The organism is Sporosarcina saromensis (assembly GCF_033253735.1).
GTDB classification, from domain to species: Bacteria; Bacillota; Bacilli; order Bacillales_A; family Planococcaceae; genus Sporosarcina; species Sporosarcina saromensis.
The window spans coordinates 57,672-114,289 of record NZ_JAUBDI010000012.1 but is presented as its reverse complement, the minus strand read 5'-3'; the positions used below and the strand labels follow the sequence as shown (position 1 = coordinate 114,289).

Below are 56,618 nucleotides of genomic sequence, written 5' to 3'. Positions count from 1 at the left end.
TGATTAGAAAAGAGATTATCGATTATACTAGACATAGATAGTGCATCCTCCTTGGTTTTTGTAGTGATTAACCTTGAGGATGCCCTATCTTTTTTGTGTTTACACAGACTATTGTACGTCACCCAAAACTTCGTCAAACGCCGCATAACTGGTTAGAACACAGCAAAACTTCGTCAAACGCCGCATAACTGGCTGGAACACCGCATAACTCCGGGAACATCAACGAATGCCACTTATCTTCCCAGCTCTCAACGTATAAACAAGTCCACGGTAGCTCGAAGCTAGTAGACTGGCTCAGTCAGCTGAACAAGTCCTTTACCGTAAGTATTTTTCTGGAAAAATGTTAAATAATAGTGTTCTACTTAGAGTTGAGTTCCCTGGATTTAAAAGTATAAGTCCTATAATATCCAGTGTCTGATGAGAATCTCAAAATGTTACCATCAGTAGGTATTCCTTCGAAAAATGCACCCATGCAGCCTGTTGTACATCGATGTCCTGAAATTAAGATGTTAAGCTCTCTTTTACTATACTTATTTTCAAGTTCTTTCATGAAACCAAATATCCTTTTAACAAAACAATTGGGATCTTCAACACCTTTATATACATTTGTATCAGGTAACGGGCCTGACATCTTCACTTCGTTGATAGGTACTCTATCGGCTTCTCCCAAATCATAGACATCGAGCCTTTCATCTATGATAGCTTTAAGTCCGGTAACTATTTCGGCTGTTTGGATAGCTCTTTCTTGCGGGGAGGAAAATACAACATCGAAATGTATATCTTTGAGCTCATTTCTTAATCCATGTGCTTGTTCTAAGCCGTATTCATTTAATGGTAAGCCCATTCTCCCTTGCATTTTACGCTCTATATTTAAGTCAGTTTGACCGTGCCTAATTACATAAATCATAGGATAGCTCCTCTCAATATGAAAGCTTAATCAATGTCTCTGGGAAATTCTGATTCCCATAGTTTATTATAGGTCATCTCCTTTGAGACCAGGAGAAGATGCTCTCTCATTTACTGGAATCTACATCTTTAGTTTTAGCAAGTTCTATCTACAGTAGATGGCTTGCGTATGGACTTTAAAGCTCCTTCCCGAAATTCATCGATGTACTTTTCATAGCATTGGTTAGTTTCTGTCTCAAATCAACTAACCAACGAGGCTCATTTTTCCATTCTTCTTCAGATGCACGCAGCAAACGAGCATAACTGTACAAATTAGCAAAGCGATTACATGCAGTCCATAATGCAGTCATATCGTCATTCGAGATGTCGAATTCGGTCTGGTAGCCTTCTAAGAAGCATTGTCTTTTCTGCTGAACGAGCTCAGGGGGAACACAATCTTCTAAACTATCCAGTGCTTGTACAATATCCATCACATACCAGTGATACATCGAATCATCAAAATCAATAGCATAACAGGAATCAGTCAGTTCATCATAAAAAACATTATCGTACTCAAAATCATAATGAATTAACCCGTAATTACTTGATGTCTTGGGTAGTGTGTTGAAATAAGCTTGAAGTTTTTGCGTTTCATGGAATGCTGCTTTTTCATTTGGAAATTTAACAAGGATCGACTGTATCCAATCAAATACATCATTATACGACCAACGTTGATGTGTACTAGGTTCAAACGCGCTGGATAACTGGTGAAGCTTTCCTAATGTTTTCCCATGATGAAACACGATGTGATCACTTACATCTGTCTCACCGATTTGTATACCCGGTACCCGTTTGAATACAGAAGCGAAATAGTCGCCCCAAGGTGTTTGAATTTCAACTAATTTCTCCCCATTTTTTGAAACGACGGCTTCTAAAACACCGTAATCTTTGTCGTGTAAGTACGCAATAAAATCAAGTTCTGCCAAGAGATTTTCACGATTCTTCTCCGCTTTTGGTGAAAAACGCAATAGCTGGATTTTCCCCTCAGAACGAAATGGATAAATCGCATTTGAAGATATTCGATAAAACGAAAACATCTCCAGTGAAGGTTCATCGTACGCCCAATTTTTAACGATCATTTCCGCTAAATCCACATTGTTGAATAAATTTTTTAGTTTCAACATAACTGCCAACTCCCTATTTTCTTTTTGTCCTCATTTTTGACACGTAAGTGCTGGAAACCTTTTGAGAAGAATAACAGGGAACTATATTTACCTATTCGTATGGAGTGATTGTGAAAAAATAAAAACCACAAGGAAGATAACTCAACCCTGTGGTTACTTAAACCGTTCTATACGAAAAGCATTATTGCTCTATCAACATGCAATTATTTATATCACTTCTAAAAATTAACGAGTTACTTCGCATGAGTGAGAGGCAAAACATAGTATTCCCAAGGTTATCTTCATCATTAAACTATTCATTGCTACATCTCACTCCTTTCGTTGTTAGTTTATAAAGCATATCATTGAAAGAAGTAGAAATCAATACAATATGATAGTGTTTTCTGAGATTATAAATGGTTCTGATTCTTTATATATCAACTGTCTAACCTTAAGGGGATTGAACGAAGTGCTGCTTACTAGAGATTCCAAATTGTTCGTGCTAAAAAAGCTTCTGCCTCCCTACAACGCTGTACCGAACGGACTTTCTTTCATCTAATCAATCTTTACATAAACAATCAAAAGTGGTACTATTCCTAAAACTACATGCATTGAAGAGAAGAGTAGATAATCGTTTTTCTTTACAGAGAGCTCCGTTAGCTGAAAAGGAGTAAGGAAACGTTATTGAAACAAGCCTCTGAGCAGCATGCCGAAACCGTGTGTAAGGGTAAGGGGATGGCGTGACAGGAGCTCCTGTTATAGAGCTAGGGTATTTATGTAAACGTACCTGATAAGGTTAATATGGTGACATATTAATAAACTGGGGTGGCACCGCGATTGGTTAATCTCGCCTCCAAGATCAATTCTTGGAGGTGGGATTTTTTTATTGGCCAATAATGAGAGGGGTTGTGGAAATGAGGGGAGCATTCGTACCAACATCATGGCGGTATCCTGCCATCTTTTTGTGCAGCATAGGAGTTTCAAGTGTTGGCAGTTGGATCTATTTCATCGCACTCAATCTAATTGTCTTGGACCTGACAAAATCAGCACTCGCTGTTTCAGGACTCTATATCATTCGTGCAGTCTCCACGGTATTCACGAATAGCTGGGCGGGCAGTCTTATTGATCGAGTAAACAAAAAATACTTGATGATGATACTGAATTTCATGCAAGCTTTATTCATCGCGGTACTTCCACTATTCCCGTCGATACCAATCATTTATTTACTCGTATTTATAATTACAATTGGTAGTTCCATGTATCAACCGACATCCATGGCATACTTGACGAAACTATTACCGATTGACCAAAGAAAAAGGTTCAACGCACTGCGAAGTTTACTGGATTCTGGCGCATTTTTGACGGGCCCAGCAATTGCAGGTATGCTGTTTACAATTGGAACACCCAATCTTGCAATTTATTGTAATGCTTTAGCGCTGTTGATGTCAGCAATCATTACATTCGCCATGCCGACTGTCGACATACGTGAAGAACCTACTAAACTTGCAAAAACACGATTTGCACCAGTTTTGAAAACCGACTGGCAACTCGTTGTAAAGTTCAGTAAAGCCAACGCCTACATTATGCTTATCTATTTCTTGTTCAGTCTCACAATTGTTCTAATGACAGCAACGGACTCTTTAGAAGCTGCATTCGCTACACAAATCCTGTTGCTGACGGAAGGGGAATACGGCGTGTTAGTAAGTATTGCAGGTGCAGGAGTAGTTGTAGGCTCATTGCTGAATACAGCCGTTGTAGAAAGATTTTCAAATTCTTGGTTGATAGGAATGGGTTCTATTGTAACGGCTACAGGGTATATCGTATTTACACTATCGAACGGATTTGTCCTTGCTGCAATTGGTTGTTTCGTCCTATCATTTGCGACGGCGTTTGCCAATACGGGATTTTATACGTTTTACCAAAATAACATTCCGGTAAAGATAATGGGGCGGATCGGAAGTATTTATGGGCTAGTGGAAGCATTTCTCATTATCGTAGCAACCGTAATATTTGGACTTGCGACGGAGTTGATGTCCATTCGATTTGTTGTTGTTTTAGGGGCATTATGTATGGGAGTTGTCGCTTGTGTGTTATTTGTTTGTAATGTACTTCCAGCGAAAGTACATTATTATTTAGCAAGTGGAGAGCGTGTTTACGAACGAGTAGAAAAATAGATGGGGTGGGAGTCAAATGGAGAATATACAAAAGGTATTGGATGAATATTTCGCTGCTTGGAATGAAGGATTTATCAGCAAAAACGGAGAGGGGATTAGGCATTACATGTCTCCTGAATTTGTTGGGTATTGGGCGCACGCTAATTTAAATAAACCGGATGAGTACGGCTACAACTATGACCTAGACGATGTATTAAGACAGTATGGGAAAGCAGAGAAAAGTTTTGAAATACTTTGCGTAACTGAACGAAAAAATGGAGATGAAATGATTGTTGTAGGAAGAGAGACCAATTTGATAAATAATGAACCATATTGCGCTCAGTGTATGTTCATTTGGAGAAAAGAGAATGGTGTGTGGAAATTGTTAAGGGAATATATCGAGTTAGAAAGGTAAAGTTTTTTATTAACAAAGAGAGTAGTTTTAGTTGCTTGAATGACAAGTCCTGTATTGACGCATAACATATTTTTACAAGAAATAAAAGACGTCCTTTTCACTTCGATTTGGTGTATGATAGACATTCCTATGACGATAGATGGAAGTCCATATAAAGGTAGAAGTGAAAGGGGAACCAACATGTACGTATCAATGCAAGGCGGATGGATTGAAGTGATTTGTGGAAGTATGTTTTCGGGGAAATCTGAGGAATTGATTCGAAGGGTGCGACGTGCGCAATTCGCAAAACAGAAAATTGCCGTGTTCAAACCTGAAATCGATGATCGATATAGTGAGGAAGCGGTCGTCAGCCATAATGGAACGACAGTCATTGCAACGCCGGTCGCAGAATCGACGCAAATTGAGCAGTTCATTACAGAAGACTACGATATTATCGCAATTGACGAAGCGCAATTTTTTGACGAAGGCATTGTAGATGTTGTGATGGAATTTGCGGATCGTGGTTTTCGTGTCATTATTGCGGGACTTGACCAAGATTTCCGTGGCGAGCCATTCGGTCCGATGCCGCAATTGATGGCAGTTGCGGAAAACGTTACAAAACTTCAAGCGGTATGCACAGTTTGTGGATCACCTGCAAGCCGTACGCAACGACTCATTAACGGAAAACCGGCAGGCTATGATGATCCGATCATCCTCGTTGGCGCATCGGAAGCGTATGAAGCAAGATGTCGCTTGCATCACGAAGTACCAAATGGCGTAACAGCGAACGTTGCAGCGAAATAAGAGAATGTGGGCAATATGGACAACCTCCATATTGTCTTTTTTTGTGGAATGAAATGCACACAAAAGGGCTTTGGCTGAATACTATGAAGGGCATTAGGAGCATATTGAAAGTAGGAGAACGTATGAACAAATGGAAATGCATCTTTTCCCTCAGTCTCGCCATTGTACTTATGGGTTGTGAGGAAGAAACGGCTGTTGAACAAGTGGAAGCGCCGGTTGTTGAGGAGAAGCAAGAGGAAACAGGGAAACCACAGCAAGAAATTGAACAGGAACCCGTAATTGTTGAACTTGTCGATCCGTCAACTTCGGAAGTTATCCACACAATTAAGCCAACTGAATTAGAATTTGAAACAGATCGAGTGAGCTATCAACAGACCATCGAAAAGTTGGCGAGAAATTTGGCAAGAGGGACGGAAGATTTGGAAGGATACGACCGAAGAATGGTTTTGGATCGGTTGGATGACAAAGGCAACATCGTGAAAGGGAGTCCGTTAATCTTGCTGCGGGAACGCGTATTGGTGGAACGGATTTTAGCGGCTTCTGTGGAAGGTGGAAAGGTTGAACTTCCGATTGATATCATTGAAAGTGACTATGATCCCGAAGATGTCCCTTATTTAGACGAAGTCGTCGTCGCAACCTACACAACGTATTTCAATCCAGCTGAAACCGGCCGGAATAAAAATATCGAACTGTCCGCTTTGGCAATCAACAATGTCATTATTGGAAGCGGTGACTACTTTTCCTTCAATACCGTCGTCGGTCCGCGAGATGAAGCTAGCGGCTACCAACCCGCTCCGGAAATCGTAAACAAAGAACTTGTCATGGGCATCGGAGGAGGCGTCTGCCAAACATCCTCAACGTTGTTCAATGCAGTGGATCAACTACCCGTGAACTATGTCGAAAGACACCACCACTCCCTCGATATCGGCTACGTTCCTAAAGGAAGAGACGCCACCGTATCTTACGGCGGGCTGGATTTCAGATTCCAAAATACTTCTGAAGTTCCGTTCCTCATCAAAACAATCTACAACAAAAACTCCCTCACCATCGAATTCAGGACTTCGCAAAAACATAGTCGTGCGTTGTGAATTGTTTCGGTGCCTGTCCCCGGCGCAATTCGCAACATTCCCAATTGTTCCGGTGCCTGTCCCCGGTTTAATTCGGAAGATTGGCATTTGTGTGGGGGACTGTCCCCGTAAAAATGGGGAGAAATTACTGTATTTTGGGGGCTTATTGCCGTACAATAAACTTACTATATGACTGAGAAATTTGAGGTGTGCGTGTATGTTTGATAGGCTGCAAGCCGTTGAGGATCGTTATGATCGGTTGAATGAATTGTTGAGTGATCCGGAAATTGTGAGTGATATGACGAAGTTGCGGACGTATTCGAAGGAGCAGTCCGATTTGCAGGATACGGTTGATGCGTATCGTGAATATAAAGAGCTTACGTCGCAGTTCAAAAGTGCGAAAGAGATGCTTGAGGAATCGTTGGATGATGAGATGAGAGAGCTCGTGAAGATGGAAATTAGTGAGTTGGATGAGCAGATTGAAGCACTTGAAATCAGGTTAAAGATGCTGCTTGTGCCGAAGGATCCGAATGATGACAAAAACGTTATTATGGAGATTCGTGGGGCTGCTGGTGGGGACGAGGCGGCGCTGTTTGCTGGGAACTTGTACCGGATGTATAGCCGATTTGCAGAAACGAACAACTGGCGGGTGGAAGTGATGGATTCGTCGCCGACGGAGCTTGGTGGCTTCAAGGAAATCATTTTCATGATTAACGGGAACGGTGCGTATTCGAAATTGAAGTATGAAAACGGTGCGCATCGTGTGCAACGTGTACCTGAAACGGAATCGGGCGGGCGCATTCATACGTCCACTGCCACTGTCGCCGTGCTACCGGAAGCCGAGGAAGTCGAAATTGATATTCATGAAAAAGATATCCGGACAGATACGTTTGCATCTTCAGGTCCGGGTGGGCAATCCGTTAACACGACGATGTCAGCTGTCCGTTTGACGCACTTACCAACGGGCATCACCGTCTCGTGTCAAGATGAAAAATCGCAAATCAAAAACAAGGAAAAGGCAATGAAGGTTCTACGTGCCCGCATCTACGACAAGTTCATGCAAGAAGCGCAAGCGGAGTATGATGAAAAACGGAAATCCGCAGTCGGAACAGGGGACCGTTCTGAACGGATCCGCACGTACAACTTCCCGCAAAACCGCGTAACCGACCACCGTATCGGTTTGACGATTCAAAAACTCGATCAAATCATCGAAGGGAAAATGGATGAAGTGATCGATGCACTCATTATGGAAGACCAAGCGAGACGACTGGAAAGTTTGGATCAGCATGACTGAAAGAATTTATGAAGCGCTCCAACGAGCGAAGACGCGTCTAGCGTCAAACAATCTCGATGAAAACGCTGCGCAGCTCCTGATGGAACATGTTACAAACAAATCAGGGGCTTCGTTGCTTGCTGATTTACGTGAACCGCTCACGCCTGAACAGCAAACCGACTTTTGGAATAAAACCGAACAACTGTTAACAGGAAAACCTGTGCAACATATTATCGGGACAGAAATGTTTTACGGACTGTCCTTCGAAGTGAATGAGCATGTCCTCATCCCGCGTCCTGAAACGGAGGAGCTTGTTTTCGGCGCGCTTGAACGAAGCAAGCACTTGCCTGAAGATGCACGCGTGGCAGATATCGGTACCGGGAGTGGCGCAATCGCGATTGCCTACAAAAAAGAACGACCGAACGCAATGGTAACGGCGGTCGATATTAGTGAGGCGGCGCTTGAAGTGGCGAAGCGTAATGCAAGTCACAACGGCGTATCGATCGACTTCCGGCAAGGGGACTTAACGAATCCGATTGCGATGGAAAAATGGGATATCGTCTTATCGAATCCTCCTTATATTGCTGTTGAGGAGTCCGTGGACATGTCGCGGACGGTTCTCGATTTTGAGCCGCACGGCGCATTGTTCGCAGAGGACGATGGGCTTTTCTTTTATAAGAAGCTGGCGGAAAACTTGCCGCCACTCATGAATGTTCCTTCAGTCATCGGTCTTGAGATTGGCTATCAGCAAGGTCCTGCAGTTGCACGTCTCTTTGAAAATGCCTTCCCTGCAGCACGTGTTTCAATTGTCAAAGATATTAACGGAAAAGATCGAATGATATTTTGCGAGATTGATGAATAAACGATCCTGCTCCTGGTAACAATGAGGTCAGGAGGGGATCGAGATGTTACAAGACTATGAAATTAGTAATTTGCATACACGTACAAAGCGGATGGGTAAAGTGGTGGCAGTCGTTGAATTCATGCTGATCTTATTTCTAATCCAGTCCGCTTTGATGCTTTTTATACAGCCACAACCTGAACAGGCGGAGGAAATCCGATTCCGTGTTGTTGCGCATTCGAATACACCAGCAGATCAGCAGTTGAAAGAATCGATTCAACAGGCAATTGCGCCGCTTATACACAATGCCGTCAGTCAGGCAACGTCAAATGCAGACATTGTGGATAACTTGGAAGAAGTAGATGAAGAGATTTATCGTATTGCACAACAAATGGCGGATGGACAAGAAGTGCAATTTGAACGAAAAGCAACATTGTTCCCGCCAAAACGGTCTGGCCTCGTCATTACGCCGCAAGCGCCGTATGATGCATACGTGTTAACAATCGGCAGTGGGCGTGGCGACAATTGGTGGTGTGGATTGTTCCCGAATGTCTGTTTTCCGGAGCAAGAAACGGAAAAGAAAGCGGATGAAGAAAAAGAGGAAAAGGTAACGTTCTTTATTTGGGAGTGGATAAAGTCGTTGTTTTCGTAAAGTTATCCACTTTAATTGTGGATAAGTGAATTGAAATGTGTATAAATGGAGGTTTTATTCGTGGAAACAAAAATTGTTTCAGTGGATAACCATATGGATAACTCGCTAAGTTATCAACAGGCTGTGGATATTTTAAAAAGTGGGGAAGTTGTTGCTTTTCCGACAGAAACGGTTTACGGGCTAGGTGCGTTGGCGACGGATGAGACGGCTGTCCAACGTATATACGACGCAAAAGGGCGCCCGTCGGACAACCCACTGATCGTACATATTGGGCGTCAAGAAGATGTGGATAAGTATGCGTTGAATGTTCCGGAACATGCGAAAGCGCTAATGGAACGGTATTGGCCAGGTCCGCTGACGCTCGTTTTCCACAAACGTCCGGGTGTGATAGCAGAAAATGCGACACCTGGTTTTCAAACGGTCGGGCTACGTATGCCAGATCACCCCGTTGCGCTTGAATTGTTGCGCACATTAGACGGGCCTCTTGCCGCGCCAAGTGCCAATCGTAGCGGTAAACCGAGCCCGACAGAAGCAGCACATGTGTATCATGATTTGAAAGGCCGCATTCCTCTCATTGTTGATGGGGGGCGGACAGGCGTCGGTGTGGAATCGACCGTGCTTGATATGACGACTGAGCCGCCGACGATTTTGCGGCCGGGCGGTTTGACGCGAGAAATGATTGAAGCGGTTATCGGACCCGTGCATGCAGAAAGCAAGACGTCTGAAGGAGAAGCACCACGCGCGCCAGGTATGAAATATATGCATTACGCGCCGGAATCTCCGCTTTATGTAATTGAGTCGGATGAAGCAGTCATTCAACGTGCCGTTTCTTCCATCCATGAAGACGGCAAGCGTGTGGCGGTCATTGGGCCGGATGAATACGGCGATAGTGGCGCGGACTGGTATTTTTCAGTCGGTGCACGAAGCGATCAGCAAGCGATGGCGACAAATTTGTATAACGCGATTCGGCAATGTGATGAGACAGAAGCAGATATCATTTTAGCTGTGGAAACTGCTTCAACAGGTGTCGGTGAAGCGGTGATGAACCGATTGTTAAAAGCGGCGGACGGCAAACGTTTTTAATTGACACAATTGAATATTGAACGAATGACCTCCCAAGGGGCCGCATAAGATGAGGGGATGCGGAAGTTGGGAGGTCAATTTATTGGTAGAAATTATCGCGGCAAGTGTGACGACAATTGATGTGATTATTGTGTATTCGTTGTTACGATTAAGAAAAGCGAGATTGATGCTGGCCATTTGGACGATGTTGCTCAATATGGCGTTTCCATTTATAGGATTTGTCATGGGTGATTGGTCTGCAGAGCTTTTTTCGACGTGGAGCCATTTGTTATCGGGGATTTTACTGGCGTTAATTGGTGTGCATATGTTGCTGCAAGACGACAATGCCAATTCGGAGTTAACGAGGCAATTGCACCCTGGTATTATCGCGTTGGCGGTCAGTCTTGATACATTTTCCGTCAGTGTTTCTTTTGGCATGCTTCAGTTGAATAAAATCCTGTTCATCTTAGCATCCGGCTTTCTCACTTTCATCTTCTCCTGTTTGGCACTTTACTATGGTAGAAAACTGAAACTTGGCAATGGAGCGCTGTTACGAAGGGCTTGTGGCGGTATTTTACTAGTCATGGGAATAATGTCATGGTTTCGTTAAAATTATCTGTTTCTTTATTCGTAGAGATAAGGTATGGTATAAGTAGGTGATTATGGAATGAATATTTATTTTATTTGTACAGGAAATACGTGTAGAAGTCCGATGGCGGAAGCGATTTTGCGCTCCAAACAAATCGATGGAGTCACGGTACGATCGGCAGGAATCCATGCGCTTGACGGATTGCCGATTTCTTTGCATGCCGAAACAGTAATTAAACGGTCGGACATGCCCTATACCGCTGTGTCGTCCGCGTTAACTGCTGAAAGCTTGGAATGGGCCGACCTTGTTTTGACGATGACAACGTCTCACAAAGATGCGATTTTGCGTGCTTTTCCATTTGCGGCAGGGAAGACGTATACGTTGAAGGAGTATGTGTGGCCGGATCAAGGCGGGGATGTGCTAGATCCTTATGGCGGTTCTCTGGAACTGTATGAACAGACTTTTGACGAATTGAGCACTTTGATTGGACAGTTGAAGACGAAGCTGACGGAGGATGAAGGATGAAAAATGGAAAGAAGTTTGGATTGAGGAAGAAACTTGTTTTATTCGTGACCATTTTAGCGATTGTCACGTATTCAACGAGTGCGTTATTTATTAATTATATTGGCCCGACGTTTTTTCCGGGTGTACAACCCTTTTTGTTTGAATTAATTACATATGCGTTAGGAATTTTATGGTCGGGTATTTTAGCAGCCTTATTCTCAACAATTTTGACGAAACCGTTGCAAAACTTGGAAGCTGCAGCGATTGAAGTGGCGGATGGAAAAATTGGTGCGGATATCCCATTACCGAAGTCTTCGGATGAAATTCGTTCGGTTGCAGAAGCTTTCCAACATCTAGTCGTTAATTTACGGACGATTGTTGGAGAAATTGAGACGAATTTTGAAAAGACGGCGAAAACAGTCGATCAGTTGTCCGCTGAAACGAGCGCTGCTGCCACACAAGCGGATGCAGTTGCATCGACGATTATGGAAATTTCTTCAGGTGCAGAAGCGTCTGCGATGGCAATCCAAGAAACGGCGGAGGCAATGGAAGATGTTAGAATGCTCGCTGCGGAAGTGAGCAGCCGTGCAGAGGAGTCGTCCGACCGCTCAAAAGAAATGCTCGCAGAACTCGAACGTACGACGAATGTGTTTAAAACGCTCGTCGATGGCATCCGTGACATGTCCAACCAAAGCGAGCAGTCACTCGGAACGATTCGCGAGTTGGATCATAACGCACAAAAAATCGGAGAAATTGTTCAGTTGGTCGGCAGCATTGCAGGGCAAACGAACTTGCTTGCATTGAATGCTTCGATTGAAGCTGCACGTGCGGGTGAACATGGAAAAGGATTCGCGGTCGTGGCGGAAGAAGTCCGTGTGCTGGCGGATGAAAGTGCGAAAGCGGTCCACAGTATCGATGAACTTGTGAAAACGATTCAAACAGACGTCTCCAAAGTTGTGAAAGAAATTGAGCAACAAGTTAAAACAGCGGCTATCGAAGCAGATCGTGCGGACGCAACGAGCAGCAGTGTCCAATCAATGTCTGAAAAAGTGAACGGCATGGCGGCATCGGTCGTCCAAATAACCGAACTCGTCGAGAACCAATTAGCAAATATCGAAACGACGGCAAGACAATCACAAGAAGTCGCAGCGATTGCAGAAGAAACATCAGCCGGCGCTGAAGAAGTACGTGCCGCAACGGATGAACAAGTAAAATCAATCGAAAAAACCGATGACATGGCCATCCAACTCAAACGCCAATCGGAAGACTTATACAAAGTGATCAACCAATTTGACCGTTCGTAATTGCAAATATATGGAATAAATGAAAAACCGTATGGATCTACGTAGGAAAAACGTAGCTCTATACGGTTTTGTTCGTTGTGAGGACTTGTAAAGTGCATGTGGCACGACAAGATTGCTGATGAATTACAGCTTCCTGCGGAATGAGGTAAACGCCGCATACTTTCTCAAATCGCGGCATAAATCCCTCGAACGCGGCATAACTTCGCTAAACACAGCAAAATTCCTTCAAACACGGCATAAAAGCCTATAACTCAGCATAACCCAGGAGATTATAGCATTTCGCCTTGTACCAACCCTTAGTTTGTAAAGTGCATATGGCGCGACAAGATTGCTGAGGAGTTACAGCTCCCCGCGGAACAAGCAAACACCGCATACTTTCTCAAAACGCGGCATAAATCCCTCTAAAGCCGCATAACTTTGCCAAACACAGCAAAATTCCTTCTAACACGGCATAATGCCTCCAAACGCCGCATAAAAGCCTTTAACTCAGCATAACCCAGGAGATAATAGCATTTCGCCTTGTACCAACCCTTAGTTTGTCAAGTGCATATGGCGCGACAAGATTGCTGATGAGTTCCAGCTCCCCGCGGAACAAGCAAACGCCGCATACTTTCTCAAAAGCGGCATAAATCCCTCGAACGCCGCATAACTTTGCCAAACACAGCAAAATTCCTTAAAACACCGCATAATGCCGCCGAACGCCGCATAACGCCACATAACGCCACAAATCCCCGCATAAACAAAGCCTCTCCAAAAGCAGCTACCATTTCCATACAAGTATCGAATCATTTACCCATCAAGCCGGATAGTGTACAGTGGAATTAGCACTACATGGCGATTCGCCAATCATTTCACAGCACGAAATAATCATTCAGATGCTGTGTTTTTATGTCGAACAATGATAGAATTAGTTGTGAGTAAATTAAGAAAAGAGGGACCGCAATGAAAATCGCAATCTCTTCAGATCATGGCGGCAATAACTTGCGTCGTGAAATTATGGACTTATTATCGGAATTGGGTCTAGATTATGTGGATTTCGGTCCAGACTCAGACGCTTCCGTCGACTACCCGGATTACGCAGTGCCTGTCGCACATGGCGTGGCAAAAGGGGAATTTGACAAAGGGATTCTCATTTGTGGCACAGGAATTGGTATGTCCATTGCTGCCAATAAAGTGAAAGGGATCCGATGCGCACTTGTCCATGACGTATTCAGCGCCAAAGCGACGAGAGGCCATAACGATTCGAACGTCCTCGCAATGGGCGAAAGAGTAATTGGTCCTGGGCTTGCACGCGAAATCGTGACAGCATGGTTGGATACTTCTTTTGAAGGCGGCCGCCACGAGAGACGCATCGCAAAATTAACGGAGCTCGAAGACGAATCGAGGTGAAATGAACAATGGATGCAATGAACTTATATAAGCTCGAACTCGAACAACTGCTTGCAGAATTGGCAGAACAAACCGATTTAATTCCTGGAACGTTCTTTGTCATCGGTTGTTCAACATCTGAAATTGCTGGCAAACGAATTGGTACCGGCGGCGCACTTGAAGTAGCGGAAGCCTTGTTCCAACCGTTGCAAGCATTTGCCAAAAAGTATTCCCTCCACTTGGCATTCCAAGGATGCGAACACATCAACCGGGCATTGACGATTGAGCGCAAAGCAGCAGAAGCGTACAATCTCGACCCAGTTTCTGTCATACCTGTCGTAAAGGCAGGGGGCTCTATGTCAGCGTACGCATATGAACATTTAAAAGACGCAGTTGTCGTCGAATCCATCCGTGCCAATGCAGGAATCGACATCGGTCAGACGTTGATCGGAATGCAATTAAAACCGGTCGCTGTCCCACTACGTACATCCATTAAAAAAATCGGTGACGCCATCGTAACTGTTGCGACAACCCGTCCGAAACTAATCGGTGGAGAACGCGCAGTTTACAAACGTCCGATTGAAGAATGAACGACTGATTTCCAATAGATGCGCCCGCTCCGTTTTCGCGAAATGAACGTGAGAGCGGGGCGTTCAAAATACCGGACAAGCTTACGGCGCCGATTCCGGATATATAAATGATAAAGGGGAAATGACAACATGGATTTAAGCAATGTACAACGTGATGACGCAGCAGTTTTCGAAGCAATCATGGCGGAAAAAAATCGCCAGAACGCAAACATCGAGTTAATCGCATCTGAAAACTTCGTAACAGAAGCAGTTATGGAAGCACAAGGCTCCTATTTGACAAACAAATATGCAGAAGGCTATCCAGGCAAACGTTACTACGGTGGATGCGAACATGTCGATGTGGTAGAAAACATCGCGCGCGACCGTGTAAAAGAAATCTTCGGTGCAGCGTATGCAAACGTCCAAGCCCACTCCGGTGCACAAGCAAACATGGCTGTTTATTTCACAGTGCTTGAGCCAGGCGATACAGTGCTTGGAATGAACCTTTCACACGGTGGACACTTAACACATGGTAGTCCGGTGAACTTCTCTGGTATCCTTTACAACTTCGTGGAATACGGAGTAAGCGAAACGGACGAGCGCATCGACTACGAAGACGTTCGTCAAAAAGCACTCGAGCACAAACCAAAAATGATTGTTGCAGGCGCAAGTGCCTACCCACGCGAAATCGACTTTGCGAAATTCCGTGAAATCGCGGATGAAGTCGGTGCATACTTAATGGTCGATATGGCGCACATCGCTGGACTTGTCGCAGTGGGCGAGCATCCAAACCCAGTGCCACACGCACATTTCGTAACATCGACAACGCATAAAACGTTGCGCGGGCCACGTGGCGGTTTGATTCTTGTGAATGAAGAATTCGCTGCTGAATTCGGTCGTAAAATCGATAAAACGATCTTCCCTGGCATCCAAGGTGGTCCATTGATGCACGTCATCGCTGCCAAAGCGGTTGCATTCGGCGAAGCCCAAAAGCCTGAGTTTAAATCGCATATTCAGCAAGTGAAGAAAAATGCGAAAGCCCTTGCGGACAGCTTGATGGCAGAAGGTGTCGACATCGTATCTGGCGGAACGGACAATCATTTATTGCTTGTCAACTTGAAGTCACTTGGCATCACAGGCAAGATCGCTGAACACGTACTTGACGAAGTCGGCATCACAGTAAACAAAAACACGATTCCTTTCGATACAGAAAGCCCATTCGTCACATCTGGTATCCGTATCGGAACACCTGCTGTCACAACGCGCGGCTTCAAAGAAGAAGAAATGAAAGAAGTCGGTGCAATCATCGCGAAGCTTCTGAAAAACCACGAAGACGAAGCGACGAAAAAAGAAGCAGCAGAACGCGTGAAAGCACTAACAGACAAATTCCCACTATATGCATAATAAAACCAGCCTCGTTCTCTTGCAGAACGGGGTTTTTCTTTTGATAGGGGAGTTTTGTTTTCGAGTGATGCCCATTGAAGCAAAGCGTTAATTTGTCAAAAGCATTCTGCGCGACAGGGAAAGTGGGGGAGAAGAGTGTTTTTGCCCGCGGTCACTATCATTGCTCGATACCGATAATGACGCGCCAGCCAGCAAATGAGGAGTCGCCGCGTCGATAAATAGTTTTAATGACACGCAAGCCAGAAAAACAAGACGTCCCGCGTCATAAACCAGTCTTTAATGACACGCAAACCGTAAAAACAGGCCGTCCCGCGTCATAAACCAGTCTTTAATGACACGCAAACCGTAAAAACAGGCCGTCCCGCGTCATAAACCAGTCTTTAATGACACGCAAACCGTAAAAACAAGACATCCCGCGTCATAAACCAGTCTCTAATGACACGCAAACCGGAAAAACAGGCCGTCCCGCGTCATAAACCAGTCTTTAATGACACGCAAGCCGGAAAAACAGGAAGTCCCGCGTCATAAACCAGTCTTTAATGACACGCAAACCGGAAAAACAGGCCGTCCCGCGTCATAAACCAGTCTTTAATGACACGCAAGCCAGAAAAACAAGACATCCCGCGTCATAAACCAGTCTTTAATGACACGCAAACCGGAAAAACAAGACGTCTCGCGTCATAAAACAGTCCTTAATGACACGCAACCCAGAAAAACAGCATCTTCCGCGTCATTAAACACACAAAATACGCACGCTAGCCAGTCTATCAGTCCATTTTGCGTCCAAACCGAAGCAATCCGCTCAAAACATACTCGCGCTCTCTCTCCAAAATTCCCTCTTCAAAAAAATCATCAATACAAAAAATCCTCAAATAATTCATCATTCAACAACATCTGACACAAACTACGGTTGATGGTGTGTGTATTGGTAACTATCTGTTATAATGTACGAGACATTCCGAAAAGGAGCGATAAGCAATGGCAAAAGTACACGTATTCGATCATCCGCTCATCCAGCATAAATTGACACACATCCGGGACGTTAACACCGGCACGAAAGAGTTTCGTGAACTCGTTGACGAAGTGGCGACACTCATGGCGTATGAAATTACACGCGACCTTCCTTTAGAGGAAGTCGATGTAGAAACGCCTGTATGCATGTCGAAATCGAAAGTATTGGCAGGGAAGAAATTAGGGATTGTACCGATTCTCCGTGCGGGTATTGGGATGGTTGATGGCATCTTGAAATTAATTCCAGCTGCGAAGGTTGGACATGTCGGCTTGTTCCGTGATCCGGAAACATTACAGCCACACGAGTATTTCGTAAAGCTACCATCTGACGTGGCGGAACGCGAATTCATCGTCGTCGATCCGATGTTAGCAACAGGTGGGACGGCTGTAGAGGCGGTTAATTCACTAAAAAAACGCGGAGCAAAAAACATCCGTTTCATGTGTTTAATTGCTGCTCCTGAAGGCGTTAAAGTATTTACTGATGCACATCCGGAAATCGATGTGTATATCGCGGCGATGGACGAAAAGCTGAACGAAAAAGGCTATATCGTACCAGGACTCGGAGACGCGGGCGACCGTTTATTCGGCACAAAATAAGATTGCGATAAAATAATGGGGGAAGGCGTGAATGGTTTGAAACAGAAATGGAAAGTAATGACGATATTCGGTACAAGACCGGAAGCGATTAAAATGGCACCACTCGTACTGGAGTTGCAAAAGCACACGGAGGACATCGAGTCAATCGTCACTGTGACGGCACAACATCGTCAAATGCTCGACCAAGTTTTGCATACATTCGGCATCACACCTGACTACGATCTGAACATCATGAAAGATCGTCAAACACTCGTGGATGTTGCCACTCGTGGGTTGGAAGGATTGGACGCAATTATGAAAGAAGCGCAACCGGATATCGTCCTTGTCCACGGTGATACGTCAACAACATTCATCGGTAGCCTTGCAGCATTTTACAACCGTATCGCTGTTGGCCATGTTGAAGCAGGACTTCGTACGTGGGATAAATTCTCTCCGTACCCTGAAGAAATGAATCGTCAGCTAACAGGCGTCATTGCGGATTTGCACTTTGCACCAACCGAAAAATCTGCCGGTAATCTACTAGATGAAAAGAAACCGGAAGACCGTATTTACATTACAGGGAACACGGCAATCGACGCCCTTCAAACGACTGTACAAGAAGATTACCATCACCCGATCTTTGATAAAATCGGGGATGATCGCCTCATCTTGCTAACGGCACACCGTCGTGAAAACTTAGGGGAGCCGATGCGCAACATGTTCCGTGCCATCAATCGCATCCTTGAAAAACATCCTGATACACAAGTGATTTATCCTGTGCATATGAACCCTGCGGTGCGTGAAGTTGCAGATGAACTGCTTGGTAATAACAACCGCGTTCATCTCATCGAGCCGCTTGAAGTAGTGGACTTCCATAACTTCGCTGCCCGCTCGCACATCATCTTGACGGATTCTGGTGGTATTCAAGAAGAAGCACCTTCACTCGGGAAGCCGGTCATCGTGTTACGCGATACAACAGAGCGCCCTGAAGGCATTGAAGCCGGCACGTTAAAACTTGCTGGGACAGACGAAGAGATGATCTTCCAACTGACGGATACACTTCTTTCCGACGAAGCGGAATACAGTGCGATGTCCAAAGCATCCAATCCTTACGGAGATGGAAAAGCGTCTGCACGAATTGTAGAAGCGTTGAAAGAATATTTTTCTTCTTTGTAATAAAAAGCAAACGAACAACACGAAAAATCGTTGAATGTGCAACTCGAAAGTGTTTCCACTTCAACGGTTTTTCTTTCCTTTCACAATGTGCACAGGATAGAAGGAAATCCAGGCCATGGACACATTAAAATTGCAGCATATGACTCCGTGAAACACGCATTCTTGCAGGTTGCACCCAATTATGTCGATAATTTGACAAAAACACGACTTTGTGAAGTTTTTCACGGGAATCAATTGACATCAAAATGCCCCTATTGTATGCTAACAAAGGGTAAGAATGATAGGGATTTCATACATATGAAAATCGTCATTGCAATCAAATTTGACGCGATTCTATCATCCTTTCACTGGACGTCGTCAATAGTCACATCACGAGCGTGCACAATAGCAACGCTTCCTGGTGGTCAGCGGCTACGACGATTCACTTACAATTATAGGTTCCGACCTTTATCGGAGTCTTGGACAAGCCCGACTTAGGGAAACGAACCTTTTCGTTTGACACTGCTCATTGTCCTAACACTTTTCGCGGATCACAAAAATCGGCAAAAATACGAATCAGGAGAATCACCCACCATGCATACAATGCGACAAATTTTCAATAGGCAAAAGAAGGCGCTCTTTTTTTTGCTCGCACTGTTCGTCATCGGATGGGGTTTTACTGACTTCAAACCGATTTTTGCAGGATTAATTCTTGGCTCCTTGTTCGGGTTGTATAATTTTTGGATTATTGTCCGTAGAATGGAAAGATTTGATCAATCGATCTCGCAAGGAAAAGAAACGAAGTCAATCGGAGGAACCGTATTGCGATTCGGATCCGGTGTGGCGGCGGCAGCCATTGCGTTGACGAAGCCGGAAACATTTAACATGATTGCAACAGTGATCGGGTTAATGATTCCATACGTCTTGTTGCTAGTCGACAGGATCGTAGTACACGTCAAGCATTACTAATTTTTTGATTGCAAAAGGGAGGTGAACGAAACGTGAACCATAAAAATCCGAATGTGGAATTTCTCGGATTGGTCTTTAACTTATCCAACGTCCTAATGCTTTTCGTAACATGCCTTATCGTCTTCCTAATTGCAGTCATCGCGACGCGTAATTTACAAATTAAACCGACAGGCATGCAGAATTTCATGGAATGGGTCATGGATTTCGTCAAAGGGATCATCAAGAACAATATGGACTGGAAAACGGGTGGTCGTTTCCATGTACTTGGGATAACACTCATCATGTTCGTATTTGTCGCAAATATGCTCGGTTTACCATTCGCAATTAGTTATAACCATTATCTATGGTGGAAATCGCCGACAGCTGATCCAGTTGTAACGATGACGCTTGCAGGAATGGTTGTTGTTTTGACACATTATTATGGCGTTAAACTATTAGGTGCGAAAGGGTACTTTAAATCGTACCTACAACCGATGCCTTTCTTGGCACCACTTAAAGTCATTGAGGAATTTGCAAACACGTTGACACTCGGTCTTCGTCTTTACGGTAACATCTTCGCAGGGGAGATCCTTATCGGTCTTCTTGCGACACTAGGGGCTTCCAGTATCTTCGGATTCGCTGGAGCATTAATCCCGGCACTCGCTTGGCAAGGTTTCTCCATCTTCATCGGAGCGATCCAAGCATTTATCTTTGTTATGTTAACGATGGTTTATATGGCTCATAAAGTCGATACAGACCATTAAACATATATTGCCCCTTTAGAGGGTTCATAAACAACACAAAAAAACATGAATTTTTAGGAGGATATTACACAATGGGTTTATTAGCAGCAGCACTTGCAGTTGGTCTTGGTGCACTTGGAGCAGGTATTGGTAACGGTTTGATCGTATCGAAAACAGTAGAAGGTATCGCTCGTCAACCAGAAGCACGCGGTATGCTTCAAACGACAATGTTCATCGGGGTAGCGTTAGTTGAGGCCCTTCCGATCATCGCGACAGTTATCGCGTTCATCGTAATGAACAAATAATTTACACACAACTATAGATGGCGAAGAACGCAACGTTTGTCCTTCGCCATTCATTTATGTAACAACAGATGTTTGAAATGCAAGTTTAACGTTGAAAATTAAGAATAACGTTCTTTCTATACACTAACGAAATTTGACAGGAGCTCTTGAAGGGAGTGAAACAATCGTGTTTGGAAATACCTTCATCCTTTTGTCGGCAAGCGCTGACGCAGGATTTTTAGCAGGATTAAACGACCCAGAAGGTTTGAACTTAGGTGACATCATCGTCACAGTAACATTCTTCACCATCCTAATGCTTCTTCTGAAGAAGTTTGCATGGGGTCCACTTATGGGCATTATGGATCAACGTGCACAATTGATCGCGAATGAAATCGAAGCAGCTGAACAAAGCCGTCTCGAAACACACAAACTTTTGGAAGAGCAACGTGCCCTTTTGAAAGAAGCGCGTGATAACGCACAGTCGATTGTTGACAATGCACGTAAGCAAGGTGAAACACAACGTGAAGAGCTGATTTCAGCAGCGCGTGCAGAAGTGAACCGTATGAAAGAAGCGGCTACACTTGAAATCGCGACAGAGAAAGAAAAAGCTGTTGCAGCTGTCCGTGAAGAATTCGTCTCACTATCAATTATGGCGGCTTCCAAAGTTCTTGGTAAAGAAATCTCTGAGGAAGACAACCGTGCATTGATTGAAGAAACGATTGTGAAGGCAGGCGAAAGCCGATGAGCCAATCGGTAGTAGCTAAGCGCTATGCAACCGCATTATTCAACTTGTCACAACAACAAGGACAAACTGCTTCAATTCAATCAGAACTGATCGAATTGAAAAAAGCGTTCCGTGACAATAAACAACTAGGTGTACTTCTTAGTTCTCCAAAGTTGTCCGTAGCAAAAAAGAAAGACATTATGGCAAACATCTTTAAAGGCGTAAATCCGATCATCATGAACACATTGTTCGTTTTATTGGATGCGAAACGTCTTGATGAAATCCAAAATGTTATTACTGAATTCCATGAACTCGCGAACGGTGCTGCAGGCGTTGCAGAAGCGAAAGTATACTCGACACGTCCATTGACGGAAAACGAGTCGAACTCGATTTCTGCTTCATTCGCACATAAAGTTGGCAAACAAACATTACGCATTGAAAATATCATCGATCCAAGCTTGATCGGAGGCATCCGCCTTCAAATCGGCAATCAGATTTACGACAGCAGCTTGAGCGCGAAGCTCGATAAGCTCCAACGTAAATTGATCGGATCTTAATTTGAAATTGAGGGGTGACATACATGAGCATCAAAGCTGAAGAAATCAGCACGCTGATTAAGCAGCAGATTGAAAACTATCAGTCTGAGATGGAAGTAAGCGAAGTCGGTACGGTTATCAAGATCGGTGACGGTATCGCTCTTGCTCATGGCCTCGACAACGTCATGGCTGGAGAACTTTTAGAGTTCTCAACAGGTGTTCTAGGTATGGCACAAAACTTGGAAGCGAACAACGTAGGTATCGTTATCCTTGGACCATACACAGATATCAAAGAAGGCGATGAAGTACGTCGAACTGGCCGTATTATGGAAGTTCCTGTAGGTGAGGAACTAATTGGACGCGTAGTCAATTCAATCGGTATGCCGGTAGATGGATTAGGTCCAATCGCAACAACAAAAACTCGTCCAATTGAAAGTCCTGCACAAGGCGTTATGGCACGTAAATCCGTACATGAGCCATTGCAAACAGGCATCAAGGCGATCGATGCACTTGTACCGATCGGCCGTGGACAACGTGAATTGATCATCGGTGACCGTCAAACAGGTAAAACAACTGTTGCGATCGATGCGATTCTTAACCAAGCTGACCAAGATATGATCTGTATCTATGTCGCTATCGGACAAAAGGAATCCACAGTACGTGGGGTTGTTGAAACACTTCGTAAAAACGGAGCGCTTGACTACACAATCGTCGTTACAGCGTCTGCTTCACAACCAGCTCCATTGCTATTCCTAGCACCTTACACAGGTGTAACAATGGCCGAAGAATTCATGTTCCAAGGCAAGCACGTATTGGTTGTTTACGATGATCTATCTAAACAAGCTGCTGCTTACCGTGAACTTTCACTACTACTTCGCCGTCCTCCAGGTCGTGAAGCTTACCCTGGTGACGTATTCTACTTGCACAGCCGTCTACTCGAGCGTGCAGCGAAGTTGAACGATACATTAGGCGCAGGTTCAATCACTGCACTTCCATTCGTTGAAACTCAAGCAGGAGACATCTCTGCTTACATTCCAACGAACGTTATCTCCATCACTGATGGACAAATCTTCTTGCAATCAGACCTCTTCTTCTCGGGTGTACGTCCAGCGATCAACGCCGGTCTTTCCGTATCCCGTGTAGGTGGATCTGCGCAAATCAAAGCAATGAAAAAAGTTGCGGGTACACTTCGTCTTGACCTTGCTGCATACCGTGAACTCGAAGCATTCTCTGCATTCGGTTCAGACCTTGATGCATCTACAAAAGCGAAACTAGACCGCGGTATCCGTACAGTTGAAGTTCTTAAACAAGACTTGAACAAACCGGTTAAAGTTGAATATCAAGTAGTCATTCTTTATGCATTGACACGCGGCCTTCTTGACGATGTCGCAGTACAAGATATTCTTCGATTCGAAAGCGAAGTTACAAGCTGGCTCGAGTCCAACCACACTGAAGTGTTAGATCATATCCGTACAACGAAAGACCTTCCGTCTGATGACGTCATGAAAGATGCGATCAACGCATTCAAGAAAACTTTCGTACCTTCAGAGTCTTAATTTAAAAATAGTCTCTTAGGATTTTGATCAATATTGGTTAAATTTAATTCTATTATGAGAGAGTACTCATGTAGTTGATTGGAGCGAAAGGCGGCGACTCCTGCGGGAACAGCGCGAGCTGAAGACCCTGGACTGAGCGAAGCGAGGGAAGCGTCTGAAGCCGTGCCCGCGGAAAGCGTCCGCCTGGAGCGTAAATCAACAGTGCAATATCTTATAACAAGACAAATTTATCCTTTACAACTAAACAATAAGGTGGTGAATTGCCAGTGGTATCATTACGCGATATCGAAAATCGTATTAAATCGACAAAGAAGACTAGTCAAATCACAAAAGCGATGCAAATGGTTTCAGCTTCGAAATTGACTCGTGCAGAAATGAACGCGAAAGCATTCGTTCCGTACATGGAGAAAATCCAAGAAGTTGTCGGTGCAATAGCGAGCGCGACAAGCGACGCAAGCCATCCGATGCTTACACATCGTCCAGTGAAGAAGACAGGCTATATCATCGTCTCATCTGACCGCGGACTCGTTGGTGGATACAACAGTAACCTCTTCCGAAAAGCGCGTCGAGCGATTGAACAACGTCACGCCTCCAAAGAGGAAGTGAAAATCGTTGCAATCGGTCGTAAAGGGCTTGAATTCTTCAGCCGCCTTGGATATGACGTATGCGAAAGTCTAGTCGGAGTTTCCGATCACCCTTCTTTCGAGGAAATAAAATCAATCGCGAATCGAGCTGTTGGCATGTTCACAGAAGGCGAATACGATGAAGTGTACTTATACTACAATCACTTCATCTCCGCCATCTCCAATGAAGTGACGGAAAAGAAATTACTTCCGCTCACGGATATTTCATCAGCGTCAGCAATGGCTTCCTATGAATTTGAGCCTTCTGCAGAAGCGATTCTCGAAACGCTTCTTCCACAATACGCGGAAAGTCTGATTTACGGAGCAGTGCTTGATGGAAAAGCGAGCGAACATGCTTCCAGTATGACAGCGATGAAGACGGCTACAGACAATGCGACGGAACTCATCGATTCACTCACATTGTCATTCAACCGAGCACGTCAAGCTGCAATTACGCAAGAAATCACCGAGATTGTCGGCGGAGTTGCCGCTCTCGAATAGAGCATAATTTGAACGGGAAAAGTAAGACAGGAGGGAAAAGCATGAGTAACGGACAAATACTTCAAGTTATGGGTCCTGTTGTTGACGTTAAATTCGAAGACGGTCAACTGCCAGCAATCTATAACGCACTGAAGGTCCAAATCCAACGTCCGAACGAAGAACCGCAAACGTTGACGCTTGAAGTTGCACTCCACCTTGGAGACGACTCAGTACGTACAATCGCAATGTCATCCACGGATGGTCTAAAGCGTGGTACGGCTGTTATTGATACAGGCGCGGCGATTTCAGTTCCAGTCGGTAACGTCACACTTGGACGTGTATTCAACGTACTTGGAGAAATCATTGACCTAGGAGAGGAAATTCCGGCTTCAGAACACCGTGACCCAATCCACCGTCAAGCTCCACAATTCGAAAACCTTTCAACGGAAGTTGAAATTCTAGAAACAGGGATTAAAGTAGTTGACTTGCTTGCACCATACATCAAAGGTGGTAAAATCGGCCTCTTCGGTGGTGCCGGTGTAGGGAAGACAGTACTTATCCAAGAACTAATCAACAACATCGCACAAGAGCACGGCGGTATCTCCGTATTCGCGGGTGTTGGTGAGCGTACACGTGAAGGAAATGACTTGTTCCACGAAATGACAGATTCCGGCGTTATTAACAAAACAGCAATGGTATTCGGTCAAATGAACGAGCCACCTGGCGCACGTATGCGTGTTGCACTTAGTGGTTTGACAATGGCAGAACACTTCCGTGACGAGCAAGGCGCGGACGTACTTCTGTTCATCGATAACATCTTCCGCTTTACACAAGCGGGATCTGAAGTATCTGCACTTCTTGGCCGTATGCCATCTGCCGTTGGTTACCAACCAACACTTGCGACGGAAATGGGCCAATTGCAAGAGCGTATCACTTCGACAAACAAAGGTTCTGTAACTTCCATCCAAGCGATTTACGTACCAGCCGATGACTATACGGACCCGGCTCCGGCTACAACATTCGCTCACTTGGACGCGACAACAAACCTTGAGCGTAAACTATCTGAAATGGGTATCTACCCAGCGGTTGACCCACTTGCTTCATCTTCACGCGCACTTAGCCCTGAAATCGTCGGCGAAGAGCACTACGAAGTGGCACGTCAAGTACAGTCAACGCTACAACGTTACCGTGAACTTCAAGATATTATCGCAATCCTTGGTATGGACGAGCTTAGCGAAGAAGACAAACTTGTCGTTGGCCGCGCACGTCGTATCCAATTCTTCCTATCACAAAACTTCCACGTGGCTGAGCAATTCACAGGCCAAAAAGGATCTTATGTGCCGGTTGCAGAAACAATTAAAGGCTTCAAGGAAATCTTGGAAGGTCGTTACGACCACCTACCAGAAGATTCCTTCCGTCTTGTTGGACGCATCGAGGAAGTTATCGAAAAAGCAAAAGGCATGGGCGTAGAAGTCTAATTTGCCTTTACTAATGTCGCATCCATCCCCTTAACCGGGTGATGGATGCAACGTTCTTAACTATTCCAGCTTTACAAGAACAAAGCTGAATACCATTAAAGCCTCCGGCGATGCCATAGATTGTCAACAATCTGGGCACAATTATGCCTAGGCGTAATTGATTAAGCGGGATCAGGAGGGAACATTATGAAGACAATTAAAGTCAATATCGTCACTCCCAACGGCCCAGTTAGTGAAACAGAAGCGGACATGGTCATTGCTTCCACTGAAACGGGTGAGATTGGGATTCTTCCCGGCCATATCGCTATGGTTGCACCACTTCAAATTGGTGCGCTTCGCCTGAAGAAAGATAATACGACTGTTAATGTCGCCGTTCACGGTGGATTCATCGAAGTCCGTCCAGACGTTGTAACCGTATTGGCACAAAACGCTGAATTGGCTACCGATATCGACATTGCTCGTGCACAACGCGCAGCAAAACGTGCGGAAGAACAACTACAGGCAAAAGCAGATAAACTTGATGCTCAATTGGTGGAACTCGATCTAAAACGTGCCATCAATCGAATCAACGTTCATAATATGAAGTAATTGTTTTGACTTGTTGGCGGGCAGAGGATATGTTTCTTCTGCCCGCATTTTTTCTTGTGGCAATCAAACCGTATAGCAATCTAGTAGAGGGAACACACACGCTTCCCTAGTTGTTCATATGGATAAAGTAGACGTTCATCTATTTCAAAAAAGGGATACTTCTTATCACCTCAATTATGTAATCAATCGAACTTTCACATCTGAAAATCATGATCCCTATGTGTAATAAAGAGAAAGGACGTATACGACTCGTCGACTATTGTAGAAGGAGGTCGAAAGAATGAACGATATTTTTGTGCACAATCCGATGCTTGCAATTTTGTCACACATCTTTTTCATCGGTTTGACATTTTATGCATTGCAGTCTGTCATGCCAGAAAAAATCATTAAAAAGCACCACGTTTTTCAAGCACAAATTCTCTATATTTTATTGAGTTTTGCGATTGGTTCAGCCGTATCAAATTTCTTTTTAGACATATCCTATTGGTCAGGAAGAATTCCTACATTATTTTCATAAACACTGGTTTGCCTGAAGATTTTTGGGGTACATAGTCAGTAGGCAATTATCAGTAGTACAAACAGCGTACTCATTTCAAGTTGTTCCATGCTATCGCCGCGTATATACAGACGTATATGAGGGGCGATGGCATGAAATTAAATGTTTGAACCCCTATATGGCAAGGGAATAGCAAACATTAACAAGACGACAGCCCATTCTAGACAGGGCACAAAACGTCAAATGGGTACATATTATAGAATATCTTGGAGATAAACGGGAAAATAGCTCTGTAGTAACTTGTTTAATTATGTAGAGCGATGTAGAATAGTATGTGTTTTTATGTTTAATCTATGACAAAAAAATTTAAATGAATCGCATATGGCAAAAAGTAAAAATTGAAGTCGGAGGGACTTTTTGTGGATAAAATAATTATTAACGGTGGACGTGTTCTCGAAGGAAATGTCCGGGTAGAAGGAGCGAAAAACGCAGTACTTCCTATTTTGGCTGCAGCATTACTCGCATCCGAAGGCCCAAATATTATACGCGACGTGCCGAACCTATCGGACGTATCGACAATAAACGAAGTTGTAAAAAGCTTGAATGCAAAAGTTACGTATGATGCTGAACAAGGAGAAGTCATTATCGATTCAACGAGCAGACTTTCATCCGAAGCACATTTTGACTATGTACGAAAAATGCGTGCATCCATTCTTGTCATGGGCCCATTGCTAGCACGTAACGGTTTTGCACGTGTCGCGCTTCCAGGCGGTTGTGCAATCGGATCAAGACCAATTGACCAACATCTCAAAGGGTTCGAAGCGATGGGAGCAGAAATCTCATTCGGTCATGGACATGTTGAAGCAAAAGCAGTAAATGGCTTAAAAGGTGCTAAAATCTATTTGGACTTCCCAAGTGTAGGTGCAACAGAAAACATTATGACAGCTGCTGCATTAGCCAAAGGAACGACAATTATCGAAAACGCAGCGAAAGAGCCGGAAATTGTGGATTTAGCGAACTTCATTAACGAAATGGGCGGAAGAGTCATCGGTGCCGGTACAGATGCCATCCGAATCGAAGGTGTGCAAAAACTACATGGCACAATTCACCATATCATTCCAGATCGTATCGAAACAGGTACGTTCATGGTAGCTGCAGCGATTACGGGCGGAGACGTCACAATCGATAACGCAGTGCCTGAACATAATGCTGCATTGATCTCCAAGCTCGGAGAAATGGGCGTAGTCATTACGGAATTGGAAGAAGGTTTACGCATCCAAGCCAAACACCCATTAAAAGCAACGGATTTAAAAACGATGCCACACCCAGGATTCCCAACAGATATGCAATCACAAATGATGGCACTTATGTTGACAGCATCCGGAACTGGCGTTCTAACAGAAACCGTATTTGAAAACCGCTTCATGCACGTAGAAGAATTCCGTCGCATGAACGCAAGCGTTAAAATCGAAGGACGTTCTGTCATCATTTCAGGACCGTCCAAACTTCAAGGCGCTGAAGTTGCTGCAACCGATTTACGTGCCGCAGCCGCACTCATCCTAGCAGGACTTGTCGCAGAAGGCGTCACACGCGTCACTGAACTCGCTCACCTAGACCGCGGCTACGTAGACTTCCACAAGAAGCTCAAAGCACTCGGTGCGGACATCGAACGCGTTTCCGAAGAAGAAACAACAACTGTCCAAGAAGAACAACTCGTCTAAACGAACTTCTTCCTACCATACAAAAACTGTCTACACACCAAACCACTGTAGGCAGTTTTTTTATGCCTCAATAAACAACGCATAAGTCCTCCGAAAGCGGCATAAATTCTGCGAATGCGGCATAACCTCTCCAAACACCGCAAACTTCGCTCAATCGCGGCATAACATCTTCAAACGCCGCATACTCCGCTCAATCTCCGCATAACGCAGCTCAAGATCCATTGAATCTCCGTCTCTCACAAACCCTTAAAGTGTAAAAGGCATTCAGCGCGACAGGAAACCCTCCAAGACGAACAACTGCCCGCGGTCCCACAACAGCCATCTACTCATTTCGCAGGCAACTAAAAAATTCCTAGAAAACATAGCGATCTAGAAACTGTACGACACTCTGAACCAAACCGTTAAAGTGTAAAAGACATTTGGCGCGATTAAATCACATCTGGTACAAATAACAGCCCGCGGAAAAGAAAATTACTAACCCAACTTGAAAGCTGTAATAGTCAGCATCAATCGCCGCATAACTCCGCGAAACGCGGCAAACTTCGCTCAAACGCAGCATAACACCGCATAACGCAGCAAGTCTCAAAAACTCTACGAATATCTTCAACCATTTCTTCGAATGAATGAAGGACAACCTTCATACAATGAATTATGGACAAACTACTAGCTGTTTTATTCATTTTACTCCTATTTTTTATTCCAATCCTTATGAAGCAGACAATCGAACCCGTAGCAAAAGAAGTAGCAAAGAAAGAAGAAGATCCTTGCGCAATCTACATTACAGTGGAAGGAGAGGACAAGCCTATACCGCTTGAGGAATACGTACTTGGCGTCGTGGCAGGAGAGATGCCGATTGTATTTCATGACGAAGCGTTAAGAGCGCAAGCGATTGCCGCAAGGACATATGCATTACGGTCAACAGACAACGGAAAAAAAACGATCCAAGCAACTGTATCCGCACAAGTCTATAAAAATGAAAAAGCTAGAAAAGAGCGTTGGGGGAAAGAATTCAAAAAAAACGAGAAGCGACTATCAGAACTTATTGAAACAACACAAGGGCAAACAATCGTTTACGAAGACGAAATGATCACAGCCATGTTTTTTTCGACATCCAATGGCAAAACGGAAACCGCACAAAATTTTAGCGGCAATCCGATCCCTTATTTGCAGAGTGTTGAAAGTCCAGGTGAAGCAAACGTAGCGGCAGAAGTAGAAAGACGTGTTGAAATGCCGATTGACGAGTGGAATGAAGCACTCGGTTCTGAATGGAAAGCGGATCATTTTAAAAGCTTGAAGCTCGTACGTAATCATACAGGACGCGTGCAGCGAGCTGTATCTACTAATTTTGAGAAGAGCGGTAGAGAAATGCGAGAAGTACTCGGAATCGCATCAACGGACTTCGACATTGCATACGATGTAACAAACGAAATCGTCATCATTACAACGAAAGGCTATGGGCACGGAGTCGGCATGAGTCAATACGGTGCAGAAGCGTTTGCACAAAAAGGGTGGAAAGCTGAAAACATCTTAACGTACTACTATACAGGCACAACATTAAAAAATTTCCAACAAGATGATTTAGCATGTTTAAAATAACGCCCAATTGCAAACAATAGCAATTGAGGTGATGACAATGCGAGAAGAAAAACCGAAATCCCCTTCTCAAAAGAGTAAGAGTACAAAGAAGAATAGATGGTTCTGGCCGGCCGTCTACTCGAGCGTGGCGATCGTCTTTGTCGGCATGATTTGGGGCTTTAATGCCATCATACAAAAGGATACCAAAGAAACTGTTGATGGTACAAACGAGCCGAACAACGGATTGGTCGTAGAAACAAATGCACCAACTGAAGTAGTTAAGTTCCCATTTGATGAGGAACATCTTGACAACGTGGCCATTATACAAGAGTACTATGATACCGAAGCAGATGAAGCAGACAGAGAGAATGCCCTCCTCGTCTTCAACCAAACGTACAAGACGAACACGGGTATCTCAATTTCCGTCAACGACCAACCATTTGAAGTATTAGCAGCAATGAGCGGAACTGTTGAACAAGTCGTAGTTGATCACTTCCAAGGCGGCGAAGTACGCATTACACACGCGGACGGAATGACAACGATTTACAGTTCACTCACAGGCATTCAAGTGAAAGAAGGCGACCAAGTGGAGCAAGGACAAGTACTTGGTACAGCGACGAGTAACGAATGGAACCCGCAAGCTGGGACACACTTGTTGTTCGAAGTACAGGTGGATGGCGTTCCAATTAATCCACGTTCAAAATTAGGTTTTTAACAATCAAGCCATTCTCGTCGTGTAGAGCGAGATGGCTTTTTCTGTATCAAAAATTCTTTTATTCCCACCAATCAATCGTTTAGTAAGCAAGTCATTCACTTAAATCGAAGTAGCGGACGAAAGCATTTCAAGTAGTCCCACAGATTTTCTCCTGCTATTCAAATCTCTTCCTCACTTCAAACGCTCTATCAGACATAACCACGCCCATCTCAGCATAGGATAAAGGAAGAAATGGAGCTGACAGGAAAGGAAGAGGGCGTGCACGAGCAAATTCGGAGGCGATGCGTGCGCCTCGGCAAAATGTTGCTGGACACTGGACTTACCGTACGGGCATTGGCAAAAGCAACAGGCTACTCCAAAAGCACGGTCCATAAAGATTTGACAGAACGATTACCAAACGTGGACTCGGAGTTGTCTGATGAAGTTGCTAGAGTACTTGCCTATCATAAGTCTGTCAGACATTTAAGAGGCGGTGAAGCAACACGAATGAAGTGGAAGAATGAAAATAAGAAAGCCCGCAACACATGACGGGAATAGACGGGGACGCAACCATCCGATTTGGAAGAGTGCGCACACCCTGTCTTTTCGCATGTAGAAAAGTTTGATGAATATACATATGCCATTTGAATAACCTGTAGAAAGTACTAGTGGAAATGAACGATGTAAATTACGATTCATTGTCATGAGTTGTGAATAAAATCCTGCAATTGGCTGATCGACAAATAAGGTTTGTTGCATAAAAACATTCCAAAAGACTGTCAATCTTTGTGTTCAATAAAGAACCAGTGTGTTACAATGTATAGTTAGAAGAGTACGTAAAAATACAGTATGGAATAGGCAGCTGGAAGGGGAAACGGGATTAATGTTTGCTAAAGATATCGGAATCGACTTAGGAACTGCAAATGTGTTGATTCACGTGAAAGGGAAAGGGATCGTATTGGACGAGCCTGCTGTTGTAGCGATTGACAAACATACGAACAAAGTATTGGCTGTTGGCGAAGAAGCAAGTAAAATGGTAGGAAGAACACCGGGTAATATTGTTGCCATCCGCCCAATGAAGGATGGCGTCATTGCTGATTTCGATGTGACAGAAGCGATGTTACGTCATTTTATTAACAAACTGAATGTAAAAGGATTCTTGTCAAAACCAACGATTCTTGTCTGTTGCCCAACAAACATTACACGGGTTGAGCAGAAGGCGATTAAAGATGCGGTAGAAAAATCAGGTGGAAAGAAAGTCTACTTGGAAGAAGAGCCGAAAGTAGCAGCAATCGGGGCAGGCATGGATATTTTCCAACCGAGCGGTAACATGGTCATTGATATCGGTGGTGGAACGACTGACGTCGCGGTATTATCAATGGGCGATATCGTCACATCCGAATCGATTAAAGCAGCTGGGGATTTGTTTGATAGCGAAATTATTTTATCGATCAAGAAAAAGCATAAGTTGATGATCGGTGAACGGACTGCAGAAACGATCAAGAAAAATATTGCCACTGTTTTTCCAGGAGGCCGGAATGAACAGATGGACATCCGTGGACGTGACATGGTGACAGGTTTGCCAAGAACAATTACGATTACATCCGAAGAAGTTCGCGAGGCGTTATCGGAGTCAATCGAAATGATTATTCAATCTGCGAAAAACGTATTAGAAAAAACCCCACCGGAGCTATCGGCAGATATTATTGACCGTGGCATTTTCCTAACAGGCGGCGGTGCATTATTGCACGGGATTGATCAACTGCTTGCAGAAGAGTTGAAAGTACCCGTATTTGTTTCGGACAACCCATTAGGCTGTGTCGCAATCGGCACGGGTATATTGCTCGAAAACATTAGCAAAGTCGGTAAACGATACTAATTGCAATAAATGATAGGAGGCGGGAACAATGTTCCGTGGTTTTTACACAGTCGGTTCTGGCATGATTGCGCAACAGCGTAGAACGGAAATGCTAGCAAATAATATGGCGAACGCCAACACATCAGGCTTTAAAGCAGAGCAATCGAGCATCCGTTCATTCCCTGAAATGTTCATGTCCAGCTTGAATGCGACGCGCATCCCTACAGAAAAAGGATTACATATGACAGGACTCTTACCTGTAGGCGAACTGTCCACAGGTGTTTACATGCAAGAAACGATGCCACTTTTTGTACAAGGCTCCCTTCGTGAAACGGGCTTAACGACGGATGTCGCTTTACTAGAAGGCAACTTGCCTGTCGATGAAGAAACAGGTACACCGGGTGCCGTCTTTTTCCGACTAGAAAGCGACAATGGCAACGAAGTGTATACGAAAAACGGGAACTTCACATTGGATCCGCAAGGCTATTTAACCAATCCGATGGGTTATTATGTCCTGGATACGAACGGCAATCGTATTCAGTTGCAAAATGACGATTTCCGCATTACAGCTGACGGGGTTGTGATGGAAGGTGAAGGTGCGGTTGCGACGCTCGGCGTGTCATTCGCTGCTCAACCAGCAACATTGCTGAAACAAGGCAATGGCCTGTTTGCAAGCAGTACAGGCAATCTACCTGAAGCACAAGGCGTTGCAGGTGTCGGGTATTCATTCCAACAAGGCTATTTGGAAGGGTCTAACGTCGATTCTGCTAAAACGATGACAGACATGCTTGCAGCTTACCGTGCATTTGAAGCGAATCAAAAGATTTTACAAGCCTATGACCGCAGTATGGAAAAAGCAGTGAACGAAATCGGGCGTGTCAATTAATGATACGCATTGAAAGGGGCCGGAAAGTATGATACGGTCGATGACAACAGCCGTCAATACAATGACGCAATTACAACACCATATCGATATTATCGGAAACAACTTGGCAAATTCAGCGACGACGGGCTACAAAGCAAGCCAAGCGAATTTCCAAGAAATGTTGTACCAACAATTCAACAATGACAAAGCGGATACAGCAACACGACAAACACCTGCGGGCATCCGCTACGGTGTTGGTGCAATGCTCGGTTCAGCGCAAATGAATTGGAAAGTCGGCACGATGCAAAAAACCGATCGAGATCTCGATTTTGCATTGACCGAACCGAAACAGTATTTCAATGTCATCATGCCCGGTGAAAATGGCGACACAATCGCCTATACACGTGAAGGTAGCTTCTATGTCTCACCGATTGAAGGCGGCAACTTGATGCTTGTCAACGGTGAAGGCTATCCAATTGCCAATCAAGCAGGCGAGCCGATCACGTTTGCAGACAATGTCCGTGAATACGGTTTATCTGCACGTGGTGAACTACAAGTGACGTTTTCAAATGGCACAACACAAACGATTGAACTCGGCATTTCAACCATTCAACGTCCAAATTTAATGGAACGACTATCGAGCAACTTGCTTGGCGTTCCGGCGAATCTTGCGGACCTTGGCGTCGGACAAGAAGAAGTACTCATCAATCTAAACGGAGCTGACCGTAATCAAATCGGTATGGAAAAAGGTTATTTGGAAGCATCGAACGTCAATTATGAAAAAGAAATGACAGACCTCATCAATGTCCAACGTTCGTACCAATTTAATGCTCGTACCGTCACACTTGCCGATCAAATGTTAGGGCTCATCAATAACATTCGATAAGTCGGGCTAGGGAGAATACAATATGACAGATGATAAGCAAAAAAGTCCACAATTAAACCGCAGAGATGCCACTGAAAAAGAGATCGTGTCATCCCGCAGCGCACGCAGTAAACAAAAAAAGCAGAAGCCTGTGAAGGAAGAACAAGAAACGAAAAAAATCAGATGGGTTCAGATAAGATTACTACCGATTTGGTTAAGAATAATTCTTGTAATTCTTATCTTAGGCGTTGCGGCTATTACTGGAGCCATGTTTGGCTATGGAATTCTGGGTGACGGCCAGCCGGCAGACGTGTTGAAAAAAGAAACGTGGATGCACATATTCGATATTATGAGCGGGAAAGAGTCATAACGGCTCTTTCGTTTACATTTTCACCATACATAAGTTAGGAGGACAAAGTCATGCTAAATGCAGAACAAATTCAAGCTATCATTCCACATCGCTATCCATTTTTGTTAGTCGATCGAATTACTGAACTCGAAGAAGGGAAAAAAGCAGTCGGCTTAAAAAATGTCACAATCAACGAAGAATTTTTCAAAGGACATTTTCCAGGCTATCCCGTCATGCCTGGCGTACTCATTGTCGAAGCACTGGCACAAGTCGGTGCAGTTGCTATGTTGCAAAAAGAAGAAAACCGTGGCAGACTTGCACTCTTCGCAGGCATCGACAATTGCCGGTTTAAACGTCAAGTCGTTCCCGGCGATACGTTAAAACTGGAAGTGGAAATCACAAGAATGCGTGGCGCCATCGGAAAAGGTAAAGCCGTCGCAACCGTCGAAGGCGAAATCGCATGCGAAACCGAAATCACGTTTGCACTTGGACCGGTCGAGTAAGTCTTTTTAGTCCTTGTATGCAAGGAAAAAGCTACGAGCAAAAGGATTTGAGGGATTGTAAGTGAATGAATACCTTTCTCCAAATACACAAAAAAGTATCCAACGTTCCATACGTGTAATTTTTATTAGGTATATGCAAAATATTAGTTGGGATACTGACAGGTATAACATTAGGGATTTTTTTCGCTTGTGGGTTATTTATGTTAAAGCACATTCAACCTGGTATAGAACAATGCCCACAGAGATAAAAACCGATCATCATTTTCATGAAGATCTCGCCCAACGCATCAATGAAGGCATTCAGCGGATTTTGAACGAACCGCCTTCCGAAGACCAAATCGCATCCATCCAAATGATGCAAGAAAAACTCGACACGCACTACACATACGGCTGTAAAGCAGAAGCAAACTTTGTCGAAAAGTTACTAACTGAACACCTACAAAAAGAACAAGATTAAACGGATAGTTCCCTCCTTTTAAGCCAACCTACGAGTATCATACGGATTGTATGATAGACGGCTTGTGGAAAGGAGGGAATTTCATGTTCAAAAAAGCGATCCCACTCGTACTCGTATCTGGATTCGCCCTAGCAGGGTGTGGCAACGACGAAGTACCTGACAACAACGAAACCCCAATGGAAGAACTAGACAACGGGCTACGTGACATGACACCACGTGTAAATAACGGTGCAGGTCCAGACATGGATGGCATCGACAATGGAAACGGCAACAACAACGTAGACGACGGAATCATCAATGACGACAACCGCTACGATGGCAACATGAACGGTGACAACGGAATGGACGACGGCATCATCACCGATGACGGCGTAACCACACCAGACGACACCCAAATGGACGACCGTGACCAACGCAACGGAATGAACGACCGCTAACCGCAAGCCGTAAAGAAAACCGCCTCCAGCAGGCGGTTTTTCCCATTCAGTTCAATGCTTCTTTGTGGAATCGCGTCACACAAATTCCACACAACAAAGCAATCCCCGCATAACTTCCCCAACCGCAGCATACTTCTTCCGAACGCCGCATAGTCGTCGCAAAACGCAGCATACTTCTTCCGAACGCCGCATAGTCGTCGCAAAACGCAGCATACTTCATCCAAACGCCGCATAACGCCTCCAAACGCAGTAATCTTCAAACACCAGTTGCAATCGAAAAACAAAACCCAAGAGCTTAATTTGTCAAAACCCATTTGGCGCGACTCAATACACAAGCAAATATAGTAAACACCCACGATCATTAGACAAAACACCGCATAACTTACTTTCATGAGCGAGATACACACTTTTATGAGCGCGAGAGCCGCAATCATGAGCGTGAGAGTCATATTCATGAGTACGGAAGCAGCATTCATGAGCGCGAAACTCGTATTCATGAGCGTTGGCAACATAACCCCACCAAACGCAGCATACTCCTCGCCCCCGATACAAACGAAAACCAAAGAGCTTAATTTGTTAAAACCCATTTAGCGCGACTCAATACGTCAAGAAATATAGTGATCGCACACGAAACAAAATAAAAATTCCACATAAATACTTAAAACGCGGCATACTTCTCCCAAACGGCGCATAACATCTCCAAACGCGGCATAATCACCACAAAACGCAGCATACTCCTCGCTCCCGCTGCAAACGAAAACCAAAACCAAAACCCAAGAGCTTAAATTGTCAAAACCGATTTGGCGCGACTCAATACACAAGAAATATAGTAATCGTCCACGAAACAAAAATAAAAATCCGCATAAATACTTATAACGCGGCATAAAGTCACCAATCGCGGCATACTTCTCCCAAACGGCGCATAACATCTCCAAACGCGGCATAATCACCACAAAACGCAGCATACTCCTCGCTCCCGCTGCAAACGAAAACCAAAACCAAAACCCAAGAGCTTAAATTGTCAAAACCGATTTGGCGCGACTCAATACACAAGAAATATAGTAATCGTCCACGAAACAAAAATAAAAATCCGCATAAATACTTATAACGCGGCATAAAGTCACCAATCGCGGCATACTTCTCCCAAACGCCGCATAACACCTCCAAACGCGGCATACTTCTCCCAAACGCCGCATAACTCCGCCAAACGCCGTATAACCGCCGCCACCAATCCCAGCATAACCACGCAAAAAAAAAGCCACCATCAAGGCAGCTTTTCCTCCGACAAATCGCGATCCCGATCCTTCTTCAAACGAGGACGTTCCCGCATATCCGACTCAAATCGTTGCAACAACTCTTGACCGCTCAAACCTTCCGTAATGAGCTCTTCCAACAAATGCTCCGCATATTGTGTGCGCGCACGCTTCAAGCGACCTTTCAATAAGACAGAGATATGATCGCCAATTTGCTCTATCGCATCCACCGCCACAAGAAAGCCTGCCGGTTCATTCTCCGGATAAGAAATGACGACGCGCGCCTCCAGCAACTCTTCAGCCGCCTTCCAACGCTCAAACAACTCCTGGTGCGAACGATCGATAAATAGTTCCAGAAGCCACATGCGATGACTATTTTCCTGATTAATAATAATGCCATCCTCTAACGGAAAATCTTGAATTTTATCCTCCACCAGTATGCCCACAGAAATCATTTTAAACGTCTTCAAACCTGTCACCCCGCTCGCTTTTTGCTACAAGTATAACACAATTTACAATAAATCTTGAAAAACTACCCATCTTTAAATAATCTCATAAAATACACAATTCTTAAAAGGCGATACCTATGCGCTTTGAACAAAAAACACCTGTTATCAGACGCTGTTAAAACAACAAAACAACTATCTAAACACATTGAATTTTCAATTTTGAGTATTTGCAAGTTTTGATAACCTAGACATATGATAAGGACATTACAAACAGAAAGGGGGGAAATGAGTGAATCAAGTTGCACTTGTCGGGCGAATTACGAAAGATCCCGTACTAAGAAGATTGTCGGAAGGCAGATTCCAAACAAGCTTCATTCTTGCAGTGAATCGTAAATTCAAAAACCAGCAAGGCGAAGTGGACGCCGACTTCATACTCTGCACAACGTGGGGCAGAGTTGCAGAAAATACCGCGAAGCATTGTGGAAAAGGTTCTCTAATCGGGGTCGGCGGACGAATTCAATCACGCACATATGAACGAGAAGACAAAAGCCGCGTATTCATTACAGAAGTAATTGGTGACGAAGTCCGCTTCCTCGCAACAAAAAGAAGGACAAGCGACGACCTGTATGATGACACTGAAGCCAACGTACATTCCGCAGATTCGCCTGGACGGGACGAGGAACAGGAAAATGTGAGCGCAAACTTCCAGTTACCGCAAGAAGAGAAAGATGGATTGCCAATCTACTAGCTACCTAAGTTACATACGGAAAGCGAGTAGACAGGGGAGGGAGGACCGAAGGAAGTAGTAGCTGTAGCCATGAATTGAATAGCACGTCAGGTAAATCGTTTACATGAATCGAACGAAAGTAGAACAAAGGAGATTTATCGATGTCTAAAGGATGGGGGTCCTAACGACATCATACCAAGCATTGTAGAAGTCGGTTCACAATGCTTGCTGCAATAGGCCGGTGGATCGTGGCCAACCATTTGTGGCAGGAGGCCGCTCCTGCCGCAAATCCAATAAATGAAAGAGGTGAACAACATGACATCCGTCGAAAAACAACTGTTCAGGTTGGAACTCCAAGTGGGACAACTCATCACCATCATCGCCAACTTGAATGAACGCGTCATGCACTTAGAAGAAAAAGTACAGCAACAAAAAGTCATTTCCATCCAAGCTCGCCGAGACAAACAAAAAGTCCATTAACAAACCCGACTCCATAACAGAGCCGGGCCGAAACCTATCGTTCAAATGTTAATAAATCATCAAGTTCAGCATCGGACAATTCCGTAATCCATTGACTCGACTGAATGAGATCTGCAGACAACGCCGCTTTCTCTTGCAACATCTTATCAATTTTTTCTTCAATCGTTCCGACACTAACAAACTTATGCACATGCACAAATTTCGTCTGTCCGATTCGATACGCCCGATCCGTTGCTTGGTTCTCGACCGCAGGATTCCACCAACGATCCGCATGTAACACATGATTCGCTGCCGTCAAATTCAGCCCTGTGCCACCCGCCTTCAACGACAAAATGAAAATCGGGAACTCACCTGCCTGGAACGCATCCACCAAATGATCACGCTGACCTTTCGGCATACTTCCAGACAAAAACGGCACATCCAAGTCATGCAACTCACTCAAACAATGGCGAATTAATTGACCCATCCCGATGTACTGCGTAAAAATGAGACATTGCTCCCCGTTACTCGCAATATCGGCAGCCATCGACACAATGCGATTTAATTTTACCGAACGACGAAGCATTTCATCAGCAGGAGAAGCCGGCTCCTTCAAGAACAACGCAGGATGATTACACAACTGTTTCAAACGGCTAAGCATCTTCAAAATAAGCCCTTTGCGCTCAAAACCAGTCAACGTATCCAACTTAAACTTCGTATCCTCTATGAAACTTTCATAGAGCGCAGCCTGCTCGGTCGTGAGTGGACAATACTCGTTCTGCTCAAGCTTTTTCGGCAAATTCAACTGCAAATCAGGATCATTTTTTGTACGGCGCAACAGAAACGGTCGGATTTTTGCCCGCAGCTTTCGTTTCTCAACCGCCGAATCATCCCGCTCAATCGGAATGATAAACTGTTCATTAAACGTCCGGAAACTGCCAAAATACCCTTTATGAATAAAGTCAAAAATCGCCCACAACTCAGACAAACGATTCTCAATCGGCGTTCCAGTCAGCGCAATCTGATGCTCACCGTGCAATTTGCGTATCGCACGCGACTGCTTCGTCTGCATATTTTTGATATTTTGCGCTTCATCAAGCGTGATACTCGCAAACACCGTGCCACTCAACGTCTCATCATCTTGCGTCGCCGTACCGTATGTCGTCAAAAGTACATCCGGCTTGCGCTCGGCCAACAACTGATCGAACGCTTCATCCTTCGCCCGCGACGGCCCATAATGCGTATGCACGACGAGTGAAGGAGCAAAACGCTCAATCTCCTTCTGCCAGTTGCCAAGCACACTCGTCGGACAAATGATCAACGAAGGCGAAGACGTATCCGGCCGCGAATGGACATTCAACAAATACGAAATAAGCTGAATCGTCTTTCCGAGCCCCATATCGTCGGCTAAACAGGCACCAAACCGATAATCACGCATGAAGACGAGCCAATTGTAGCCCTCAATCTGATATGGGCGTAACTCAGCATTTAACGCATCCGGCACACCAGCATCCGGCAAACCATGCTTATCAGCAATCATTTCAACATACTCACGCAACGACTGTTTCATCGAAAAAGCCAACAACGGATCATCGGATTCACCATCATCCTCGAGAGGGACAATCTCTTCAGGAATTTCCTGAAACAGCAAATCTTTCACCGTCCACTCACCAGCATCCGCCTGATCCATCAACTCACGAATCCGCTTCAACCATTGCGGATCAATATGAAACCACTCATCACCCGAACGGATGAACTCACGATTCTCATCCACCAACTTACGGAACGTATCTTGATCAATTTCTTTATCCGCAAGCGAAAAATTCCAATCGAACGCCAACACTTCATCCAACCCTGCCGCTGAACGATACGACTGCACACTCGCACTCGTCCGCACCCGCAACTTCGACTCCGTCACCGACTTCAGCCAAGCAGGCAAAATCACCGGATAACCGAACGATTGGAACACCGGCAAATCCTCCTGAATGAACACACGCACTTCAGGATCGGACATCGGCATCGACAAAAAACGCTCGCCAGGCTCAACCTGAATGGACTGCAAAAACGAAACCATCTCAGACTGCTTCTCATGAATCTCAGTCGCATATGATTTCCACTTCGCCGGCAGCGCATCCGCAATTGGCGCATTCACCTTTTTAACAGCAGGCGTCCAATGTGCACCGCGCTCACTGACAACAACCGTCTCCAGCAACCATTCAGTACTACCCGCATCATCATCAGGCTCCGTCAAACGGAACGCCACCCGGACCGGCATCGTCGAAACCGACTCACCCGGCCACCCATACTTCTTCAGATGCGGCAACAATGCCGGCAACTGCTCGAATCGCATCGCTGAAGCCTGTATTTTTTCGCGAATCGCATCATGCAAAATCATCGAAGCTGACGCAGAAATCCCGATTTTCTCCTCGTCGAATCGGATTGTCCCTGCGTCCAACTCTGCATAGTGCCAGAAATCCGGTTCATTCCAAACACGCGCAGCCTCCCGGACAGCCGTCAAATGGGCTTCATCCTTCTCAGACTGCCCGCTAAACGAAACAAACGGATGCGGCTTGCCAACAAATACTTGGAAAAACTCATTCGTACTTACATGGACTGATTGCTCATCCGTCACCGCAAGCAATCCATACAACGCTTGTTCATTGGAAAAAAACAGAAAGCTGGCAAGTCGCCCTGGAGCGATACGTCGGCCATTTGAATCGATGGCAGAGAGGGCATAAAGACCGTTTTCCTGACGATCAATTGCCAATTGGAAAAGTGTATTAATTTGTTCGGTATTCATCATAAATTCAAATTCCCCTTTTCCATCTCTTCCGACAATGCGCGCAACCGTTTGTATTGTTCGCGGACCGTATCGATATAGCGATTCCAAAACTCAATCTTGCCGCTCTTTTTCGCACCTGTTTTCATGTTTTTAAACAAGCGGACAGCTCGGCGGTAACTATGCCGATTCTTTTCCTGAATGAACTGCATCGCGTACGTATGCAACAAAGGCATGACGGAAGCAGGATCATTCGCCAACACAAATTTCAATGTATCCGGATCCACTCCATCATACGGCACATTGAAACGGTGCATGAGTGCAGCCCATTCGTCAAAACGCTCACGCTCAATGAGAAAATCACCGAATGCACTGACACCATCTTTTCCATACAACATGAAAAGTTCTTCACGCCGTATTTCAGGAAAATGGGCTTCCTCCAGCAATTCATCCATCTTTCGGATAAAGTGATGTTTGTCTCCATTCGTCTTTAACAGTTCATAATACGTCCCGATATACGGATAAATGGACTCCATAATAATCGCTAACGACTCAGTCTGGCCCATGTCAAGCGCATGATCTGCAAGCGGCAACCAGTGCGTGACACGTTTTCCCCCTGTTTGCGCAGCAACTTTTTCAAGGGCCACATCATCGATCCATTCCAAGTAGACGTAAGCGGCAAAAAACGGCGCTTCTGCAGATTCTTCTTCAAGGAGGCGTGCAAGCTCTTTCTTTTGGGAAGCTTGATCAGTATACAATAAGTCCCACATCACTCTAAACAACTCAAGCCTCTTTTCAAACAGGCCTTTATTGTACAAAGTGATCGACTGAATCATTATTTTCAATGCATCATAAAATACGTCCGTTTCAAACAAACGCAACTTTTTCCGTAATGATTGTGCATGGTCTTTAATCTTTCCGATTTGCTCACCAAGCCACATCTGCAATTGCCACTCACGGTATGTGAATTGATTGGAATCGTCCAGATAAACCTGTACATAGGACCAAGCAGCATCGACGACATGTAAACGGTAAAACAAGTCAAACAAAGGCTTCCATTCCCACTCAAAAGGGGCAAGAGGAATCACTTTCTGATCCATCAACGACGTTTCATGTATGAACACATTCGCATTTTCGCGCGGATCCATGTTTCGCAACGGATTTGTCAATTGACGAAGGACCACATTCCACGCTTCAGGTGAGCGTTCCGACAATTTTAACGTCATTTGGGTGACTTCCGTCTGTTGCCATTCATGCAACCAATCCGTCAACGAATGAAATTGAGAATAGAGATGGAAAACAACTGCAATCTTATGCGGACACCAACCAGGCTCCTCACACGTGCACGTCGCATCCACCTCAGAAAACGTCAATTTCACAAGATGGTCAACACCATCCGTACAAACTGTTTCAACCGAAGATCCGTCTTTAGCAAACCGATATGCAAATCGCGCTCCCTTGCGCACAAAGGAAACCGCCTTTCGAATGATTTGCGCTTCTGTATGAACGTCAGGACGATAAGAATGTTTAATCCTATTCATTAATTCATCAATCTCACGCTCATGCAAATAAGAAACGCGTTCAACTGTCATGTGCATCGGCTCACTCCCTAACATAGGCATTCCCTTTATTATAAAGCTTTTGGCCATCAATTTAAACGATTTCAATTCAAACAAAATGTGTTACGAATAAACCGCATACCTACAAAGTCTGAACAAGTAACATCCCACATCATTTTTTAAAGGAGAAATCATCGAATGAAAACACTTATCTTACACGTACCTGGTCTTTATAACCATTTGCAACAATGGAAAATGAAATCAGCAACCGGGAAACGACTGCGCACCAGCGTCCGCGAACAATCACTCAGTGACACATACGCTGCCAACGAAACTTTTTTAACAATCAATCATGAAGTACTTCTAGCAAACTACCGATTTGACGTACTAACCATCTTATATGTACATGAACCGCAGCAGCGGAAAAATGAAGGCATCATCTGCTACCTAAAAGCCCAGGGAATCGACCATTTCCCGTTAGAAACATCTTTATTATTAAACAAGCGAGTGAAGGAAAAAGTATGAACACTAGCAATTATTCATCCGACATTGAATAAGATAGAAAACAAAACATTCACAAACTAGGTCAGCTTATGATAAAATAATAATAATCGGAATTTTCAATAACGGAGGGATGCATATGCTATCAGTTCAACGCATGACACCTTTTTTCACGAGTCAAGAAGATTTCCGTCTACGCCTTGTCTTTGCATATCAATATTTCTCAATCGAAAAGGGAGGTGAAATCTACCAATTCGTTCCGACTGAAGGGAAAGAGATTGTCATAAACATCAAAAGCCTGCAAGTAGAGAATTTAGGAGAAGTGTTCGTATTCCAAAAGGGCAACCGTTTCATTCGCCTCCCACTCTATCAACTGCTCCTCATTTCCGACCTACACATACACTTAACGACAATCATGGAAAGTACATTAAAACTCGAAATTCCAATCCCAAAAGTCGTTTCCGAAGAAGCTGCACTCCTCATCGCAACACTCGAACAACAAAACCAACTACGCATGATCGACTACGCACTCGAAACAAACAATAGACAATTATTCATTCAACTAATGGAAGGACTGCGTACGATTTGAAAACTATCGAATAAAAAACACTTATCAACTTGCGATAAGTGTTTTTTGCTGTCGATGTTAATAGCCGATAGGTGAAAACAACTAGAATGGCTCGCTTAGATGAACAGTAGTAAATTTCTAGAATGCATGGTTTTCAGTAGGTTAATATCATCATTACCGTTTCAAAAAAAGTGGCATAAAGAACTCTTATTGAAGCAATCAAGCATTCTAGTCATGAGAACTAAGGTGTTGAAAGAAATTAAATTCAAAACGTGCTACAATATTTAAGGAATAGATTACAAAGTTATACATAGTTTGGTTTTTTAGTTTGTCAAAAAGTGCAAAGTAAGCACGAAGATTGTTGAACCGGTGACACCGAATAACAAATCTTGTAACGTCAATCGGTTTTTATCGTTTTTTTGCATAGACTTTCACTCCTTTGTCGATTTCCCGGGAAATAAGCGGTTAGATGCTGACAAAATTTTATGAAATAATACCAATCTGAAACATACTGATCGCTTTATCAGATTGTCCATTCTAAAACGTATTCATACAATTTAAATTGAATATTTCACAAGATTTGGTACAGTAGTCTATACGTATACGAAAATATTTCATTGCAGAAAGGATCGTCGCTATGTTCTTTGAGTACAGGTTTTGGCACTTTTTGACGAAGCCGGACGAGCTTGCGTCCAATCTACAAACAAGCACGATGCGTCATTTTAATAAGCGGTTACTCGTTGTCATCCTAGCAGGGGTTGTATTATTCGCACTGCGCAACATGTGGGGAATGAACACCGAGGGCTTGACTTCGTTGTTAACAACCATGTCGACAGCAGACTATATTATCGCCAGATACGCATCACTCGTCGGGGCAATCATTTGGGCAGCGCTATACAGTGCATTCCACATTTTCGGAGTGGCCTACATCCTTTCAGTGCTGACGAAAATCCCATATAGACAACTTGTGCCTCTGCAAGTGCTCATTACGGGACTGCTACTACTGGAAAAAGCACTCATCTTTATCGTGTTTGCCATAAAAGGCACAACAGTAAGCCTGTCATTCTTGTCTTTCGGACCGCTTGCGGTGACAATTCTAGAAAACTGGTACTTGATTTTATTCCTGAACCAGCTCACATTAACGGGTGCATTAATCATTACATTGCAATACCGTTTTATCCGTGGTTACGTAGTCGATGGAAGATGGCGCCAACATCTATGGATATTAATCGGCCTTCATGTCGTAATGGCGCTCATCACAGCAGCCGTCGCATACATTCCATTCGACAAATTGCTCAATTCATTGTTCGGAGGTGGATTCTAAATGAAAAAACGAATGTCCATCACCGTCGCAATTGTCGTCAGTGCATTCATCGCCATTAATGTCCATCTTTTATACTCAAAAAAAAGCACTGTTCAACAAACAGTGTATGTCCATCAATATGAGCGCATGACTGAAGGACACTTTGAAGAGACCATTCCTAAAGAAGGACTCGTTTCACCAGCAGCCATTTACACCGTCTACGTTGGAAATGAAGAAACAATCGATACATGGCTCGTTAAAGAAGGAGATCAAGTGCAAGTTGGTGATGAAATCGCGACATTGCAATCTGATCGTGCAGAAAGCCAACTCGCGGCATGGGAAGCAGAGGAACAAGGACTCTTGGAACAACAAAGCGCCATCGAATCAACACTTTACGACTTAGAAACCGACCGAGCAAGCGCAAGTGGCAATACGTCAAATGTCAATACAACTGAAACACCTGGCACGACAGACATCGAATTGACGGTCGATGTACAAGTCGACGTATCCCAAGACGGCGCATATGCGCAAGCAATTGCGCAAGCGGAACGTGAACTCGCAGAAGTCGAACGCAAACTAACTGTCATCCAAGCACAGTTAGCTCAAAATCCTATGCGCCCAGCACTCATCAGTCCAGTAAACGGTACGGTTTCAACTGTCAATAAACACGGCTACACATTGGCAGCCGACGTGTTTAGCGAAGAAAAACTGATTACAACGTATGCAGACCTGCCAGAGTGGCAAAAAATCGAAGCCGGCGACCAAGTACGTATCCAAGAAAACAGCTTGGACACAGTCATTGAAGGAACCGTTCACGCCGTTTCACAAGTACCCGCAACAGACAGCAGATGGCGCAACGCATACGACGAACTAGCACCTGACACCAAACGGAAAAACCCAATGGAACTCTATGAAATTACAATCATGCCACTAGAACAACTTACGACGTTGCCATTCGGCGCAAATGTCAACGCAACACTTATTGTCAACGAAGTGGATGCCGTAAGTGTCAAAGTAGATTGGCTCGAAGCCTACACAAAACAACAAGCAACCGCATGGCAACTCGACGAAAATGGACAAGGCAGAAAGATCGACGTTTCCTCTCCCTTCCAAACGAACAACCGCGCCGTCATCACGGACGGTCTAGCAACGGGAGACATCGTCATCTACAAACACAACATCTCCACCTACGCCGATCCATTCAACGTCATCATGCCACTTCCACTGGACTTGCCACCCAAATCCCAGTGGCGCACATTCGGCTGGAAGAACTACATCAAACACGGCTTCCTCCACTAACAAAAACCGCCCTATGGCGGTTTTTGTCATTCCGACATCCAAATCAGCATACTCCGCCAACTCATGGATTCGTCAAAAGCATTCAGCGCGACCACCAATCCTGCCAACAGAACTCCTCCCGCGAACAAAGAAAACCGCATAAAATGCCTAAACGCGGCATAACTTCCTCAAACTCCGCAAACTATCCCCAAACACCGCATAATTCCCTGCAACGCCGTATAATCGCTCCAACCGCCGCATAACGCCACTCCCTCCAACCAACCCCTTAATTAGTCAAAAGCATTCAGCGCGAGCACTGATCCTGCCATCAAAACTCCTCCCGCGGACAAAGAAAACCGCATAAAATCCCCAAACGCGGCATAACTTCCTCAAACTCCGCAAACTATCCCAAAACGCCGCATAACCGCGCCAAACGCCGCAAAACGCCGCATAACGCCGCATAACGCCACTCCCTCCAACCACTAGTAGCATCCTCACAAATCCCACAAAATTCCTCCCACCAACGAACTACCAGCACACTAAAAAAACCAACACCTTCGAACGATTTTTCTGAAATATCGCATAGTACAACAACAATCGCTATTTTCAATCTACTTTCGCTATGCTATGTTGTGAGAGAACACTACTAAACTCACAAGGGGGAAATGGTACTGTGAAGAAACAAAATTTCACGAAAATGCTAAGCGCACTACTAGCATTCATACTCGTGCTCTCACTCGCCACACCATTTGCAGCATCCGCCAACACGGACCTGCCAAGCGGCACACAAACGAGCGAAACAGCACACAACACCAAAGCTTTCAAAGACAAACTCTCTGACGAAAGCACACTGCAACAAAAAGCCGCCATCGCCGAACAACTCAACCTAATCGGCGGCGAAGCAACACTACACGAGCAACTCCAAAAACTTTCAGGGAACGAACAAATCCCAGTCATCATCCACTTCTCTGAACGCTCGGTAGCACTCGAAAAAGGCATCAAAAAACTCAACGGCAAACCATTTAGCGCCACGGAAGAAAAACAAACCAAACAAAAAGTCAAAAACCAACAAATCCGTGCCAAAAAAGAAATGGTCACCAAAGGCATAAAATTCAACGAAGGCTACACATACGACACAGTACTTAACGGCATGTCAGGCACCATCAAAGCCGACGACCTCGAAAAACTACTCGAAGTCTCAGGCGTCACGCTGATCGAACCCGACACAACCGTCACCGCATTCGAAACAAGCAAACCAGCTAAAACAAACTTGAAAAAACCAACTCCATCAGACAATAAACTTCAAGAGAAAGCACCAAATAAACAAGCAACACCAGCCATGGACACAAGCATCGGCTTCCTAGGCATCGAAGCACTATGGGCTGAAGGCTACGAAGGACAAGGCATCAAAGTCGCCGTCCTCGACACAGGTATCGATGCGGACCACCCTGAATTCCAAGGCATCTACAAAGGCGGCAAAAACTTCGTCCCACACACAGGAACGGACTACGCCCGCCCACGAGCAGCGGACGACGCATCCGAAACATCACCACTCGATCGACCGGATCACCGTCCTGAATTCAACGAACGTGGCAGCTCCTTCTACACATCACACGGCACACACGTAGCAGGAACCATCGCCGCAATCGGCAACAACGAATACGGCATCAAAGGAATCGCACCAAAAATTGACCTTTACGCATACCGCGTACTCGGCGCATACGGAAGCGGCTCCACATCCGGCATCATTAAAGCAATCGACACAGCCGTCATCGAAGGCATGGACGTCATCAACCTATCACTCGGCGGTGGCGCAAACTCCGAAACGGACGGCGCATCATTCGCCATCAACAACGCCATGCTCGCAGGCACAATCTCAGTAATCGCAACAGGAAACTCAGGCCCGAACCGCGGCACAATGGGCACACCCGCCACATCCCGCCTCGGCATTGCAGTCGGTAACACAACAAACCCGGAAGCACGCTATTTCGGTGACGCAGCCATCACAATCGGAGACTACAACCTCTCCAAAACACTGAACCTAATGGGCACAACATTTGGCCAAGACCTTGCCACACAACTGAACGGCGAATATAGCCTCATCGCAGTCCCAGGCGTAGGAAAATCATCCGACTACGCAGGACTCGACGTAACCGGAAAAGTCGCACTCGTCTCCCGCGGCGAAATCCCATTTGTCGACAAAATCGCAGCTGCAAAAGATAACGGAGCAGTCGCAGTCATCGTCCACAACTTTGCAGGCGGCTCAAACGCACCAGGCCCGTCCGGCACATTCCTCGGTGACGCATTCGAATTCATCCCGACATTCGACATGTCCCAAACCGACGGAGACGCAATCCGAGCGGCATTAACACAAGCAGAAGGCACCATCACATTCAGCAACTTTGACAACACACTCACAACCGGCGACGACGTCAACAACTCAAGTTCCCGTGGCCCATCCACACCGAACTTCGACATCAAACCCGACGTCACAGCGCCCGGCACCAACATCATGTCAGCAATCCCAATGTACAAAGCCGACTTCCCGGAAGCAACCTACGAACACGCCTACACGCGCAAAACAGGAACTTCAATGGCTACACCACACATTGCTGGAATCGCGGCATTAGTCAAGCAAGCGAATCCGACATGGAACGCCTTTGACGTCAAAGTTGCCCTGTCCAACACAGCAAAAGTCTTGGACACTAGCAAGTACGACGTATTCGCACAAGGAGCCGGCCGCGTACAAGCCTACCAAGCTGCACACCCGGAAATCCTTGCGTACAGCATGGACACGGCAAACAACGACGGTGAAACAGTCGAAAACCTAAAAGGGACCGTCACATTCGGCCCACAATCACTCGACCAAGCGATCTCTGTCAACAAGCAGATCCTCGTCAAAAACGAGAACGGCAATGGCGGCACATACAACGCAACAGTCGAAGTGACAAAAGGGTTCGCGGATGCAACCGTCACCATCGACAAACCGACGTTCACTCTAGCAGGCGAACAATTGCTCAACGTCACGCTCACAGCATCTGCCAACACGAACGCGAAACCTGGCGATGAAATGCTCGGCTACATCCACATCACAGGTGGCAGCACCGTCGCATCGTTACCATTCGCAGCTGATTTCGGCGGGGAAGCAGCAGCTGAAGTAAAAGACATGTCCATTACTGAAACAGACCTTAGCTTCAACGGCGACGGCGAGAAAGACGAAGCAATGCTTTATTTCACCATCACAGGTGACGTCGGCTTGAACTTCGTCGAAATCTGGGACATCATGAACCCGACAGGCGGCACGTATGAAGACGGCTACATCGGCTACTTGCATGCAGGTTCGAGCTTAGGTGCAGGTTCCTACCAGCTACCAATCCGCGGCCAATACAACCCGTGGGATGGAACAGGCGCAACAACAATTCCTGACGGCCTCTATACAATTGATTTCTCTGGCCAAACCTTATCCGGCAACCCACCAGTCATCGGTGACTACGTCGGACCAGTCGTCGTCAAATCGACTGCAGGTACCGTAACGGGAACAATCGAAGGCACAACAGCAACAGGCGCAATCGATGACGCCTACATCATCTACCAACAAGAACTTGTCAAATACGGCATGGGCTACGACATCAACACAAAACTGAACGCAACATACGAAGTGAAAAATGGGGAAGAGGTCGTTACATCCGGCCCAGTTACGTTAGCACAAGACGGCACATACACATTCGAACTGCCGAATCTGGACAAAGCCAATCACACCGTCATCGTTAAATACACAGACGCAGCTGGCAATAAAGCCGAAGCCGTCATCTACAACGCTGGCGACCAAGCGGACGACCAAATCACGTATACACTTAACGAACAAGCACTCGCCCTACAAACTGGCGACACAGCACAACTGACACTAACAGAAACAACAACAAAACCGGACGGCACAACAACGGACAAAGACGTCACAGCGAACGCAACCTTCACATCAGCTGACGAAACGGTCGCAACCGTCCAAAACGGCACCGTCACTGCAGTCGCAGCCGGAACAACCGAAATCACTGTCACATACAACGATTTCACCGCTGCCGTAACGGTTGAAGTAACAGACCAACCAACCGGCGAAGAAACCGTCACGTATACAGTGAACAAAACGCAAATGGTCCTAGGCGTTGGCCAACAAGAACAACTTTACGTCACTGAAACAACTGTAAAACCGGACGGCACAGTAAGCGAAAAGGACGTCACAGGACAACTTCGCTACAACGTCGTCAACAACACGTACGCAACGGTCCACAAAGGACTCGTCACAGCAAAACAAGCAGGCAAAACCCAAGTGCGTATTTTGATTCCGAATCGCGACCCAATGTACGTCTATTTGGAAGTAAAAGACCTTCCGCAAAACACGGTCACATATTCTGTCAATAAAACACACCTCAACATCGGTGTCGGTCAACAAGAACAACTGTATGTGACAGAAACAACCGTCACACCTGAAGGGGACGTAACAGAAAAAGACATTACCGGCTTTGCGAGCTACAAAGTGATCGATAACACTGTCGCAACTGTCAAAAAAGGGCTCGTCACAGCAGTAGCACCTGGCCAATCACAAGTGCGCATCACAATTCCAGACAAAGAAACACTATACGTCTACTTGACAGTGGAGGACGTCCCACAAGATGTCGTCACATACACTCTGAACAAAAAGGAATTGACAATGCAAGTTGGCCAGCAGGAGCAACTTCGCGTTACCGAAACAACGGTCACTCCTGAAGGTGAAACAACCGAAAGAGACGCAACTGCACAAACGCGTTTCAATGTCGTCAATAACACATTTGCAACGGTTCAAAAAGGACTAGTCACAGCACACGCAACAGGCAAAACTCAAGTTCGGGTCACACTCCCAAATGGCGACATAACACTCGTCTACTTGGAAGTGAAGCAGCCTGCGCAGGAAACCGTAACCTATGCAATTAATAAAAACGAACTCACACTGGAAGTAGGGCAAGAGGACAACCTTACTGTCCTTGCAACAACAGAGCACATCGACGGCAGCACAACAATTACGGATGTCTCTGAACAAGCATCCTACACAGTAGCTGACCCGACGATCGCCTCAGCAACACGCGGCATCGTCACTGGCCAGCAACAAGGAACAACACAAATCACCGTCAAATACGCGGACTTCACCGCAACAGTCGACGTTACCGTCCAAGCACCAGCAGGGCCGGACACAATCACTGTTACAGAAGAAAGCATCGCGCAATACTTGAACAACAAAAAAGCAAAACAAATCATCATCGACATCACCGAATTTACCGATGAAAAACACATCGTCATCGAACAAGCACTACTGAAAAAAATCGAGAAATCCGAGAAAGACGTTGTCCTCCAAATCGCTGGTGCAACCTTCACATTTGAAGACGACGCAATCGAAGAACTACGCAAACAAACAAAAGGTGACCTCACCATCGCCATCAGTCAAGCAGACGGTAGTGAAATCAAAAACGCCATCTCCGACATCTTCACACTCGCCTTCTACAAAGGCACAGGAGATACGAAACAAGCTCTCAACAAACTTGACGAAGAAATCGAAATTACACTACCAATCGACACAACGAAAGTAAGTTCCAAAAAAGTAGCAGTACTGGATCTCACAACGAACAAAAAACTAAAAGCCAAATACAAAAAAAGCAATCTCGAATTTGAAACAAAACAACCAGGCAGCTTCGTTGTTATTAACGATTAAACATTATTAAGAGCCGCGTGATGCACTGTACGGATAGTGCATCACGCGGTTTCATTGATGACAAGCTAAAAAATCCCTTAATTATTTAAAAGGATAGCCATTCTCCTGTTGAACTTTTCACAAAACCTCTTGCATCGCCTAGTTTATAAAAGATAGAATCATGTAATAGAGAAATAGATGAAAAATCATTGAATTGGAAAAGGATGTGCTTCGAAGATGAGCAAAAAAGCGTCCGAACTATTGCAGCATAAGCAGAACATCCAAAACTGGAGCGCACGAAGAGCCACCCAACATAGAAACTATAAAACAACGACGAAATCCGTTCGTAATTACGTCGTGCTTGATTTTGAAACGACTGGATTCCGAGCAGGTGCAGACCGAATCATCCAAATTGGAGCACTTAAGTACATCGATCACCAACAAACTGAAATCTTTAGCACGTTTATCAACCCGGAACGTCACATCCCACACAAAATTACGCGACTTACCGGCATCTCAAATGAAATGGTTCAATGGGCACCAACAATTGAAAATAAAATACACGAACTCATCGAATTCATAGATCATTTACCCATCGTAGCGCATAACGCTCCCTTTGACATGGGCTTTCTATATGCCCTCAATAACCATGAAGGCATCACAATCCCACAATACACAGTCATCGATACTGTCAAACTAGCACGCAAAACCATCACTGAAACACCCAATCATAAACTCGGCACACTCGCCAACTACCTACAACTCGAACACGACGCACACGACGCAATCGGCGACTGCCTAGCCACCGCCGCCATCTACCAATACTGCACAATAACCGCCTGAAAAAAGACCAGGCGGTTATTCCCATCCCCACCCAAGTATCCACAAAAACCCATAAACACCGCATAACCTCCTCAAACCCCGCAAACTTTCTCCAAACACCGCATAACCGCCTCAAACGCCGCAAACTCCTTAAAAACACCGCATAACTCCGAAAATCGCCGCAAACTTCCTCAAAACACCGCATAACCGCCTCAAACACCGCATAACCTCAAAACTACAAATCCCCGCCAACCAACCCCTTAATTTGTCAAAAGCATTAAGCGTGACAAAATCCATCCCCCTCAAAAATCCACCCGCGGAAAAAGAAACACTCATAAAAACAAAGAACGCCGCATAACACCCTCCAACACGGCAAACTTCCTCCAAACACCGCATAACTCCGCCAATCACAGCAAAACCGCCTCAAACACCGCATAACCTCAAAACTAAAAATCTCCTTCAACCAGCCCCTTAATTTGTCAAAAGCATTCAGCGCGACAGATCCATCCCCCTCAAAAATCCACCCACGGAAAAAGAAAACCTCATAAAAACTAAGAACGCTGCATAACTCCCTCAAACACGGCAAACTTCCTCCAAACAGCGCATAACTCCGCCAATCACAGCAAAACCGCCTCAAACACCGCATAAACTCAAAACTAAAAATCTCCTTCAACCAACCCCTTAATTTGTTAACAGCATTCAGCGCGACAAAATCCATCTCCTTCAAAAATCCACCCGCGCAAAAAGAAAACCTCATAAAAACTAAGAACGCCGCATAACTCCGTCAATCGCCGCATAAACGCCTCAAACGCGGCAAACTTCCTCCGAACACCGCATAACTCCGCCAATCGCCGCAAAGCCGCCTCAAACGCAGCATACTTCTCAACAACGCCGCATATCACCCTCCACCCAACTCATTTTCCAAAATTGCTCCTCAAAAATCTCGCCAAAACAACGCATAAACACCCCGTAAAACGCATAACATCAACCAATCACATCAAATTGTGTCTTTTTACATCAAAATACGAACTTGCTCCAAACCATTCCAATCCCGAACAAAGCAAGCTACACTAAACAAGAGGTGAAAAAATGCTATACAAAAACCGAACAATGCCAAACGACTTACAAGGGTTAATCGCCTTGGACAAGCGACTGCCCAACCACCACGATAAAAAGCATGCCGTACAAAAAGAACTATACAACTGCGAAGCAGGATACAAAGGGGAACTCGAATTTGACAAAGCCATGCTCGACTTCGAACCCGACTATCCATACGCACTGTTGCACGATCTCTACTTGCACACCGAAGGAAACTATTTTCAAATCGACTCACTGCTAATCACACCGAGCGCCATCACCATCATTGAAGTGAAAAACTTCGCCAACAAAACAGTCATCACCGAAAATCCAACCCAATTCATCAAAGTCTATCGAAACGGTGACCGAAAAGTACTGAAAAACCCAATCGAAGAAGTCCAACGAAAAACAAAACACTTGAAGAATTGGCTCGCCCAACACAATATCCAGATCCCCATCGATAGCCTCATCATCTTCACACACACCAACGAACTCGTCTTCGAAAACGCGCAGCTTCCAGTGAAAATCTTATTTACTTACGAAGCCGCAGACTACCTAGCTGCACAACCGATCACCGAACACATCCTTGACAAACCCGCAATACAACACTTGGCAATGAAATTCAAGAACCAACACAAAACCTATAACCCATTCCCGCTCCTAAACATTTACAACATAAATCCTCAAGACATCTCAACGGGCGTCATTTGTCCAGCATGCAATAAAATCGGAATGCGTTGGGAAAAGAGGAAGTGGAATTGCAAGAAGTGCGGCCACACAAGTAAAAGCGAACATGCGCAAACAATAAAAGAGTGGTTTATGCTCATCCACCCGCAAATCACGAATCGGCAACTTCGCTATTTCCTACAGCTACCAAGCCGCCACGTTGCTCAAACATTGCTCGCCAAATCCAATCTGCAGCTTCGAGGTGAAAAACGGGCGGCCCACTATATTTTACAAATAGATGGGAAGTCACCAATTCCCATCGAATAAACAGCTTGAAGAGGGGGATGCAATTGAACATCACATTAGAAAAAGTCACACAACAAAACATTAGAGACTGCGTTCAACTAAACGTAGGAGAATCCCAACAAGAATTCGTCGCAAAAAACGTCAATACCATCGCATGGGCATACGTCGATCCAAACTTTACGCCGTATGCAATCTGTCACGACACAACCGTCATCGGCCTACTCGCAATAGAGGACATTCCCGACAATGAACCATACGATCGCTATTGGATTCCACGCTTCATGATCGGCGAGCAATTCCAAGGAAAAGGCTACGGCAAACACGCTATGCAAGCAGCCATCGACATGCTTTCCGAGAAAGCCGACTGCGAACGCATCCGCCTATCCGTCTGGCCCGAAAACCCAGGAGCCATCGAATTCTACAAAAAAGTCGGCTTCATAGTCACTGACGAAATGCTCGAAGACGAAATCGTAATGGACTACTATCCAAAATAAACAACTAACTAACAAAATCATCCATACATGAAAAAGACAGCTTGAAAGCAAGTAGCAAACTTGCCCTCAAGCTGTCTTTCACTTCACAACTTCGCATACCTCTCTAG

At 45.0% G+C, this 56,618-nt stretch carries 54 protein-coding genes and 1 other annotated feature; of the genes, 47 read left to right on the top strand and 7 right to left on the bottom strand.

Annotated elements, in window-relative coordinates:
* Positions 1 to 358: 358 nt before the first annotated feature.
* Entirely contained in the window at positions 359 to 907 is a 549-nt protein-coding gene (locus tag QT711_RS12975) for a histidine phosphatase family protein (protein WP_317944889.1), read from the bottom strand.
* A 175-nt stretch (positions 908 to 1,082) separates the two neighbouring features.
* Positions 1,083 to 2,069 (bottom strand): phosphotransferase enzyme family protein, encoded by a 987-nt coding sequence (locus QT711_RS12970; protein ID WP_317944887.1) that lies wholly within the window; start codon positions 2,067 to 2,069, stop codon positions 1,083 to 1,085.
* Between the two features lie 581 nt (positions 2,070 to 2,650).
* Positions 2,651 to 2,906 (top strand) — a binding site (T-box leader).
* Positions 2,907 to 2,962: 56 nt separating this feature from the next.
* Between QT711_RS12970 and QT711_RS12965 the strand changes: the two genes are divergently transcribed.
* From QT711_RS12965 to QT711_RS12785, 37 genes are all read left to right on the top strand, one after another.
* Entirely contained in the window at positions 2,963 to 4,222 is a 1,260-nt protein-coding gene (locus QT711_RS12965) for an MFS transporter (RefSeq protein ID WP_317944885.1), read from the top strand.
* Positions 4,223 to 4,238: 16 nt separating this feature from the next.
* Positions 4,239 to 4,616 carry a nuclear transport factor 2 family protein gene (locus tag QT711_RS12960; RefSeq protein ID WP_317944883.1) on the top strand — a complete coding sequence of 126 codons (378 nt, stop codon included), beginning with the start codon at positions 4,239 to 4,241 and terminating at the stop codon, positions 4,614 to 4,616.
* 180 nt (positions 4,617 to 4,796) lie between these two features.
* Complete coding sequence (locus QT711_RS12955) at positions 4,797 to 5,399, top strand: thymidine kinase (RefSeq protein WP_317944896.1); 603 nt, start codon at positions 4,797 to 4,799, stop codon at positions 5,397 to 5,399.
* 122 nt (positions 5,400 to 5,521) lie between these two features.
* Positions 5,522 to 6,487: a VanW family protein gene (locus tag QT711_RS12950; protein WP_317944881.1), complete on the top strand. Its 966-nt coding sequence runs from the start codon at positions 5,522 to 5,524 to the stop codon at positions 6,485 to 6,487.
* Between the two features lie 196 nt (positions 6,488 to 6,683).
* Positions 6,684 to 7,760 (top strand): peptide chain release factor 1, encoded by a 1,077-nt coding sequence (gene prfA, locus QT711_RS12945; RefSeq protein ID WP_317944879.1) that lies wholly within the window; start codon positions 6,684 to 6,686, stop codon positions 7,758 to 7,760.
* Positions 7,753 to 8,601, top strand: a complete 849-nt coding sequence (gene prmC / locus QT711_RS12940; RefSeq protein WP_317944877.1) for a peptide chain release factor N(5)-glutamine methyltransferase — start codon at positions 7,753 to 7,755, stop codon at positions 8,599 to 8,601. The genes prfA and prmC overlap by 8 nt, the downstream gene beginning before the upstream one ends.
* A 43-nt stretch (positions 8,602 to 8,644) precedes the next feature.
* Positions 8,645 to 9,232: a stage II sporulation protein R gene (locus QT711_RS12935; RefSeq protein ID WP_317944876.1), complete on the top strand. Its 588-nt coding sequence runs from the start codon at positions 8,645 to 8,647 to the stop codon at positions 9,230 to 9,232.
* Between the two features lie 60 nt (positions 9,233 to 9,292).
* Entirely contained in the window at positions 9,293 to 10,315 is a 1,023-nt protein-coding gene (locus QT711_RS12930; protein WP_317944875.1) for an L-threonylcarbamoyladenylate synthase, read from the top strand.
* Positions 10,316 to 10,397: 82 nt separating this feature from the next.
* Positions 10,398 to 10,904: a manganese efflux pump gene (locus tag QT711_RS12925; RefSeq protein WP_317944873.1), complete on the top strand. Its 507-nt coding sequence runs from the start codon at positions 10,398 to 10,400 to the stop codon at positions 10,902 to 10,904.
* 57 nt (positions 10,905 to 10,961) lie between these two features.
* Positions 10,962 to 11,408 carry a low molecular weight protein arginine phosphatase gene (locus QT711_RS12920; protein ID WP_317944872.1) on the top strand — a complete coding sequence of 149 codons (447 nt, stop codon included), beginning with the start codon at positions 10,962 to 10,964 and terminating at the stop codon, positions 11,406 to 11,408.
* Positions 11,405 to 12,691 (top strand): methyl-accepting chemotaxis protein, encoded by a 1,287-nt coding sequence (locus tag QT711_RS12915; protein WP_317944870.1) that lies wholly within the window; start codon positions 11,405 to 11,407, stop codon positions 12,689 to 12,691. Before QT711_RS12920 ends, QT711_RS12915 begins: the two co-directional genes overlap by 4 nt.
* Before the next feature lie 942 nt (positions 12,692 to 13,633).
* Entirely contained in the window at positions 13,634 to 14,080 is a 447-nt protein-coding gene (rpiB, locus tag QT711_RS12910; protein ID WP_317944868.1) for a ribose 5-phosphate isomerase B, read from the top strand.
* 8 nt (positions 14,081 to 14,088) lie between these two features.
* Positions 14,089 to 14,649 (top strand): TIGR01440 family protein, encoded by a 561-nt coding sequence (locus QT711_RS12905; RefSeq protein WP_317944866.1) that lies wholly within the window; start codon positions 14,089 to 14,091, stop codon positions 14,647 to 14,649.
* A 129-nt stretch (positions 14,650 to 14,778) separates the two neighbouring features.
* Complete coding sequence (gene glyA, locus QT711_RS12900; RefSeq protein WP_317944864.1) at positions 14,779 to 16,032, top strand: serine hydroxymethyltransferase; 1,254 nt, start codon at positions 14,779 to 14,781, stop codon at positions 16,030 to 16,032.
* Between the two features lie 978 nt (positions 16,033 to 17,010).
* Positions 17,011 to 17,640: a uracil phosphoribosyltransferase gene (gene upp, locus QT711_RS12895; RefSeq protein WP_317944862.1), complete on the top strand. Its 630-nt coding sequence runs from the start codon at positions 17,011 to 17,013 to the stop codon at positions 17,638 to 17,640.
* A 57-nt stretch (positions 17,641 to 17,697) separates the two neighbouring features.
* Positions 17,698 to 18,795, top strand: coding sequence for a non-hydrolyzing UDP-N-acetylglucosamine 2-epimerase (gene wecB, locus QT711_RS12890; RefSeq protein WP_398296091.1), 1,098 nt, complete (start codon positions 17,698 to 17,700; stop codon positions 18,793 to 18,795).
* Positions 18,796 to 19,368: 573 nt separating this feature from the next.
* Complete coding sequence (locus tag QT711_RS12885) at positions 19,369 to 19,743, top strand: ATP synthase subunit I (RefSeq protein WP_317944860.1); 375 nt, start codon at positions 19,369 to 19,371, stop codon at positions 19,741 to 19,743.
* A gap of 32 nt (positions 19,744 to 19,775) precedes the next feature.
* Positions 19,776 to 20,486: a F0F1 ATP synthase subunit A gene (gene atpB, locus QT711_RS12880; RefSeq protein ID WP_317944858.1), complete on the top strand. Its 711-nt coding sequence runs from the start codon at positions 19,776 to 19,778 to the stop codon at positions 20,484 to 20,486.
* Positions 20,487 to 20,557: 71 nt separating this feature from the next.
* Positions 20,558 to 20,770, top strand: a complete 213-nt coding sequence (atpE, locus tag QT711_RS12875; protein ID WP_060209511.1) for a F0F1 ATP synthase subunit C — start codon at positions 20,558 to 20,560, stop codon at positions 20,768 to 20,770.
* Between the two features lie 190 nt (positions 20,771 to 20,960).
* Positions 20,961 to 21,494: a F0F1 ATP synthase subunit B gene (gene atpF, locus QT711_RS12870; RefSeq protein WP_317944894.1), complete on the top strand. Its 534-nt coding sequence runs from the start codon at positions 20,961 to 20,963 to the stop codon at positions 21,492 to 21,494.
* Positions 21,491 to 22,030, top strand: coding sequence for a F0F1 ATP synthase subunit delta (locus QT711_RS12865; RefSeq protein WP_317944856.1), 540 nt, complete (start codon positions 21,491 to 21,493; stop codon positions 22,028 to 22,030). Before atpF ends, QT711_RS12865 begins: the two co-directional genes overlap by 4 nt.
* A gap of 23 nt (positions 22,031 to 22,053) precedes the next feature.
* Complete coding sequence (gene atpA / locus QT711_RS12860) at positions 22,054 to 23,565, top strand: F0F1 ATP synthase subunit alpha (protein WP_317944855.1); 1,512 nt, start codon at positions 22,054 to 22,056, stop codon at positions 23,563 to 23,565.
* 266 nt (positions 23,566 to 23,831) lie between these two features.
* Entirely contained in the window at positions 23,832 to 24,689 is an 858-nt protein-coding gene (atpG, locus tag QT711_RS12855; RefSeq protein ID WP_317944853.1) for an ATP synthase F1 subunit gamma, read from the top strand.
* A 41-nt stretch (positions 24,690 to 24,730) separates the two neighbouring features.
* The gene (gene atpD, locus QT711_RS12850) at positions 24,731 to 26,146 is read left to right on the top strand and encodes a F0F1 ATP synthase subunit beta (RefSeq protein WP_317944851.1); all 1,416 of its coding nucleotides are present in this window, start codon (positions 24,731 to 24,733) and stop codon (positions 26,144 to 26,146) included.
* A 186-nt stretch (positions 26,147 to 26,332) separates the two neighbouring features.
* The gene (locus QT711_RS12845; protein ID WP_317944849.1) at positions 26,333 to 26,734 is read left to right on the top strand and encodes a F0F1 ATP synthase subunit epsilon; all 402 of its coding nucleotides are present in this window, start codon (positions 26,333 to 26,335) and stop codon (positions 26,732 to 26,734) included.
* A 280-nt stretch (positions 26,735 to 27,014) separates the two neighbouring features.
* Entirely contained in the window at positions 27,015 to 27,251 is a 237-nt protein-coding gene (locus QT711_RS12840) for a DUF1146 family protein (RefSeq protein ID WP_317944847.1), read from the top strand.
* 398 nt (positions 27,252 to 27,649) lie between these two features.
* On the top strand, positions 27,650 to 28,951 hold the full coding sequence (gene murA, locus QT711_RS12835) for a UDP-N-acetylglucosamine 1-carboxyvinyltransferase (RefSeq protein ID WP_317944845.1): 1,302 nt from the start codon (positions 27,650 to 27,652) through the stop codon (positions 28,949 to 28,951).
* A 651-nt stretch (positions 28,952 to 29,602) separates the two neighbouring features.
* Positions 29,603 to 30,547, top strand: a complete 945-nt coding sequence (gene spoIID, locus QT711_RS12830; protein ID WP_317944843.1) for a stage II sporulation protein D — start codon at positions 29,603 to 29,605, stop codon at positions 30,545 to 30,547.
* Positions 30,548 to 30,584: 37 nt separating this feature from the next.
* Entirely contained in the window at positions 30,585 to 31,241 is a 657-nt protein-coding gene (locus QT711_RS12825; protein ID WP_317944841.1) for a M23 family metallopeptidase, read from the top strand.
* Positions 31,242 to 31,499: 258 nt separating this feature from the next.
* Positions 31,500 to 31,769 carry a sporulation transcriptional regulator SpoIIID gene (locus tag QT711_RS12820; protein WP_317944892.1) on the top strand — a complete coding sequence of 90 codons (270 nt, stop codon included), beginning with the start codon at positions 31,500 to 31,502 and terminating at the stop codon, positions 31,767 to 31,769.
* 334 nt (positions 31,770 to 32,103) lie between these two features.
* Positions 32,104 to 33,099 (top strand): rod shape-determining protein, encoded by a 996-nt coding sequence (gene mreB, locus QT711_RS12815; protein ID WP_317944840.1) that lies wholly within the window; start codon positions 32,104 to 32,106, stop codon positions 33,097 to 33,099.
* Between the two features lie 28 nt (positions 33,100 to 33,127).
* On the top strand, positions 33,128 to 33,964 hold the full coding sequence (locus QT711_RS12810) for a flagellar hook-basal body protein (protein ID WP_317944838.1): 837 nt from the start codon (positions 33,128 to 33,130) through the stop codon (positions 33,962 to 33,964).
* A 28-nt stretch (positions 33,965 to 33,992) separates the two neighbouring features.
* Positions 33,993 to 34,829: a flagellar hook-basal body protein gene (locus QT711_RS12805; protein ID WP_317944837.1), complete on the top strand. Its 837-nt coding sequence runs from the start codon at positions 33,993 to 33,995 to the stop codon at positions 34,827 to 34,829.
* Positions 34,830 to 34,851: 22 nt separating this feature from the next.
* Positions 34,852 to 35,178 carry a DNA-directed RNA polymerase subunit beta gene (locus QT711_RS12800; RefSeq protein WP_317944836.1) on the top strand — a complete coding sequence of 109 codons (327 nt, stop codon included), beginning with the start codon at positions 34,852 to 34,854 and terminating at the stop codon, positions 35,176 to 35,178.
* Between the two features lie 50 nt (positions 35,179 to 35,228).
* Positions 35,229 to 35,660 (top strand): 3-hydroxyacyl-ACP dehydratase FabZ, encoded by a 432-nt coding sequence (gene fabZ / locus QT711_RS12795; RefSeq protein WP_317944834.1) that lies wholly within the window; start codon positions 35,229 to 35,231, stop codon positions 35,658 to 35,660.
* A 232-nt stretch (positions 35,661 to 35,892) separates the two neighbouring features.
* Positions 35,893 to 36,117 (top strand): hypothetical protein, encoded by a 225-nt coding sequence (locus tag QT711_RS12790; RefSeq protein WP_317944832.1) that lies wholly within the window; start codon positions 35,893 to 35,895, stop codon positions 36,115 to 36,117.
* A gap of 83 nt (positions 36,118 to 36,200) precedes the next feature.
* A complete protein-coding gene (locus tag QT711_RS12785; protein WP_317944830.1) occupies positions 36,201 to 36,554 on the top strand; it encodes a hypothetical protein in 354 nt (117 codons plus the stop codon).
* Here QT711_RS12785 and QT711_RS12780 read toward each other — a convergent pair.
* The 3 genes from QT711_RS12780 to QT711_RS12770 all read right to left on the bottom strand — a co-directional run bounded on the left by QT711_RS12780 (position 36,551) and on the right by QT711_RS12770 (position 38,277).
* Positions 36,551 to 36,814 carry a hypothetical protein gene (locus tag QT711_RS12780; RefSeq protein WP_317944829.1) on the bottom strand — a complete coding sequence of 88 codons (264 nt, stop codon included), beginning with the start codon at positions 36,812 to 36,814 and terminating at the stop codon, positions 36,551 to 36,553. The genes QT711_RS12785 and QT711_RS12780 overlap by 4 nt on opposite strands.
* A 345-nt stretch (positions 36,815 to 37,159) precedes the next feature.
* Positions 37,160 to 37,519: a hypothetical protein gene (locus QT711_RS12775; RefSeq protein ID WP_317944828.1), complete on the bottom strand. Its 360-nt coding sequence runs from the start codon at positions 37,517 to 37,519 to the stop codon at positions 37,160 to 37,162.
* A 299-nt stretch (positions 37,520 to 37,818) separates the two neighbouring features.
* A complete protein-coding gene (locus QT711_RS12770; RefSeq protein ID WP_317944826.1) occupies positions 37,819 to 38,277 on the bottom strand; it encodes a YwpF family protein in 459 nt (152 codons plus the stop codon).
* A 268-nt stretch (positions 38,278 to 38,545) separates the two neighbouring features.
* Here QT711_RS12770 and QT711_RS12765 point away from each other — a divergent pair, with 268 nt between their 5' ends.
* Positions 38,546 to 39,004: a single-stranded DNA-binding protein gene (locus QT711_RS12765; protein ID WP_317944824.1), complete on the top strand. Its 459-nt coding sequence runs from the start codon at positions 38,546 to 38,548 to the stop codon at positions 39,002 to 39,004.
* Between the two features lie 294 nt (positions 39,005 to 39,298).
* Positions 39,299 to 39,463 carry a hypothetical protein gene (locus QT711_RS12760; RefSeq protein WP_317944822.1) on the top strand — a complete coding sequence of 55 codons (165 nt, stop codon included), beginning with the start codon at positions 39,299 to 39,301 and terminating at the stop codon, positions 39,461 to 39,463.
* Between the two features lie 34 nt (positions 39,464 to 39,497).
* On the opposite strand, the gene QT711_RS12755 is transcribed toward QT711_RS12760, so the two are convergent.
* Positions 39,498 to 42,242: a DEAD/DEAH box helicase gene (locus QT711_RS12755; RefSeq protein WP_317944820.1), complete on the bottom strand. Its 2,745-nt coding sequence runs from the start codon at positions 42,240 to 42,242 to the stop codon at positions 39,498 to 39,500.
* Positions 42,242 to 43,819 (bottom strand): hypothetical protein, encoded by a 1,578-nt coding sequence (locus QT711_RS12750; protein WP_317944818.1) that lies wholly within the window; start codon positions 43,817 to 43,819, stop codon positions 42,242 to 42,244. The genes QT711_RS12755 and QT711_RS12750 overlap by 1 nt, the downstream gene beginning before the upstream one ends.
* 159 nt (positions 43,820 to 43,978) lie before the next feature.
* Between QT711_RS12750 and QT711_RS12745 the strand changes: the two genes are divergently transcribed.
* The 8 genes from QT711_RS12745 (at position 43,979) to QT711_RS12710 (ending at position 56,511) form a co-directional block, all read left to right on the top strand.
* Complete coding sequence (locus QT711_RS12745; RefSeq protein ID WP_317944816.1) at positions 43,979 to 44,305, top strand: hypothetical protein; 327 nt, start codon at positions 43,979 to 43,981, stop codon at positions 44,303 to 44,305.
* 115 nt (positions 44,306 to 44,420) lie between these two features.
* Complete coding sequence (locus tag QT711_RS12740) at positions 44,421 to 44,870, top strand: transcriptional regulator (RefSeq protein WP_317944814.1); 450 nt, start codon at positions 44,421 to 44,423, stop codon at positions 44,868 to 44,870.
* A gap of 646 nt (positions 44,871 to 45,516) precedes the next feature.
* The gene (locus QT711_RS12735) at positions 45,517 to 46,173 is read left to right on the top strand and encodes a hypothetical protein (RefSeq protein ID WP_317944812.1); all 657 of its coding nucleotides are present in this window, start codon (positions 45,517 to 45,519) and stop codon (positions 46,171 to 46,173) included.
* Positions 46,174 to 47,451: a biotin/lipoyl-containing protein gene (locus QT711_RS12730; RefSeq protein WP_317944810.1), complete on the top strand. Its 1,278-nt coding sequence runs from the start codon at positions 46,174 to 46,176 to the stop codon at positions 47,449 to 47,451. It abuts the gene before it with no gap.
* Positions 47,452 to 48,103: 652 nt separating this feature from the next.
* Positions 48,104 to 53,167, top strand: coding sequence for a S8 family serine peptidase (locus QT711_RS12725; RefSeq protein ID WP_317944808.1), 5,064 nt, complete (start codon positions 48,104 to 48,106; stop codon positions 53,165 to 53,167).
* A 216-nt stretch (positions 53,168 to 53,383) separates the two neighbouring features.
* On the top strand, positions 53,384 to 53,989 hold the full coding sequence (locus QT711_RS12720; protein ID WP_317944806.1) for a 3'-5' exonuclease: 606 nt from the start codon (positions 53,384 to 53,386) through the stop codon (positions 53,987 to 53,989).
* 1,068 nt (positions 53,990 to 55,057) lie between these two features.
* Positions 55,058 to 56,038 carry a nuclease-related domain-containing protein gene (locus QT711_RS12715; protein ID WP_317944804.1) on the top strand — a complete coding sequence of 327 codons (981 nt, stop codon included), beginning with the start codon at positions 55,058 to 55,060 and terminating at the stop codon, positions 56,036 to 56,038.
* 23 nt (positions 56,039 to 56,061) lie between these two features.
* Positions 56,062 to 56,511, top strand: coding sequence for a GNAT family N-acetyltransferase (locus QT711_RS12710; protein ID WP_317944802.1), 450 nt, complete (start codon positions 56,062 to 56,064; stop codon positions 56,509 to 56,511).
* Positions 56,512 to 56,618: the final 107 nt, after the last annotated feature.

Bases quoted from the DNA above. Each gene is read 5' to 3' on its own strand.
- QT711_RS12975 (WP_317944889.1), bottom strand. From the start codon at position 907: ATGATTTATGTAATTAGGCACGGTCAAACTGACTTAAATATAGAGCGT.
- QT711_RS12970 (WP_317944887.1), bottom strand. From the start codon at position 2,069: ATGTTGAAACTAAAAAATTTATTCAACAATGTGGATTTAGCGGAAATG.
- QT711_RS12965 (WP_317944885.1), top strand. From the start codon at position 2,963: ATGAGGGGAGCATTCGTACCAACATCATGGCGGTATCCTGCCATCTTT.
- QT711_RS12960 (WP_317944883.1), top strand. From the start codon at position 4,239: ATGGAGAATATACAAAAGGTATTGGATGAATATTTCGCTGCTTGGAAT.
- QT711_RS12955 (WP_317944896.1), top strand. From the start codon at position 4,797: ATGTACGTATCAATGCAAGGCGGATGGATTGAAGTGATTTGTGGAAGT.
- QT711_RS12950 (WP_317944881.1), top strand. From the start codon at position 5,522: ATGAACAAATGGAAATGCATCTTTTCCCTCAGTCTCGCCATTGTACTT.
- prfA (WP_317944879.1), top strand. From the start codon at position 6,684: ATGTTTGATAGGCTGCAAGCCGTTGAGGATCGTTATGATCGGTTGAAT.
- prmC (WP_317944877.1), top strand. From the start codon at position 7,753: ATGACTGAAAGAATTTATGAAGCGCTCCAACGAGCGAAGACGCGTCTA.
- QT711_RS12935 (WP_317944876.1), top strand. From the start codon at position 8,645: ATGTTACAAGACTATGAAATTAGTAATTTGCATACACGTACAAAGCGG.
- QT711_RS12920 (WP_317944872.1), top strand. From the start codon at position 10,962: ATGAATATTTATTTTATTTGTACAGGAAATACGTGTAGAAGTCCGATG.
- QT711_RS12915 (WP_317944870.1), top strand. From the start codon at position 11,405: ATGAAAAATGGAAAGAAGTTTGGATTGAGGAAGAAACTTGTTTTATTC.
- rpiB (WP_317944868.1), top strand. From the start codon at position 13,634: ATGAAAATCGCAATCTCTTCAGATCATGGCGGCAATAACTTGCGTCGT.
- QT711_RS12905 (WP_317944866.1), top strand. From the start codon at position 14,089: ATGGATGCAATGAACTTATATAAGCTCGAACTCGAACAACTGCTTGCA.
- glyA (WP_317944864.1), top strand. From the start codon at position 14,779: ATGGATTTAAGCAATGTACAACGTGATGACGCAGCAGTTTTCGAAGCA.
- upp (WP_317944862.1), top strand. From the start codon at position 17,011: ATGGCAAAAGTACACGTATTCGATCATCCGCTCATCCAGCATAAATTG.
- wecB (WP_398296091.1), top strand. From the start codon at position 17,698: ATGACGATATTCGGTACAAGACCGGAAGCGATTAAAATGGCACCACTC.
- QT711_RS12885 (WP_317944860.1), top strand. From the start codon at position 19,369: ATGCATACAATGCGACAAATTTTCAATAGGCAAAAGAAGGCGCTCTTT.
- atpE (WP_060209511.1), top strand. From the start codon at position 20,558: ATGGGTTTATTAGCAGCAGCACTTGCAGTTGGTCTTGGTGCACTTGGA.
- QT711_RS12865 (WP_317944856.1), top strand. From the start codon at position 21,491: ATGAGCCAATCGGTAGTAGCTAAGCGCTATGCAACCGCATTATTCAAC.
- atpA (WP_317944855.1), top strand. From the start codon at position 22,054: ATGAGCATCAAAGCTGAAGAAATCAGCACGCTGATTAAGCAGCAGATT.
- atpD (WP_317944851.1), top strand. From the start codon at position 24,731: ATGAGTAACGGACAAATACTTCAAGTTATGGGTCCTGTTGTTGACGTT.
- QT711_RS12845 (WP_317944849.1), top strand. From the start codon at position 26,333: ATGAAGACAATTAAAGTCAATATCGTCACTCCCAACGGCCCAGTTAGT.
- QT711_RS12840 (WP_317944847.1), top strand. From the start codon at position 27,015: ATGAACGATATTTTTGTGCACAATCCGATGCTTGCAATTTTGTCACAC.
- spoIID (WP_317944843.1), top strand. From the start codon at position 29,603: ATGGACAAACTACTAGCTGTTTTATTCATTTTACTCCTATTTTTTATT.
- QT711_RS12825 (WP_317944841.1), top strand. From the start codon at position 30,585: ATGCGAGAAGAAAAACCGAAATCCCCTTCTCAAAAGAGTAAGAGTACA.
- mreB (WP_317944840.1), top strand. From the start codon at position 32,104: ATGTTTGCTAAAGATATCGGAATCGACTTAGGAACTGCAAATGTGTTG.
- QT711_RS12810 (WP_317944838.1), top strand. From the start codon at position 33,128: ATGTTCCGTGGTTTTTACACAGTCGGTTCTGGCATGATTGCGCAACAG.
- QT711_RS12805 (WP_317944837.1), top strand. From the start codon at position 33,993: ATGATACGGTCGATGACAACAGCCGTCAATACAATGACGCAATTACAA.
- QT711_RS12800 (WP_317944836.1), top strand. From the start codon at position 34,852: ATGACAGATGATAAGCAAAAAAGTCCACAATTAAACCGCAGAGATGCC.
- fabZ (WP_317944834.1), top strand. From the start codon at position 35,229: ATGCTAAATGCAGAACAAATTCAAGCTATCATTCCACATCGCTATCCA.
- QT711_RS12790 (WP_317944832.1), top strand. From the start codon at position 35,893: ATGCCCACAGAGATAAAAACCGATCATCATTTTCATGAAGATCTCGCC.
- QT711_RS12785 (WP_317944830.1), top strand. From the start codon at position 36,201: ATGTTCAAAAAAGCGATCCCACTCGTACTCGTATCTGGATTCGCCCTA.
- QT711_RS12775 (WP_317944828.1), bottom strand. From the start codon at position 37,519: ATGCTGCGTTTTGTGGTGATTATGCCGCGTTTGGAGATGTTATGCGCC.
- QT711_RS12760 (WP_317944822.1), top strand. From the start codon at position 39,299: ATGACATCCGTCGAAAAACAACTGTTCAGGTTGGAACTCCAAGTGGGA.
- QT711_RS12755 (WP_317944820.1), bottom strand. From the start codon at position 42,242: ATGAATACCGAACAAATTAATACACTTTTCCAATTGGCAATTGATCGT.
- QT711_RS12750 (WP_317944818.1), bottom strand. From the start codon at position 43,819: ATGCACATGACAGTTGAACGCGTTTCTTATTTGCATGAGCGTGAGATT.
- QT711_RS12745 (WP_317944816.1), top strand. From the start codon at position 43,979: ATGAAAACACTTATCTTACACGTACCTGGTCTTTATAACCATTTGCAA.
- QT711_RS12740 (WP_317944814.1), top strand. From the start codon at position 44,421: ATGCTATCAGTTCAACGCATGACACCTTTTTTCACGAGTCAAGAAGAT.
- QT711_RS12730 (WP_317944810.1), top strand. From the start codon at position 46,174: ATGAAAAAACGAATGTCCATCACCGTCGCAATTGTCGTCAGTGCATTC.
- QT711_RS12720 (WP_317944806.1), top strand. From the start codon at position 53,384: ATGAGCAAAAAAGCGTCCGAACTATTGCAGCATAAGCAGAACATCCAA.
- QT711_RS12715 (WP_317944804.1), top strand. From the start codon at position 55,058: ATGCTATACAAAAACCGAACAATGCCAAACGACTTACAAGGGTTAATC.